Annotated in this window: 36 protein-coding genes and 1 pseudogene; 25 read left to right on the top strand and 12 right to left on the bottom strand. The window is 54.5% G+C overall.

All coding sequences use genetic code 11. The features are described from left to right. Positions 1-181: 181 nt before the first annotated feature. Positions 182-328, bottom strand: a complete 147-nt coding sequence (locus tag FPZ49_RS31180) for a YqzM family protein (RefSeq protein WP_144854252.1) — start codon at positions 326-328, stop codon at positions 182-184. A gap of 232 nt (positions 329-560) precedes the next feature. On the opposite strand from FPZ49_RS31180, the gene trxA reads away from it, so the two are divergent. Both trxA and uvrC read left to right on the top strand, forming a co-directional pair. Beyond that, entirely contained in the window at positions 561-878 is a 318-nt protein-coding gene (gene trxA, locus FPZ49_RS31175) for a thioredoxin (RefSeq protein ID WP_144854251.1), read from the top strand. Positions 879-968: 90 nt separating this feature from the next. Continuing rightward, positions 969-2,948 (top strand): excinuclease ABC subunit UvrC, encoded by a 1,980-nt coding sequence (gene uvrC / locus FPZ49_RS31170; RefSeq protein WP_144854250.1) that lies wholly within the window; start codon positions 969-971, stop codon positions 2,946-2,948. Positions 2,949-3,010: 62 nt separating this feature from the next. Here uvrC and FPZ49_RS31165 read toward each other — a convergent pair whose 3' ends face one another. Further along, a complete protein-coding gene (locus tag FPZ49_RS31165) occupies positions 3,011-4,627 on the bottom strand; it encodes a CPBP family intramembrane glutamic endopeptidase (protein WP_144854249.1) in 1,617 nt (538 codons plus the stop codon). 193 nt (positions 4,628-4,820) lie between these two features. Here FPZ49_RS31165 and FPZ49_RS31160 point away from each other — a divergent pair, with 193 nt between their 5' ends. The 3 genes from FPZ49_RS31160 to FPZ49_RS31150 all read left to right on the top strand — a co-directional run bounded on the left by FPZ49_RS31160 (position 4,821) and on the right by FPZ49_RS31150 (position 8,133). Beyond that, positions 4,821-6,170 carry a TrkH family potassium uptake protein gene (locus FPZ49_RS31160; RefSeq protein WP_144854248.1) on the top strand — a complete coding sequence of 450 codons (1,350 nt, stop codon included), beginning with the start codon at positions 4,821-4,823 and terminating at the stop codon, positions 6,168-6,170. A 12-nt stretch (positions 6,171-6,182) separates the two neighbouring features. Continuing rightward, positions 6,183-6,845, top strand: a complete 663-nt coding sequence (locus tag FPZ49_RS31155) for a potassium channel family protein (protein WP_144854247.1) — start codon at positions 6,183-6,185, stop codon at positions 6,843-6,845. A 64-nt stretch (positions 6,846-6,909) separates the two neighbouring features. Then, positions 6,910-8,133: a cation:proton antiporter gene (locus FPZ49_RS31150; RefSeq protein WP_144854246.1), complete on the top strand. Its 1,224-nt coding sequence runs from the start codon at positions 6,910-6,912 to the stop codon at positions 8,131-8,133. Positions 8,134-8,141: 8 nt separating this feature from the next. On the opposite strand, the gene FPZ49_RS31145 is transcribed toward FPZ49_RS31150, so the two are convergent. Then, positions 8,142-9,047, bottom strand: a complete 906-nt coding sequence (locus tag FPZ49_RS31145; RefSeq protein WP_144854245.1) for a LysR family transcriptional regulator — start codon at positions 9,045-9,047, stop codon at positions 8,142-8,144. Positions 9,048-9,324: 277 nt separating this feature from the next. Between FPZ49_RS31145 and FPZ49_RS31140 the strand changes: the two genes are divergently transcribed. The 6 genes from FPZ49_RS31140 to FPZ49_RS31115 all read left to right on the top strand — a co-directional run bounded on the left by FPZ49_RS31140 (position 9,325) and on the right by FPZ49_RS31115 (position 15,453). After that, positions 9,325-9,978 (top strand): succinate dehydrogenase cytochrome b558 subunit, encoded by a 654-nt coding sequence (locus FPZ49_RS31140; RefSeq protein ID WP_144854244.1) that lies wholly within the window; start codon positions 9,325-9,327, stop codon positions 9,976-9,978. A gap of 14 nt (positions 9,979-9,992) precedes the next feature. Then, positions 9,993-11,753 (top strand): succinate dehydrogenase flavoprotein subunit, encoded by a 1,761-nt coding sequence (gene sdhA / locus FPZ49_RS31135; protein ID WP_144854243.1) that lies wholly within the window; start codon positions 9,993-9,995, stop codon positions 11,751-11,753. A gap of 2 nt (positions 11,754-11,755) precedes the next feature. Further along, positions 11,756-12,523 carry a succinate dehydrogenase iron-sulfur subunit gene (gene sdhB / locus FPZ49_RS31130; RefSeq protein ID WP_144854242.1) on the top strand — a complete coding sequence of 256 codons (768 nt, stop codon included), beginning with the start codon at positions 11,756-11,758 and terminating at the stop codon, positions 12,521-12,523. A 112-nt stretch (positions 12,524-12,635) separates the two neighbouring features. Beyond that, a complete protein-coding gene (locus FPZ49_RS31125; protein ID WP_186446212.1) occupies positions 12,636-13,049 on the top strand; it encodes a LytTR family DNA-binding domain-containing protein in 414 nt (137 codons plus the stop codon). A gap of 141 nt (positions 13,050-13,190) precedes the next feature. Beyond that, positions 13,191-14,282: a LacI family DNA-binding transcriptional regulator gene (locus tag FPZ49_RS31120; RefSeq protein ID WP_144854240.1), complete on the top strand. Its 1,092-nt coding sequence runs from the start codon at positions 13,191-13,193 to the stop codon at positions 14,280-14,282. A 37-nt stretch (positions 14,283-14,319) separates the two neighbouring features. Next, positions 14,320-15,453 (top strand): glycoside hydrolase family 88 protein, encoded by a 1,134-nt coding sequence (locus FPZ49_RS31115; protein WP_144854239.1) that lies wholly within the window; start codon positions 14,320-14,322, stop codon positions 15,451-15,453. An 83-nt stretch (positions 15,454-15,536) separates the two neighbouring features. Here FPZ49_RS31115 and FPZ49_RS31110 read toward each other — a convergent pair whose 3' ends face one another. Then, a complete protein-coding gene (locus FPZ49_RS31110; protein ID WP_144854238.1) occupies positions 15,537-16,484 on the bottom strand; it encodes a cation diffusion facilitator family transporter in 948 nt (315 codons plus the stop codon). 784 nt (positions 16,485-17,268) lie between these two features. Beyond that, positions 17,269-17,514 (bottom strand): hypothetical protein, encoded by a 246-nt coding sequence (locus FPZ49_RS31105; protein WP_144854237.1) that lies wholly within the window; start codon positions 17,512-17,514, stop codon positions 17,269-17,271. A gap of 187 nt (positions 17,515-17,701) precedes the next feature. On the opposite strand from FPZ49_RS31105, the gene FPZ49_RS31100 reads away from it, so the two are divergent. Further along, on the top strand, positions 17,702-18,811 hold the full coding sequence (locus FPZ49_RS31100; protein WP_186446211.1) for an oligogalacturonate lyase family protein: 1,110 nt from the start codon (positions 17,702-17,704) through the stop codon (positions 18,809-18,811). 90 nt (positions 18,812-18,901) lie between these two features. Here FPZ49_RS31100 and FPZ49_RS31095 read toward each other — a convergent pair whose 3' ends face one another. Then, complete coding sequence (locus tag FPZ49_RS31095) at positions 18,902-19,525, bottom strand: MerR family transcriptional regulator (RefSeq protein ID WP_186446210.1); 624 nt, start codon at positions 19,523-19,525, stop codon at positions 18,902-18,904. 155 nt (positions 19,526-19,680) lie between these two features. Here FPZ49_RS31095 and FPZ49_RS31090 point away from each other — a divergent pair, with 155 nt between their 5' ends. Then, a complete protein-coding gene (locus FPZ49_RS31090) occupies positions 19,681-20,223 on the top strand; it encodes a DUF1697 domain-containing protein (RefSeq protein ID WP_144854234.1) in 543 nt (180 codons plus the stop codon). 110 nt (positions 20,224-20,333) lie between these two features. On the opposite strand, the pseudogene FPZ49_RS31085 reads toward FPZ49_RS31090, so the two are convergent. After that, positions 20,334-22,421, bottom strand: a pseudogene (locus tag FPZ49_RS31085) (ABC transporter ATP-binding protein). 33 nt (positions 22,422-22,454) lie between these two features. Beyond that, entirely contained in the window at positions 22,455-24,200 is a 1,746-nt protein-coding gene (locus FPZ49_RS31080) for an ABC transporter ATP-binding protein (protein ID WP_144854233.1), read from the bottom strand. Between the two features lie 500 nt (positions 24,201-24,700). On the opposite strand from FPZ49_RS31080, the gene FPZ49_RS31075 reads away from it, so the two are divergent. The 8 genes from FPZ49_RS31075 (at position 24,701) to FPZ49_RS31040 (ending at position 32,814) form a co-directional block, all read left to right on the top strand. Beyond that, entirely contained in the window at positions 24,701-25,660 is a 960-nt protein-coding gene (locus tag FPZ49_RS31075; protein WP_144854232.1) for an alpha/beta fold hydrolase, read from the top strand. Positions 25,661-25,827: 167 nt separating this feature from the next. Continuing rightward, entirely contained in the window at positions 25,828-26,238 is a 411-nt protein-coding gene (locus FPZ49_RS31070; RefSeq protein ID WP_144854231.1) for a GntR family transcriptional regulator, read from the top strand. Beyond that, the gene (locus tag FPZ49_RS31065; RefSeq protein WP_144854230.1) at positions 26,213-27,100 is read left to right on the top strand and encodes an ABC transporter ATP-binding protein; all 888 of its coding nucleotides are present in this window, start codon (positions 26,213-26,215) and stop codon (positions 27,098-27,100) included. Before FPZ49_RS31070 ends, FPZ49_RS31065 begins: the two co-directional genes overlap by 26 nt. Continuing rightward, positions 27,090-28,271: a hypothetical protein gene (locus tag FPZ49_RS31060; protein ID WP_144854229.1), complete on the top strand. Its 1,182-nt coding sequence runs from the start codon at positions 27,090-27,092 to the stop codon at positions 28,269-28,271. The genes FPZ49_RS31065 and FPZ49_RS31060 overlap by 11 nt, the downstream gene beginning before the upstream one ends. A 75-nt stretch (positions 28,272-28,346) precedes the next feature. Beyond that, positions 28,347-29,084, top strand: a complete 738-nt coding sequence (locus FPZ49_RS31055) for a glycerophosphodiester phosphodiesterase (RefSeq protein WP_144854228.1) — start codon at positions 28,347-28,349, stop codon at positions 29,082-29,084. A 54-nt stretch (positions 29,085-29,138) separates the two neighbouring features. Next, positions 29,139-30,578: an aspartate ammonia-lyase gene (gene aspA, locus FPZ49_RS31050; protein WP_144854254.1), complete on the top strand. Its 1,440-nt coding sequence runs from the start codon at positions 29,139-29,141 to the stop codon at positions 30,576-30,578. Positions 30,579-30,717: 139 nt separating this feature from the next. Continuing rightward, positions 30,718-31,476, top strand: coding sequence for a cyclase family protein (locus tag FPZ49_RS31045; RefSeq protein WP_391563890.1), 759 nt, complete (start codon positions 30,718-30,720; stop codon positions 31,474-31,476). 9 nt (positions 31,477-31,485) lie between these two features. After that, positions 31,486-32,814 (top strand): MFS transporter, encoded by a 1,329-nt coding sequence (locus FPZ49_RS31040; protein WP_144854227.1) that lies wholly within the window; start codon positions 31,486-31,488, stop codon positions 32,812-32,814. A 19-nt stretch (positions 32,815-32,833) separates the two neighbouring features. On the opposite strand, the gene FPZ49_RS31035 is transcribed toward FPZ49_RS31040, so the two are convergent. After that, positions 32,834-33,694, bottom strand: coding sequence for a phytanoyl-CoA dioxygenase family protein (locus tag FPZ49_RS31035; RefSeq protein WP_186446209.1), 861 nt, complete (start codon positions 33,692-33,694; stop codon positions 32,834-32,836). Between the two features lie 139 nt (positions 33,695-33,833). Continuing rightward, positions 33,834-34,685 carry a helix-turn-helix domain-containing protein gene (locus tag FPZ49_RS31030; RefSeq protein ID WP_144854225.1) on the bottom strand — a complete coding sequence of 284 codons (852 nt, stop codon included), beginning with the start codon at positions 34,683-34,685 and terminating at the stop codon, positions 33,834-33,836. Positions 34,686-34,972: 287 nt separating this feature from the next. Between FPZ49_RS31030 and FPZ49_RS37130 the strand changes: the two genes are divergently transcribed. Next, positions 34,973-35,431: a hypothetical protein gene (locus tag FPZ49_RS37130; RefSeq protein WP_261381706.1), complete on the top strand. Its 459-nt coding sequence runs from the start codon at positions 34,973-34,975 to the stop codon at positions 35,429-35,431. A gap of 25 nt (positions 35,432-35,456) precedes the next feature. After that, the gene (locus tag FPZ49_RS31020; RefSeq protein ID WP_144854224.1) at positions 35,457-36,086 is read left to right on the top strand and encodes a GDSL-type esterase/lipase family protein; all 630 of its coding nucleotides are present in this window, start codon (positions 35,457-35,459) and stop codon (positions 36,084-36,086) included. Between the two features lie 52 nt (positions 36,087-36,138). Here FPZ49_RS31020 and FPZ49_RS31015 read toward each other — a convergent pair whose 3' ends face one another. Together FPZ49_RS31015 and FPZ49_RS31010 are read right to left on the bottom strand one after the other, a co-directional pair. Beyond that, on the bottom strand, positions 36,139-36,945 hold the full coding sequence (locus tag FPZ49_RS31015) for a histidinol-phosphatase (protein WP_144854223.1): 807 nt from the start codon (positions 36,943-36,945) through the stop codon (positions 36,139-36,141). A gap of 7 nt (positions 36,946-36,952) precedes the next feature. Beyond that, positions 36,953-37,855 (bottom strand): LysR family transcriptional regulator, encoded by a 903-nt coding sequence (locus FPZ49_RS31010; RefSeq protein WP_144854222.1) that lies wholly within the window; start codon positions 37,853-37,855, stop codon positions 36,953-36,955. 274 nt (positions 37,856-38,129) lie between these two features. Between FPZ49_RS31010 and FPZ49_RS31005 the strand changes: the two genes are divergently transcribed. Both FPZ49_RS31005 and FPZ49_RS31000 read left to right on the top strand, forming a co-directional pair. Then, a complete protein-coding gene (locus FPZ49_RS31005; RefSeq protein WP_144854221.1) occupies positions 38,130-39,698 on the top strand; it encodes an MDR family MFS transporter in 1,569 nt (522 codons plus the stop codon). Between the two features lie 18 nt (positions 39,699-39,716). Beyond that, a complete protein-coding gene (locus FPZ49_RS31000) occupies positions 39,717-40,277 on the top strand; it encodes a PadR family transcriptional regulator (protein WP_144854220.1) in 561 nt (186 codons plus the stop codon). Positions 40,278-40,905 lie beyond the last annotated feature (628 nt).

Genomic DNA, 40,905 nt, shown 5'->3' with positions numbered 1-40,905 from the left:
GCGACGGGTGAAGACGACTCGCTCCTGAAGATGGGGAACTGACAAAGGAAAGCCGTGTGCGGGAAATCCGCATGCACGGTTTGACGGGGAGTCCGAGGGAGTAATCCCTCGTCTTACCCTACTATACAAAAAAAGCCTTACCCGAGAGCGGATAAGACCTTCCTTACCTGAACAAGCAACCTTATTTCACTACGATCGTAATGATCGTCGCTACTACAGCGATCACGAACAAGATGCCAAAAAAGACACCGAAGCCCATTGCCGTATCCATAAGATCATCGCGTTGTTCCTCGTATACGTGCAGTTCCGGGTGTTTAGGGTCGTTCATGAGATGGTTCCTCCTTAAGGCAATCCAGGTCTATTGCAACTGTGCTGTCGGTGCGACCGATCCAGTTGTCAATTCAATTATGCTTAGTATACCCAACTTCTCAGATAATTGTAAAGGATGCGAAAGTGACAATTGTGCAAACTTTGGCGCGGTTGAAAACGGGGCTTATTGTGGTATACTTTACATGTTGACTTTATACTACGACGTTTTCTGTGAAAAGGAGATATGACTCATGGCTATCGTGAACGTTTCTGATCAATCCTTCGCGGGTGAAGTGGAAAGCACTGGAACCGTGCTTGTAGACTTTTGGGCACCATGGTGCGGTCCTTGCAAAATGATCGCTCCGGTCTTGGAAGAGCTGGATAAAGAGATGGGCGACAATGTGAAAATCGCAAAGGTGAACGTGGATGACAATCCGGAATCCGCTTCCCGTTTCGGCGTAATGAGCATCCCAACCTTGATCGTGTTCAAGGACGGGCAGCCGGTAGATAAGGTGGTTGGCTTCCAATCCAAGGACGCGCTGAAAAATGTGCTGAGCCGCCATCAATAATTTGCCACACGAATAAGGTGAGGAGAAAAAGCTCTTTTTCTGGTATGCTGGAAAAGAGCTTTTTTTATTTGTGAAAAAGGGGAGAGGCAGATGTCCGTCTTTGGCGGGGAGCACGAGCAGGACCGGAAAAAGACGCTGGAAGCCATCAAGACCAAGCTGTCGCTTGTTCCGGAGAAGCCTGGCTGTTATCTGATGAAAAACCGGGAAGGCACGATCATTTATGTCGGCAAAGCCAAGGTGCTGCGCAACCGGCTCCGGTCTTATTTTACAGGAAGTCATACGGCGAAGACGCAGGTGTTAGTCAGCGAAATCGTCGATTTCGAATATATCGTGACGGCCAGCAATGTAGAAGCGCTCATTTTGGAATGCAACCTGATCAAGAAGCACCATCCGCGCTACAACGTGCTGCTGAAGGATGACAAATCGTTTCCGTATATCAAAATTACGAACGAGGCGCATCCGCGGCTGGAGGTCACGCGCCGGATTTTGAAGGATAAAGGCAAATATTTCGGCCCGTATCCGAACGCATTCGCGGCCCAGCAAACCAAAAAGCTGCTGGACCGCCTGTATCCGCTGCGCAAATGCAAGACGCTGCCGGACCGGGTCTGTCTTTATTATCATCTGGGCCAATGCGTCGCGCCGTGCGAATATGAGGTCGAGCAAGAGACGTATGACAAGATGGTGCAGGAGATCAGCCGGTTCCTCAATGGCGGGCACGACGAGATCAAGCAGGATTTGACCCGCAAAATGCAGGAGGCGGCGGAGGAGCTGAACTTCGAGCGCGCAAAGGAGCTGCGGGATCAAATCGTCCATATCGACGCGGTGATGGAGAAGCAGAAGATCAATACGATGGATACCGTGGATCGGGATGTGTTCGGCTTCGCCGTAGAGAAGGGCTGGATGTGCGTCCAAATCCTGTACATGCGTCAAGGCAAGCTGATCGAGCGGCATGCGACGATGTTCCCGTATTACGGGGAAGCCTACGACGATTTCTTGTCGTTCGTGACGCAGTATTACAGCGACAATCCGGCGCTGCCGAGGGAGATCTTTCTGCCTGCGGATGAGGAGGCAGAGTCGACGGCAGCCGCTTCGGAGGAAGCTGTCGCACATGCGGAGTCGGAATCGGAGCCGGCTGAAGTCAAGACCGACGTCAAAGAAGCGCTGGAGAGCTGGCTGAAGGTCAAGGTTCATGTTCCACGACGAGGGCTGAAGAAGAACATGGTGGACATGGCCTGTGACAACGGCCGTGTGGCGCTGGAGGAGAAGTTCCGCCTGATCGAGCGGGATGAGAGCCGGACGGTCAAAGCGGTGGAAAATCTCGGCGAATGGCTCGGCACCGGCGTCATCCACCGGATAGAGGCGTTCGATAACTCGAACATTCAAGGCTCCGATCCGGTGTCGGCGATGGTCGTGTTTACCGACGGCAAGCCGGACCGGAAGGAATACCGCAAGTACAAAGTCCGCACCGTCAAAGGGCCGGACGATTACGAGACGATGCGGGAAGTGGTGCGGAGGCGGTACGAGCGCGTGCTGAAGGAAGGGCTGCAGATGCCCGACCTTGTCGTAATCGACGGCGGCAAAGGCCATATTGCGGCAGCGGTCGATGTGCTGGAGAACGAGCTGGGGCTGTTCATCCCGGTCTGCGGTTTGGCGAAGGACACCAAGCATAAGACGGCGCAGCTGCTGATGGGCGATCCCGCCGAGGTGGTTCCGATTCCGCGCGACAGCCAGGAATTTTACTTGCTGCAGCGCATTCAAGAGGAGGTTCACCGCTTCGCGATCACCTTCCACCGGGAGACGCGCGCCAAGTCGATGACGGTGTCGCAGCTGGATGCGATTCCGGGCATCGGCGAGAAGCGGCGGAAGGCGCTGCTGAAGCATTTTGGCTCGCTGAAAAAAATCAAAGAGGCCGAAGTCGAAGACTTCAAGCCTCTGGGGATTGGGGCGAAGCTGGCCTCGCAAATACTGGAGGCGCTCAACGGTTCGGAACAGGCGCCGGCAGAAGCAGCTGAGGCTGAAACTGAGACCGATGTCGATGCGTTTGCATCTGCATCGGAGGAAACATTGTAAGCCGAGTTTATATTCCAAGGGCCGAGGCCCATGTTGTCAGGCAGGGGCTTGACGGCATGGGCCTATTCGCGCACAGCGCGAGTGTAGCCGTGAAACCGCGCAATCAGCCACCCGATCAGCGCCGGGATCACCAGATAAGCGGCCCCGGTAATCGCGTGCTGTACGCTGCCCATATACATCAGCGACAGTCCCATCAGGATGCTGTCCATGGCTGCATGGGCGAACAGCGCCGTGAGGAAGCCGTAGCGCAGCAGCGTCCAGCCGAATACCAGGCCGATCACCGAGACCTCCACCAGACGGGTGTACACGGGATAGATCGGGTACTGCGTATGGCTCATCGCCCAGATGATACTGGGCAGCAGCACGGCAAGGAATCGATTGCGGGTTAGCCTCCAGAAGAGGGCAATGCCGAGGAACCGGTAGATCGCTTCCTCCGAAATGGCGGCGGCCCATGCCATCAGCGGAAATAGCCCGGGATAAATCATATTGTACACCGAATCGGCCGGATCGCTGACGGCCCATACATCGAATACTTCACCGGCGGCCAGGAACAGCACCTGCTGCAGACCGAGAATGAATAAACAAATCAAGTAGCCCCGCGCAGTAGCCAGCTTCACATGAGCACCGAACGATGCCTCTCTCCAACGAGGCCACGATGGAAAGCCCTGATCATGCCACAGCTTCTGTCCCGCGATCATCGAGAAGTACGCCGACAATCCCATGAGCACGACAAAAATATTGACGAACCACAAATAAATCATCATGTTCATATCGGTTGGACCGCTGCCGTGGCTGGTCCGGAAGGCCGGCGTCATATTGAAGTTGTTGGCGATGTAGACCGCTAAGAAAACAAGCGTCAAGATAAGACCCGTTCGGAACCGAATTTCGCGGCGATAGCGAATGACGATCCAGATGGCCGCAGCTCCCATAAAAAGCGACAGCAGCATGCTGACCCGCGTCATGAGGGTGGCTTGGTCATCCTGCGCAGCCTGCCACGCGATAAACGATTGCGGCACCGTGAAGGCGGGACGGAAGGCCGTCACTTGACCGTCGCCCAGCTTGAGGACGAGTGTTAACCGCGCATCGCCAAGCCGCACCGTCTTGCTTTCATAAGCCAGGCCGCCCGGCGTGACGGTGCTTCCGGTATCCTCCTTTTTGACAAAGTCGTCCGGTGCATATCCCATGTCCTTCATCGCTTGCGCCACCAGCTTGCCGGTATCCGTTTCTCCGGAGCTGACGGTGCTGGCTTTGGAGGTGGCCGTTTTATTCCTTTCCCAGCCGATGATCTGCTTGGACGTAAAGTTGACCGCGATAAAATAATTCAAGCCCGTGCTGCGGTCATTAATCTCTACCTCGTAATAGTCCAAGGGGAAACGCTCGCCGAATTGCTTCGTATATTTCTCGTATAGATGTTCTTTCTGCAAGTAGCCGCTGCGGAGCGTGTAGGACTGAAACATCGTGTTTGTTTCCGTGTCGGTGGACAGCTGGAATCGGCTGCGCGCGAACTGCAAAGCGGCATCCGCCGCCTGCTGCTTGCTGATGGCCGGCTGCGCCTCCGTTTCTTCATCCACCCGGTCCCCTTTACCGAGATAAGGGGATAGAAAAGCGACGCCCAAATACATAATGAGTCCGATGACAGCCATGATCAGCAGCGATGGTTCAGAGAGTCTTTTCCGCATGAGAGGCTCCTTCAGCAATAGTTAGGATCTTTACAGTGTATTCCTTAAAATTAGCATACATGCTTGTCACAATTCCAATGAAGCCATAGAACCAATTTTCAGATGAAATGGAGTGAAACCGAATTTCTTATAGGAATCGAGGGAAACATGAGACCGAGGGAAATGTCAGTTCTTACATACGAGGTGCAGCATAATGAATTCATCCCTAAAAAAAATTAAGCTCACGCCGCCGCAAATTTTGGTCATCGGCTTTGCCGCCATAATTCTCGTCGGTGCAGGACTGCTTACGCTGCCAATCGCATCGACCGGTACTCCGCTGTCATTTCTAAACGCGTTGTTTACCGCCACCTCAGCGACCTGTGTAACCGGCTTGGTAGTTGTCGATACCGGCTCCACCTTCACGTTCTTCGGGCAGATCGTCATCATTACGCTGATTCAGGTGGGCGGTCTCGGTTTTATGACGATGGCAACGCTGATTGCCTTTATGCTGAAAAAAAGAATTTCGCTCAAGGAGCGGCTGATATTGCAGGAAGCGATGAATCAGGGCAGCATGGAGGGCATTGTACGGCTGATCCGCAAGGTCATTGCGTATTCGCTCACGATTGAGCTGGTGGCCGCCATTATTTTCTCGATTCGATGGTCCTTTGATTTGGGACCGGGTAAAGCAATCTACTACGGGATCTGGCATGCCATTTCGTTTTTCAATAACGCCGGCTTTGACTTGTTTGGTCCGATCACTGGGCCGTTCAGCAGCCTAACCTCTTATGCGGATGATTTTATTGTGAATGTCGTGTCTATGGGACTGATTATTTTGGGCGGTCTTGGCTTTATCGTGATGGCTGATTTGATGGATTACAAGAAAAATAAGCGGCTGTCGCTGCATTCCAAGGTCGTGCTCAGTGCGACGGGTGCGCTCATTTTAATCGGAGCAATCGTCATTTATGTGTTCGAATATACGAACCCGAAGACGCTCGGCTCCTTGAACTGGTACGGCAAAATTCTGGCCGCATTCTTCCAATCGGTGACGCCGCGGACAGCCGGAGCCAATACGGTGGACTTGGGGGCGCTAAGGCAAGCGTCGCAATTTTTCATGGTCCTCCTCATGTTTATCGGGGCATCACCCGGCTCGACGGGCGGCGGGATCAAGACGACGACGTTTACTACGCTGATCGGCGCGATGCTGGCTATGATTCGGGGCAAGGAAGATATTGTTCTGTTTCATAATCGGTTAGGGAAGGATCGGATTCTGAAGGCCATTACGCTGACGATGGTCGCGCTCTTTTTGGTCATTTTCGTTACGATGCTGTTGTCGACCACGGAAGACCATTCACTGCTGATGATTTTGTTCGAGGTGACCTCGGCGTTTGGAACGGTAGGTTTGACGCTGGGGTTGACATCGGACCTGTCGGAGTTCGGCAAAATGATGATTATTTTTACGATGTTCGCAGGACGGCTAGGTCCGTTGACCTTGGCTTATGCTTTGGGGCCGAAGGCGGAGAAGGAGCTCTATCGATACCCTGAGGGGAAAATTACGATTGGATAGGGGGCAGCACGAATGAAAGGCAAACAATATGCAGTGATCGGCTTGGGAAGATTCGGCTCCAGTCTGGCTTCCGAGTTGGTGAGTCTTGGTTTTGAAGTGTTAGGCATTGATAAGGATGAGGAATCCGTCGACCAAATGAGCGAGAAGCTGACCCACGCGGTCGTAGCGGATGCGACGGATGAAGAGGTGGTTCGTTCTTTAGGGCTGCGCAATTTTGATTGTGCCATCGTAGCGATCGGAGATGACATTCAAGCAAGTATTTTGGCCGCCATCTTACTCAAGGAACTCGGGGTGAAAATGGTTGTTGCCAAGGCGCTTTCCGAGCTTCACGGGAAGGTGCTGGAAAAAATCGGCGTCGACCGGGTGATCTTTCCGGAGCGGGATATGGGCGTTCGGGTGGCGAATCAGCTGGCATCTCCAAATTTGCTGGATTATATTGAATTATCCCATGACTATACCATTGCCGAGCTGGCGGTGCCAAAGCGGCTTTCGGGCAGTACCTTGGAGGATCTGAATCCCAGGGCGAGATTCGGCTGCAGCGTAGTAGCTATCAATAAGAAGGGCGGAGTCATCATTGCTCCGACGGCTTCCGACCGGGTAGAGGAGCGCGACATCATGGTTGTGATTGGAACCAATGAGCAGGTCGAATCGTTCGAGCACGAGGTGAACCGATAATCCAGTTCTCATCCGACTTCATTAGCACGTACAAAACCATGGTTTAGGTCACGGGAGGCTCGGAATGGAAAATGCAGCGCTGATGGACCATGTGCTTTTTTTAATCGTATTCATTCTTGCTTTGGGAATGCTGTTCGGGAAGGTGGCGGGCTGGCTGAGGCTGCCAGACGTTGCGCTTTTTTTGGTAGCGGGGATATTGATTGGACCCGTCTTACATTTGGTGCACGAATCGAGCAGCTCCTTTACGAACCAGTTTATTCTGACTGTCGGCTCGACGTTGATTTTATTCGACGGCGGTCGCAACATCCGGTTGTCCGGCTTGAAGAAGGTATGGATTACGGTGTCGCTGTTGAGCGTTCCGGGTGTCTTGATCACTTGTGCGATGACGGCATATGCGGCACATTCGCTTCTTGGGATTCCCACGCTTTATGCGGTGCTGCTGGGAGCAATCATCGCATCCACTGATCCGGCGACATTAATCCCGGTCTTCAAGCAGGTGAAGATTCGGCCTAAAGTGCGGGAAACCGTCGAAAGCGAATCGGCTTTTAACGATGCGACCGGATCGATTCTGACGTTCTCCGTACTTGCGGTCATCACCGGCGGGCAGGCACTTTCGCTTACTTCGGGAATCACGGAGTTTTTATTGACCGCGATCGGAGGCATTCTCGTTGGTGTCGGTATCGGGATGATATTCAGCTTCATCACAGCCCATCTGAGAATCGGCTTTTTGCGGGACTATGCCACCATTGCTCTGGTCGTCACTTCACTTGGCGCGTATTGGCTTGGGGACGTATTTCATGTTAGCGGCTTTATGGCGACGTTCACCGCCGGACTCATTTGGGGGAACATCGATTTGTTCAAAATAGAGCTAGAGGACAAGCTGCATGAAATGGGTCATTTTATGGAAAATTTGACGGTGCTCATGCGCATGCTGATCTTTATTTTTCTGGGCAGCCAGGTGAATTTCCAGGTGATTATCAATTATTTATGGCCGAGCCTTGGGGTGATCGCCGTCTTTATGTTGATTGCGCGGCCGCTGACCGTACTCGCTTCGGCGCTGCCGGATCGAAGAGCCGACTGGACCTGGAAGGAGATCCTCTTCATGTTCTGGGTGCGCGAAACCGGCGTTATTCCGGCGGCATTGTCCGGGATGGTGGCGGGACTAGGGGTCAAATACGCCGATGTGATCGCCGCCGTCACGTTCATGGCCGTGCTTCTGACCATCGTGCTTCAAGCGGGCACAACCGCATACGCGGCACGCAAGCTAGGGCTGATCGAGAAGAGCTAGTCCCGGTTTCAGCCGGGTGGAAACTTCGCCTGATAATGCGACACCGCTTTATCGATAAACCGCCGGATCGACGGCTCATGAACGGCATCCTCTGTGAACAGCAGGGAGGTCGTTCTTTTGGTTTGTTCCAGCTCAGGAATGAAGCGCACGATCAGCTGGTTGTCCTCCATTAGAGTGCGCCGTAAATACGACTCGGGGAGCAGGGTTGCCGCTTCGCAGGTAGAGACGAGACGAATGATCGCCTCGAAGGAGTCGATCTCCATCTTCACATCGGGATGGACGCCGCAGCGGTGGAACATCTCGTCCATCAGCACCCGGTACCAGGTTCCCCGGGAAAATAAAATCATAGGCAGGTCATGCAGGTCTTGAATGCTGAGCGTGCTTTCATCGGCGAAGGGATGCTTCAGCGGAAGCACCAGGCAAAGCGGATCGTCAAATAAAGGCACACACGTGAGTGCGGGGTCATCGATTTTGGAAGCGACGAGCCCGATGTTCACTTTCTTTTCCTTGACGAGCGGCACGACCTCATGCGTTTTTCCGGTAACGGCCTTGATGTCGGTATTGGGGTATTCGCGGGTATAAATGGTAATGAGATCGGGAAGGGTGGATTGTAGCGTGGTCAGACTCGCACCGATCACGATGCTGGACGGCGCATTGCCCTCTTTAAAGGCTTGCAGCGCTTGATGCAGCTTGCGTTCCAAACGCTTTTGCTCCAAGGCGAACTCGTAGCAGATTTCTCCCGCCCGGCTGAGCTCCAGGCGCTTGCCTTTTCGCTTGAACAGCTCGACGCCCATTTCTTCCTCCAGCCGCATGATTTTCCGAGACAGGGCCGGCTGCGAAAGATTCAAGAGCTGCGAGGCTTTGTTCAAGCTTTTTTGCTCCACGACAGCGGTAAATACATCGATCCATTCCATGGGATCCTCAGCTCCTCTATACCGTTCTCGAACGCCTTGTTATGCACCAAAAGCATAAGTGATTATAAATAATCAGCACTTCCATTATAAGTGAAACAGGAGTAGTATGTATATGTCACTCATTGTTCACATATTTTGCCGTTTACTGTATAAAACATTGTCGATCCATGGAAAATAATCGTAGTGTTTTGTGTTGACGCTCCCCATATGCGGGGGTACAATGGTAAATGGTTTTACGGACCGTGACAAGCCTTAATTAAGGGGGGAATGAAGTTCAATGTTTAAAAACTCGTATTACTCCAGAAAGCTGCATTCATTGCTTGGTGTCATTCCGGTCGGCTTCTTCTTGATCGAGCACCTGCTTACGAACTATTCTGCCGTCAAAGGCGGGCACGCAGGCTTTCTAAAATCCGTTAACTGGCTGCATGAGCTTCCGCTGGTCCTGCTGCTGGAGATTGTGGGCATTTGGCTTCCACTCGCCTACCACGCCATTTACGGATTGTATGTGGCTTATACGGCTAAGAACAACGTGTCGAACTACGGTTACTTCCGCAACCAGATGTTTATGCTGCAGCGGGTCACCGGCGTGATCACGTTTATTTTCGTCGTATGGCACTTCAGTCAAACGCGGTTGCAAGTAGCGCTCGGCTTGCCTCAGGATCAAGTCGGTCTTCGCATGCACGAAATTGCGACCGTTCCATTCTATGGCGTCTTGTACTGTATCGGGATCCTGGCTGCGGTCTTCCACTTTAGCAACGGCATGTGGTCGTTCCTTGTCAGCTGGGGCATTACTGTAGGGCCTCGCGCACAACGGGTGTCGACGTACATCTGGCTGGGCGTCTTTATCCTGATGTCCATTATGTTCATTATGTCTTTTGCAGCGTTCTCGGGCTCTGAGTTCGGACAGCTGCCGCAAGTAGCGAAAGGTTAAGGGGGCGGACGAATATGGCGAAATCGAAGATTATTGTAGTCGGTGGCGGTTTGGCGGGTCTGATGGCCACCGTAAAGGCTGCAGAAGCTGGAGTTCACGTAGACCTGTTCTCCTTGGTGCCTGTGAAGCGATCTCACTCCGTTTGCGCCCAGGGCGGGATCAACGGAGCTGTTAATACAAAAGGGGAAGGCGACTCCCCGTGGGAGCATTTTGACGACACCGTATACGGCGGCGACTTCTTGGCTAACCAACCGCTCGTCAAAGCGATGTGTGAAGCAGCTCCTGGCATTATCCACCTGATGGACCGGATGGGCGTGATGTTCAGCCGTACACCGGAAGGCTTGCTGGACTTCCGTCGTTTCGGGGGAACCCAATATCATCGTACGGCGTTTGCTGGTGCTACTACCGGTCAGCAGCTGCTGTATGCGCTGGATGAGCAAGTACGCCGCTGGGAAACGGCAGGCCTCGTGAAGAAGTACGAGCACTGGGAATTCCTGGGCGCGATCATTGACGACGACGGCGTATGCCGCGGGATTGCCGGACAAGACCTGCGCAGCATGGAAGTCAACACCTTCTCCGCGGATGCTGTCATTCTGGCGACGGGTGGCCCGGGGATCGTGTTCGGTAAGACGACGAACTCGGTTATCAACACCGGTACGGCTGCCAGCGCCGTGTATCAGCAAGGCGTATACTATGCCAACGGCGAGTTCATTCAAATTCACCCGACGGCGATTCCGGGAGACGACAAGCTGCGTCTGATGTCCGAGTCGGCGCGCGGTGAAGGCGGACGGATCTGGACGTATAAAGACGGGAAGCCTTGGTACTTCCTGGAAGAGAAATACCCTGCTTACGGAAACCTGGTACCACGGGATATTGCGACGCGCGAGATTTTCTCCGTCTGCGTAGACCAGAAGCTCGGCATCAACGGCGAGAACATGGTTTATCTCGACCTGTCCCACAAGGATCCGAAGGAGCTGGACGTGAAGCTCGGCGGCATCATCGAGATCTACGAGAAGTTCATGGGCGACGACCCGCGGAAAATTCCGATGAAGATTTTCCCTGCGGTTCACTACTCCATGGGCGGCATGTGGGTCGACTACAACCAAATGACGAACATTCCAGGGCTGTTTGCAGCCGGCGAGTGCGAGTATCAATACCACGGTGCAAACCGTTTGGGCGCAAACTCCCTGTTGTCCGCGATCTACGGCGGTATGGTGGCCGGTCCGAAGGCGATCGAGTATATCAAAGGCTTGAAGAAGCATGCCGATGATATTTCCTCCTCGGTATTCGACCGCTATAAGAAGCAGCATACGGACCGTTACGAAAGCATCCTGAAGCTGGACGGCAACGAGAACGCTTATGTGCTTGGTAAAGAGCTGGGCGACTGGATGAACAACAACATGACGGTTGTTCGCTACAACAAGAACCTGGAGCAAACAATCGATAAAATCAACGAGCTGAAGCAGCGTTGGCACAAGATTAACGTGAACGACTCCGCTCGCTTCAATAACCCGGGTGTAGCGTATACCCGTCAGCTGTGGAACATGCTCGAGCTGGCACACGCGATGACACTCGGCGGTTTGCTGCGTAACGAGAGCCGCGGCGCGCACTATAAGCCAGAGTTCCCAGAGCGTAACGACGAAGAGTTCCTGAAGACCACAAAGGCCAAATGGACGCCAGATGGCCCGCAGATCGAATGGGAAGACGTCGATACATCCTTGATTAAGCCTCGGAAGCGCGACTATTCGACCGATAAGAAAAAGGATGGTGCTTGATCATGGCCGAAGCTACTGCGACTGCAAACAAAATGGTGAAGTTTATCGTCACCCGCCAAGATTCCCCGGAAAGCAAGCCATACACGGAGGAATTCGAGGTACCTTACCGCCCGAACATGAACGTGATCAGCGCGCTGATGGAAATTCAGCGTAATCCGAAGAACGCGAGCGGAGGCAAGACCACTCCCGTATGCTGGGAGTCGAACTGCTTGGAGGAAGTGTGCGGAGCCTGCTCGATGGTCATCAACGGCAAGCCGCGTCAGGCTTGTTCCGCTCTGATCGACAAGCTGGAGCAGCCGGTTCGCATCGCACCGATGTCGACCTTCCCGGTTGTGCGCGACTTGGTCATCAACCGTGAGCGCATGTTCACTGCCTTGAAAAAGGTAAAAGCATGGATCCCGATCGACGGTACGTACGACCTGGGTCCTGGACCGCGTCTGGCAGAGTCCAAGCGTCAATGGGCGTACGAGCTGTCCAAATGCATGACCTGCGGCGTGTGCCTCGAGTCCTGCCCGAACGTCAATGACAAAACGACGTTCATCGGACCGGCGGCGATCTCCCAAGTGCGCTTGTTCAACACGCACCCAACAGGTGAGATGAACAAGGCGGAGCGTCTGGAAGCCCTGATGGAGGACGGCGGTATTGAGGGCTGCGGCAACTCGCAGAACTGCGTTCGTTCCTGTCCGAAAGGCATTCCGCTGACGACTTCGATCGCAGCGATGAACCTCGATACAACGAAGCACCTGTTCAAAAAATGGCTCGGAATGTAATCCGGGCTGCAGCCTCTTCTTCCTGCTTCGGCAGGGGGAGAGGTTTATTTTTTTAATATAGGGTTGATGAACTATTGACTTGTCAACGTACAGAAATCTAAGTATATTGAAAATGAAAAGTCTGAAGTTTTCCTTAGACGGCGTTTCGCGACTGGCAATCGATCAAGAGCGGAGGGAAGGCTGCATGCGGGTGCTTCGGGAGGATAGCTCAGCGTATGAGCTTCGAGACGACGATATTATTTATTTCACAACGCACAATAATGTGATCACCGTCCATACGCTCAGCGAGCGCTTCATTGTTCCTACGTCCCTTGATCAGCTAACCAAGGCGTATCAGAGCCTGTCGTTTACCAAAGTAGACCGTTCGTACAGTGTTCGACTGGATCGCATTGCAGGCTACCATCGGGAGCGTCGGTCGATCTATTTTGAAGGGGACAGCAATAAGCTTTTGCCGGTCTCGGAGCCGAACGTGAGAAAGGTGACCGACTTTCTTCATCATAAGCGTATGAAACAAGCGAAAGACTGACCGCTTCCAATGTGAAGCAGGTTGGTTTTTTTAGTTTGCGCAGGCGAAAAAAGAATTCGGTTGACGTGGCGAGTGGTAAAGTATACACTTTATTTAAACGTTTCAATTGTTGATTTTAGAAGTAAAGGGGCCTCCTGCTGCATGAGTAAAAATCGTCAGATCACCATCGTTGATATTGCCGAAGCCGCCGGCGTGTCGATTGCGACCGTCTCTAATGTGCTCAACCGCCGCAATGTGCCGATGTCAGAGGACACGATCCGCAAGGTCGAAGAAGCCGCCGAGCGGCTCGGGTACCGCCGCAACGTGATGGCTGCCAATCTGAGCCGCCGCAAGTCGTACGAGCTGGGAATGCTGGTGCCGAGCTTTAGCGGTTATTATGGCCGCTTCGCCGAAGAGATGCAGCGGAAAGCGCATACGTATGGGTACCATCTGTCCGTGTTCTCGGCCGCGGGCTTCGACCCCGAAATCGAGCAGCGTCATCTGGACGTGCTCCTTCAGCGCAGGGTGGACGGGCTGTTCTGCCATGGGCTGGCGATGACGACGGAGGCGACGCGCAGGATTGTGGGCGACGGGACGCCGCTGGTGCTGTTCAACGGCTGGGGTTGGCCGAGCGATCTGGCCGCGGGGGCAGTGAACCTGGATTTTGCAGGCGGGTGTATCGAGGCGGTGCAGCATTTGTACGACTACGGCTGCCGCAGGCTGTATTATGTCGGCAAGGCAAGAGCCCATGCCACGGATCAGCAGCGCCGAATCGGCTTCGAAGAGGGAGTCCGGCGGCTGGCCGAGCCGGTGACGGCCGAATTGATCTCCGGAGACGGGGCAGTGGGCTTGGAGCAGCTGCTCGATCAGCAGCTTCTGCAGGTAGAGCCGGGGAAGCCGACGGGCATTTTGGCCTTTGACGATTTTGATGCGTTTACCGTGATGTCGGCGGTCATGAAGCGCGGGCTTCGGGTTCCGGAGGATGTGCAGCTTGTCGGGATCAACAACGATCCCATCTCGCAGGTGTGCTACCCGACCCTGACGACGGTCGCTATTCCGTACCATGAGCAGGCTCAGCTGGCCATGCGCTTAATGCTGCTGAAGCTTGGCGAGCAAAACCGGCTCAAGCAGGCCGATGGCGACTCCACGGACGACCACGACCAATTGCTGGAGCAACAGGAAATACGCATCCCGCTGCGTCTTATCCAGCGCATGTCCACAGGGCAGAGGCCTTCTGGCGCGGCAATGTCATAATCATCATCCCATCCTATTCTCTAAGGAGTGCAGACATATGAGTTTATGGAAACAGGCGATTGAAGACGCGGTACAAAAAACAAGAGCGAACATTGAGCGGTACGGCGTTTTGTTCCCGCATGTCAGCAAAGACGGCAAGTATTTGCTTAATGCCAACAGCGAGTGGACCGACGGCTTTTGGTCCGGCATGCTGTGGCTGTGCTATGAGTACACGCAGGATGACATCTTTAAGCAGGCCGCTGAGCGAACGGTGGCGAGCTTCCGCAACCGGATGGATGAGAACAAGGCGCTCGATCATCACGATATCGGGTTTCTCTATTCGCTGTCCTCCAAGGCGCAATGGATCCTTGAACAGGATGAAGCGGCGAAGCAGCTGACGCTTGAGGCTGCGGACAAGCTGATGGCTCGCTATCGTCCGAAGGGCCGGTACATCCAGGCTTGGGGTAGAGAAGGGGACGAGAAAAACGGCGGGCGGATCATTATCGACTGCATGCTGAATCTGCCGCTCCTGTATTGGGCTTACGAGCAAACCGGCAATACCGCCTATCGCGATGTGGCCATCATTCATGCCGACAAATCGCGCCGCTTCCTAGTGCGTGGCGACGATTCCTCGTACCACACGTTCTACTTCGATCCGGAGAACGGGGAGTCGCTCCGCGGCGGGACGCACCAAGGCTATGGGGACGGCTCCACTTGGACTCGCGGCCAAGCTTGGGGGATTTATGGCTTTGCTTTGTCGTACTATTACACGAAAAATCCGCAGTACCTGGAGACGTCGCTCCGCTTGGCACGCTACTTCCTGGAGCGCCTGCCGGAAGACGATGTGGTGTACTGGGATTTCGATGCACCGGTGAACGCGGAGACGAAGCGGGACAGCTCAGCATCGGCGATCACCTCGGCCGGACTGCTGGAGCTCTTGTCCCATCTGCCGGCGGATCATCCGGAGCGGGCCTTCCTCGAGGATGGGCTGCAGCGTTCGATGACCTCCTTGGTGAACAATTACGCTACCATCGGTCAGCCGGAGGCGGAGGGTCTGCTGGAGCATGGCTCCTACAGCGTCCGGGCAGGCAATGCGCCGGATGACTACATGATCTGGGGCGACTATTATTACCTGGAAGCGCTGATGCGTTTGGAAAAAGGCGTTACAGGCTACTGGTACGAGCGAGCGTAAGCTTTTGTAGTTATGGACAGAAAAAACCTCCAGAACCGTTGATGGGGTATGACACACCCTCCGGTTCGGAGGTTTTCTTTTGATTAGCCTTGTGGTGCGATGTCTTTGCGGTTGCGGAGAAATTCTTTGCCGTATTCGCCATGCGGATGAATGTCTGCGTTCTCCATCTGAATGGTGGAGTGCTCGATGCCGAAGTTCGTCTTCAGTGTTTCATTGATCCCCAGAATGATGCAGTACGGCTGGATTTTATCGTCGATGAACACGTGCGCAGTCAAGGAATAATGATCGGTCGAAATGGCCCAGAGGTGCATCTCATGCACGTTCTCTACGCCTTCCACTTGCCGGATGGCTTGTCGGATTTCATCGAGGTTGAAGCGCTCCGGTACGGACTCCATGAGAATCAAGTACGATTCTTTAATGATTTTGACGCCCCCGATGAAGATGATGCCCCCAATGACCATACTGATCAGCGGATCGACCCACTGAATGCCGGTAAAATAGATGATGATTGCTGATACGATAACGCCGGCCGAACTGAGTAGATCCCCTAAAAAATGCCAAAGGGCGCTTTGCACGTTGAGGTTTTCTTCTTCCTTCATGCTGCGGCTGAGCACCAAGGTAAGCACAAGGTTGACGACGAAGCCGATGGAGGCGATGATCAGCATCAGCTTGAAGTTGATCGCCTCCGGCTGGACAAAGCGGCGGATCCCTTCTACGAAAATTCCCACAGAGATGATGGCAAGCGCCAATCCATTCAAGAAGGATGCGATAATTTCAAACCGCAGAAATCCGAAGGTAAACCTCGCATTTGGCGGCCTTGTTGCCAAATAAATGGCGATCATGCTGAGGCCAAGGGCGATCACATCGGAAATCATGTGGGCCGAGTCGGAGAGCAGGGCGAGCGAGTTGGAGACTAAACCGCCAATGATTTCTACAATGGTGAAAAATGAAGTCAGGATCAGCGTGATCCATAACGTTTTCTTCGATCGGGTCTGCTCCTTGACATGGTGAAGATGATGATAGTCGTACATTGCTTTCACCTGACCTTTCCATGAATCTCTTGCAACGCTATTGTACGTCAAGGTCTGAATTTTAGCAAATACTTTAATTGAGAGCGATTTTCAGGAATTTGAGAGGGTTTTTCAATGGTTTGAGAGGTATTTTCATTCGTTTGAGAAGGTTTATCATCGATTTTCGAGTGGAGGGTGTACAAATGAGTAGCGCTTTCAAAAATGTTACACAATTGAAATATTACTGTTACGGTTTTAACATGTTTCTAAGCTATGATAACCAACAAGACCCCCTTTTTAATATATACACCTTAAGGCCCTCCCCGTTGGAGGGCCTCTTTTTTATGCGACTATTTTCCCAAAAAATAACATAAGATCTGTATAGTTACATCCAATCTTACCGTTGGGAGTGTGATGGAGTATGAAATCCTTGAAAGCAAAATTGTTTTTGCTTGTCGCGTGTTCAAGCTTAATGGCTCCGAGTGCCATATACGCCGCAACCGAGACGGGAAATCCACCCCCTTACACTGTAATCGATGGCATAACGAACACCTTAATCCATGGCCTTTATGTTCCTGGTACCTATACTCATGTTAGCGATGATACAAGGGTCGTGTTTATCCCTGGCATCGGAGTCGTTGCGGTCGATAAGGGTACGGCATTACCAGCAGGCTCCATATTGCTAAAATCCTAAGATAAGAAGCCCAAAAGAGCATCGGCATAAGAGCCGGTGCTCTTTTGGTGTTTTCATCGTTCCTTCGCAGAAATAAAAAAGGAGCAGTTCGAGTTCGATCGCTGCCCCTAATTAAACATTTCGAAAGCGCTGAAGCAGTAAATAGCCGTTACCGACGGAGGTTTGCTTTTGGTAGACGATTCGAAAGTCGTCTAAAAAGCAGCCTAAAGCACGGCTAAGCAGGCCGCCGATTACGAGCGTACTGCGGCAAGGGTCTGCGCTGCCGATGATGCGAAACGCAGCAATGCGGCGCGGGGAACCCGTCCAACGGATCAAAACTAAATCGGGAGGACGGCGTACAGCTTTGGGACCGGCCATGTCCGATCACCTCGTTTCTATATAGCTTCTACTATATAAAATGCAGAGGAGCTCGGGGATGTGCTTATTGTAAGACAATCCCAGCTGTTGCTATAATCAAGTCAATTCGGTAAAAGAGATCACTGAAAAAGAGACCGGAGGAGAAGGGGAATTCGTACTTGATCATTTATCAATGAGGGGGCGCACCATGGCTGTCGGGCAATCGTTTACAGGACAGGTTACCCAGTGGACCGATCCGGAATTCGGCTATACCGTGATTCAACCGCTGGAGCAGGACGGCAACCGGATTATGTATTTTACGAGCAACTGCTTTTGCAGCGACAACGAGAGCATGGTCATATCGGCTGTTCGCGACGGGGTGGAAAATTTTTATTTGCTGCGGTTTTTGGAGGGGACGTACACTCAGCTGACGGATGAACATGGAATTCACATTTCACATGCTTACTTCGATAAGCCGAGGGACACGCTGTACTACACGAACGGGCGGCAAATGAAAAGCGTACATATCAAGACCTTCGAGCAAAAGCTGATTTACAAGGCTTCCCATAAGTGTGCGTCCATTGCGGTTACCTGTGACGGCGCCTACTTGCTTTCGAGCTATAGGTTTCCTTACTCGTATCTCGGCAACGATCAGGATGAACGTACCATCGAGCTGTTCCGGATGTTCAAAATCCATTTGGCTACCGGCGAATGGAGCCGAATCCTGGATCGCAGCTTCGAGATCGACCATATTCAGTGCAGTCCGACGGACCCGGATCATGTAATTTTTTGCGCGCGGGGGTTTTTTTCCACGAATCATCGGATCTGGCATACGAATTTGGACGGCACAAAGGGGGGCGCGCTGGGCTCAGAGCAGCCGAACGAGCATCGGACGCATGAGTATTATACTCCGGATGGGAAACGGATTGCGTATCACGGGAAGTTTTTCAAGATCGATAAGCATGAGAAGTTCAAAAATATCGGCCATACCTGGGGATCCATGAATTTGGATGGAACGGACGACACGTATTATCAGTGCCTGCGAGGGCTGCAGGCGGGTCACAGCAGCATGTCGAATAACCTGCAGATGACCGTCACGGACGGGAACGATTTCCTCAGCCTGCTGCACGTGGATGCATCGAAGGGGGAAGCCGATTTTGAGCCGATTTTCCGGCACCAGTCCAGTATGAAGTCGAATTTTGTTCATGCTCATCCGTGCTTTAGTAATGATGACCGGTATATCGCGTTTTGTACGGACTTTAAGGAGAAGGATCGGGGCAATTTATATTTGTTGGATTTGCAGAGTAAGCGTAAATAGCGGCTGCTGCTGGCGCCAAATGTTTAAGCCCATGTTTCGATGGGGAGGCCAGTGGAACATGGGCTTAGGACTTGGGATGTTGTTTTGAGATCATAGCTGGAACAGGCTCGCCAGCATGCTTTTGCGCTTGGGCGGTTTGGGCATCGAGGCGATCGAGGCGGCGACTTCGGCCTGATGAAGGAGGGACGTTAACGATCGTTGCATGCCTTCCAGGCTTTGAGACAGGATTTTGACCTGCTTGGACAATTCATCGATTTCATTGCGGTGCTCCAGAATTTGCAGGGTGACGACATCTTCGGCTTTTTGCGACAGGCTGTATTCCACTCGGGTAAGCCGTCTTGTAAGCTCACGGAGTGCGTCGTTCAGCTGCGGTGCAGGGTTGGGAGGATGAATGGCTGCGGATTGGGGTTCGGATGCTTGGACGGCTGTGGATGCTGCCGGAGCGGACGGCGGAACGGGCGATAGCGCTGGTGATGGAGAAACAGCGGAAGGAGTGGCGGCGAGGCTTTGGTCCTCCTCCAGGACGATTTGGCTTAGGATCTGCCGTTTTTCCAGCTGCTCTTTAATAAAGTTGAGCGCCTCCAGGTCGTGATCCGTGAAGACATAATGTCCCTGGTCATCCTTTGAAAACCGGCTTTGAAAATGAGATGCCCACCGCTTAATTGTTGTGGGGCTGACATTCAAGGCTTGGGCGGCTTCCCTCGTCGTATACATCGTCTTCAACCTCCTTGAAGAATCATTTTGAAGAAAATATTCGCTGCCAAAATCCATTCCCCTGCAAGGGTGACAAAGGTAGTCAGCGTTCGCCAAACAAAGTGGAAAAGCTTATTTTATCGGCAAAAGTCGTAAGGTGTGAAGCGAGGGATATCATGCTCCAGTATATTGCATTGCTGCGCGGCATTAATGTCAGCGGGCAAAAGATCATAAAGATGGATGCACTGAAGGCGATGTTCGAGTCCATGCCATTCCATCACGTGCGAACGTACATTCAAAGCGGCAATGTGATGTTTGATGCGGCGGAGACGGACGCCGAGCAGCTTCGTGCGTCGATTGAGGACATGCTGAAGCAGGCGCTGGGCTATGCGGTGCCCGTGATCGTCCGATCGCTGACGGAGCTTGAAGAGGCGATCCGGGTTTGTCCTTTTGAGGTGAGCCAGCTGCGGGAGGGCGAGAAGGTGTATGTTACGTTTTTGGCCCAGCCGCCTGCGCTGGAGGCGATTCAGAAGCTGGAGTCCTATCGAAACGAGGTGGACGATTTCCAGGTTCGTGGCAAGGACGTGTATGTGCTTTGCCGTGGAAACTATGGCCGGTCGCAGTTCTCCAATACGTTTCTGGAGAAGAAGCTGGGGGCCGCTGCGACTACGCGGAACTGGGACACGGTTTTGAAGCTGGCGGAGATTAGCCGAGATTAGAGGCGCGATGAAAATAGGAAACCCAGCCTCGTGACCATGAGATGCTCTCAATGGACAGAGGCTGGGTTTTGAAGTTAGCGTGTCTGATCGCGATGAGCCAGCCAGCTTCGCTAAGCGAGCGCTTTTCTCGCCGCGGGAGCGGCTGCTGGTGCACTGGCTTCGGCAGCTGTGATCGTCTCGCCTGCCTGGAGGCGGTACATCTGGTGGTACCGGCCGCGGAGCTGCATTAGTGTATCGTGGCTGCCGCGCTCCACGATCCGCCCGTGGTCGAGGACCAGAATTTGGTCCGCGTTCTTGATGGTCGACAGCCGGTGGGCGATGACGAAGGTGGTACGGCCTTTCTTCAGCACCTCCAACGCGGCTTGGATGACCGCTTCGGTCTCGGTGTCGATGCTGGCGGTCGCTTCGTCCAGGATCAGAATCGCCGGATCGAAGGCCAGCGCCCGCGCGAAGGAGATGAGCTGCCGCTGGCCGGCGGACAGTGTGCTGCCTTTTTCGATGACCGGCTCGTCAAGGCCTCCCGGCAGGGCGGCGAACATATCGTAGGCGCCGACGTCGCGCAGCGCTTGCTCCACCTTTTACCGGGAAATAGCCGGGTCGTCAAGGCTAACGTTCGAGGCGATCGTGCCGGTGAACAGGAACGGATCCTGCAGCACGATGCCCATATGCTGGCGGAGCAGCTGTCTTGGGATGTCGCGGATATCTCGCCCGTCGATCCGAATGCAGCCCTGCTGCGGGTCGTAGAAGCGGAACAGCAGGTTCAGAATCGAGCTTTTGCCGGAGCCGGTATGGCCGACGAGCGCTACGGTCTCCCCTTGCTTTGCCCCGAAGGTGATGTCCTTTAGCACCTTTTCGTCAGCTTTGTAGGCGAAGTGGACGCCTTCGAACGATACATCGCCGCGGTAGCGCTCAAGCCGGCCGGTCGCCACATCGGTGCCATCCTCGTCCAGCAGCTCGAATACCCGCTCGGCAGACACCATCGCCGTTTCGAGGTTGCTCAGCTGGTTGACAATCCCGACAATCGGCTGAAACATGCGGTTCATATAATCCACGAATGCGTAGAGCACGCCCACGGTCACCAGCGTCCCTAGCCAGCCGGCGCCGAACAGCCAGATCACGCTGATAAAAATCACATTGCGAAACACGTTCACCAGATTGTGCGAGGTAATGGAATTGAGGCTGAGCAGCTTATTTTGAAACGCGAAATGCTCCCGATTGAGCCGCTTGAATTCCTCCTGTGTATGCGTTTGGCGGCGGAAGGCCCGGATGATCGGCAGCCCCTGAATCGCTTCATTGATCATGGCGTTAATGTCGGAAAGCCGTGAGCGAATCTCATGGTTATACTTGGCGGCAAAACGTCGGTACACGATAATCCACACATAGGTGATCGGCAGCATCGGCAGCGCGAGCAGCGCAAGACGGGCATCGAGCAGGAACAAGGCGCCGAGGATGGCGATCATGTAGATCGTACCGGAAAAAAAGTTCGCCAGCACCGCGACATACAGCTCCCGGACGGATTCCGTATCGTTGGTGATCCGGGAGACGACTTTGCCGGCGGGGAGGTTATCAAAGTAGTGGATCGGCAGCCGCTGGACATGGGCGAACACGTCGGTTCGCATCCGGGCGATGATCCGGTTGGCGGACGTTTGCAGCAAATACCGCTGCCCATACGTAAACAAGGCGCTTAGCACGATCAGCCCAAAGCAGCTGGCCGCGAGCAGGAGCAGCGTTCGAAACTCCGGCCGGTAAAAGGCATACAGCTCCTCCAGACTCAGCTTCTGCACGGAGTAATCGGCCTGCTGTCCGCTAGTGCTCACAGTCAGTACACCGCCGTTCACACTGCGCGTGCCGTCAAATCGAAGCGGCTCCCCCACAAAATAATAGCTGCGTCCCACCTGCAGCACGCGCACCTCCGGCCCCTTGGCTTCATCAGCTTTCCAATGGTCCGCTCGTTTGTACCGTTTGCCGTCATACAAGACAGCATTCTTATCCTGATTCTCACCAGCTCCGGCGGTCTCATACCAAGGGTACTCAATCCCAAGAATGTTACGGTCGATCATCTGCTTCGCAATGTACGGACCCGCAAGCTCGGCGCAGACGGCGAGCGACAGCAGCACGAGAGCAAGCAGAATCGGCCTTCGAAACAACAACGCATATTGAAACAGGCGCAGGCCTGTGTTTTTCTTCCTAGCAGTCATAGTGAAATATTCACCTACATTTCTTTAAAAAGTTTAGAGCGCCGCTTCCAGCTGCTGCCGGTCGTACTGCGCTTTGTACCAGCCGCCGAGCTGCAGCAGCTGCTCGTGCCTTCCTTCCTCCACGATACGGCCGTCCTCCAACACGATGATCCAATCGGCATGCTGCACCGCAGACAGCCGGTGGGTCGTGATCAGCGTCGTCCGGCCCGCACGCTCCCGGCGGATGCCGCTCAGGATTTCGACCTCGGTCTTCGCATCCACAGCGGAGAGGGCGTCGTCCAGCAGCAAAATTTCCGGATTGGCAATCAGCGCCCGGGCGATCGACACGCGCTGCTTCTGACCGCCGGAGAGGGCGACGCCCTTCTCGCCGACCAGCGTCTCCAGACCGTCCGGCAGAAACTGGACGTCCTTGCCGAAGGAGGCCAGCTCCAGCGCCTGCTGCAGCTGCTCCTCGCCGGCGCCCTCCGGGCCGCCAAACAGGATGTTCTCGCGGATCGTCTTCGAGAACAGCACCGGCTGCTGCGGCACATATCCGATCCAGCCGTGCAGCTGATCGAGCGACAGCCGGTCGACCGGGACGCCCTCGATGGTCAGCGATCCGGCACCCGCAGGCGGATACTCGCGCAGCAGCTGCCTCAGCAGCGTCGTCTTGCCGCTGCCGGTCCGTCCGACGATGCCGAGCATTTGCCCGCGTTTCAGCAGGAGGGAGAGGTCGGACAAATTGTCCGTGGTCGAAGCGGGGTAACGGAAGGTGAGGCGGTCGAAGACGATTCGCTCCGGCGACGCCACCGGTTCCGGCTCTGCAGGGCTTACAACGTCCGGCGCATACGCCAGTGTGTCGTTAACGCGGTCGAGCGAGGCATTGCCGCGCTGCATAATGTTGATCAGCTCGCCGATGGCGAACATCGGCCAGATCAGCATGCCGAGAAAGACGTTGAACGAAACCAGCTCGCCGAGCGTGATTTCGGAATGAAACACCAGATACGCCCCGTAGCACAGGCCGATGAGGTAGCTGATCCCGACCAGCACCTTGATGGTGGGCTCGAACAGGGCGTCGATGCGGGCGACCTGCGTGTTTTTCTCGTTCACATCGGCGGTAATGCTGCCGAAGCGGCTCTGGCTGGCGTGCTCCTGCACAAAAGCGCGGATGACACGCACGCCGCCGATCGTCTCCAGCACCTGGTCGTTCATCACGCCGAAGGCGTCCTGAGCCGCCGTAAAGCGCTCGTGAATGCGGGAGCCAAACTGCTGCATCAAGATCGCCATGACCGGCAGCGGCAGCAGAGAGGCGAGCGTCAGCTTCCAGCTGATGAGACACGCCATGGTGATCAGGATCGTCAGCATGAACAGGCTGGAATCGATCAGCGTCAGAATCCCAAAGCCGGCCGTCACGGACACGGCGCGAAGATCGTTCGTCGCCCGCGCCATCAAGTCTCCGGTCCGGTTGCGCTCGTAGAACGTCGGCGTCATCCGCAGCAGATGCTTCATGAAGCCCGACCGCAGGGAGCGCTCCAGCACGAAGGCGCCGCCGAACAGCTGGTACATCCAAACATAGGTCAGCAAGTAGCCGACGACTGTCAGCGCTCCCCAGGAGGCGATCACGCGGTACAGCTGCATCCCGGACAGCGTGCCTTGATGGAGGCCGTCGATGGAGTAGCCGATCAGCTTCGGCGGAATCACATCGAGCACGCCGACGAGCGTGAGCAGCAGGATGGCGGAGGTATATCGTTTCCAGTGGGCGGCGAAAAACCAGCGTAATTTTTTTAATACGATCAACATGGGGGATAATCAACTCCTTTTTTCACAAATCACAGATCACGAATAAAAAAAGACATACCGCTCGTAAGCGATATGCCTTCAGCTCCCCCAGCCAGGGCGGAGCATGACCCTTCGTGCCTGAGCAGCGGACAAACGAACCCGCAGAGAGGCCGAACAGCCAAAAAAGGCGCACGATTACGAGGTGCGTAACCGATGCGCCGTCAATCTTTCAGAGGGACGGGAAAATCACATCAGGAGGGTTACGCAATCCGCAGTATGCAGTTGTACCGACACCATAACCATATGACGATGGCGATCAATCCGATGGGCTGCTGTATTATGCATCGCGTAACCAATTCCTCTCTTGGAAAATATCTACAAGGGTTACTTTATCACTGGGGCGAAAGGAGCGTCAACGGAAAGAATTTTTTTAATCAACTGCCTGTCCAGGGATATAAACGGTGCTATAATGGGTGTCGTAAAAGGATTTTCAACTAAATCTTGGAAGGGTGAGTTTTGAAATGCCGTTACTGGATATGCCGCTGGCCAAGCTCAAGGAGTACGAGGGACGCAATCCGCGACCGGACGATCACGCCGAATACTGGGAGGCTGCGCTCGAGGAAATGAGGCAGACCGATCCGCAGGTGGAGCTGGTGCCTGCCGAGTTTACGGTGCCGTACGCGGAGTGCTTCGATCTGTATTTCACCGGGGTTCGCGGTGCACGTATACATGCTAAATATATTCGCCCGAAGGGGACGGCCGAGCCGCATCCGGCCGTGCTTCATTTTCATGGCTATACCGGTCATTCCGGGGATTGGCACGATAAGCTGCAGTACGCCGCGCTCGGATTTTCGTTTGCAGCGATGGACGTTCGCGGACAAGGCGGGCGCTCCGAGGATACCGGCGGGATCAAGGGGACCACGCACCACGGTCACTTCATCCGAGGGTTGGACGATAAGCCGGACAATCTGCTGTTTAGACACATTTTTCTAGATACGGCGCAGCTGGCAAACATCGTGATGGGCTTCGACGAGGTCGATGCCGACCGGGTGGCATCAACCGGCTGGTCGCAAGGCGGCGCGCTGGCGATCGCGTGTGCGGCACTGGAGCCCCGGATCAAGAAGGCGGCGCCGGTGTACCCGTTTTTGAGCGACTACAAACGCGTGTGGGAGATGGATCTGGCGAAGGACGCGTATGCGGAGCTGCGTACGTATTTCCGCCACTTCGATCCGCAGCACAAGCGCGAGGACGACATTTTTACGAAGCTGGGCTATATCGATATTCAGCATCTGGCTTCCCGTATCCAGGCCGAGGTGCTGATCGGAGTAGGGCTGATGGACAACATCTGTCCGCCGTCCACGCAATTTGCCGCCATTAACAAAATGACCGCCCCTGTGCAGCTGGAGATTTACCCGGATTTTGCCCATGAGCAGCTGCCGGGGATGCACGATAAAATTTTTCAATTTCTTAAGACTTTATAGCTTGTTTATAAAATTAGCCGGTGGCCTGAACATAGGTCTCCGGTTTTTCTTTTTCCAAGAAAAGGATTGACAGGATGTTCCAGTGCATATAATGTACTAAGTGTCCTATGAGTAGTAATACACATAATGTTATGTCTAGGCTCAGGATGAAGGGAGAGGATGAGAGCTTGCTTATACATATCGATGAGCGCAGCACCACGCCGATCTGGGAGCAGATTGTGCAGCAGCTGAAGGAGCTCTTGCTCAAAAAAGTGCTCCAGCCCGGAGACAAGCTGCCGTCCGTCCGCGAGCTGGCCTCGTCGCTGCTCATCAACCCCAACACGGTGAGCAAAGCGTATCAGGAGCTGGAGCGGCAGAGAATCATCGAGACACGCCGAGGCAAAGGGACCTTTATCACCGAGACCGTGGTGCCGCAGGGAAGCGAGCAACAGCTGGGAGACATTCGGCAGGCACTGAAGATGCTGGTCATAGAATCCTCTTACCTCGGGGTAAGCCGGGACACTTTGGTGCAATGGATCGACGGCTATTTGAACGAATTGGGAGGCGAGAGCCATGCTAACCGTCCGCAATCTGACTAAAGCAATTGACGGAAAGACGATTATTGAGAGAATTAGCTTTGAAATTCACAGCGGGACGATTACAGGGCTTGTCGGCCGCAACGGTGTGGGTAAATCGACTCTGCTGCGGCTGCTCGCAGGCATTCTGGACCCCGATCAAGGGGAAGTACTGCTGGACGGCGTGAATCTGACCCAGCATCCGCTGATTAAGATGAGCATGTATTACGTGCCGGATTCGATCAGCATGTTTAACGGCTATACGGCTAAGGAGCTGGTGAAGCTTCATCGGCATATGTACGAGCCGTTCGACGAGCAAGCGTTCTATGCCTGGCTGGACAGGTTTCAGCTGCCGGCGAATCGGAGTCTCCGGAGTTTTTCCAAAGGCATGAAGGCGCTGCTGTCCATAATACTGGCGCTGTCAACACGGGCTAAGCTGATTTTGCTGGATGAACCGACCAACGGGCTTGATGTGATTGTGAAAAAGCAGATCATGCAGCTGCTGATCGAAGAGGTGTCGGAGCGCCAGATCGCGCTACTCATTTCCTCCCATCACCTGCAGGAGCTGGAAAAAATAGCGGACGTCGTCCTCATGCTGAAGGATACGACGATCGAATCCGTCCTCCGTATCGACGAGGTGAAGATGACGTTCAAAAAAGTGCAGGTGGCCTTCGCCGATATGGGCGCTATTCCATTGGGGCAATTGGCGGATGTGGAGGTGCTCTCGCAGGTCGGCCGGGTAACGACGCTGCTTTTGAAGCGTAATGCGGCGCAAACCCTCGAGCTGCTGCAGCGCCTTGAGCCGCTGCTGCTGGAGGAGCTGCCCGTGACCATTGAGGATTTGTTCATCAGCACCTTAGGAGGCGGAGACCGGTATGTTTCATAAAGGCTTATGGTATCAGCATGTCAAGCAGACCAAATATATTCTTTGGGCCTTCTGGCTGGTGGCGGTGTATGCTGGGTTCAAGCTATATGGCCATGCCGGCGAGGTGGAGTCCAATGTGAAGTATGCCTCGGAGCATGGCTCAACGTGGCACTATTATTTCGGCGTTGATTTGGACCTGATCTCTCTGCTGCAGCTCATGCTTTGTATCGGACTTCCAGCCTTTCTCGTCGGCTTTCGCCGTGGGAATCAGAGCTTGGAATATACGTACGCTATGCCTGTGAAGCGGGAGCATCTCTTTTTATCCCAATGGGCACTCGGCATGGTCCACATCATCGGCTCGGTCACGCTCGGAGTGCTTATTCAGCTGGCGGTTGTTCATACGACGATTTTGAGCCAGTATATTCCCCGCACCTTATTGGGGATGTACTACATCCATCAGCTGTTGATCTTAAGCGGGGTGTTCAGTTTATCGCTGTGGCTGGGGCTGGTCAGGGGCAGCTTCATTGCCCAGGCGGCGTTCGGCGTAATTGTACTTCTGCTTCCGTTCGGGCTGTTAGGAATGCTTCGGGAGGTGGTTTCCCTGCATTATTTTGCGCTTGGGAGAACTGATCTGCATGAGGTGTGGTTTTTTGGTCAGGCAACCAGCTTTGCCTTTGAAAATCTTTCATTCCCGATTAAGCTAATTGATATTCGGCGCATGTTTTCGCTTGCCACCGATGTGGCCGCCTATGGAGATGTGGGTCCTCCGAAGGAGTACATGGACTACACGCGCCAGCTGTATTTTGGCTTGTGGTCGTTTTTGATCCCGGTGTGCGTTACGGCAGCCAGTGTTTGGGGGATGCTCCGAATGGCGCGAGCCTCCTGGAACGAACACAACGGGAAGCTGCTGCTGCATCCGCGCCTGCGTCCGTTGTTGACCACGGGAGTGCTGCTGTGCTCGTTTTTGTTCGGAGGCATGGTGGTGGAGCATATGCTGGGCCGTCATTTTTATGATGGGAATGGACCACAGACGACGTACGATGTCACGAATCTCCTGATCTATTACGCGGCTGCGATCGTTTCTATGGCGCTGGCGTATGTGATCGTGCGTAGAATGCTGGGGATGAAGCTGCTCAGATGGACGCGATTAAAGCGTTTGCAAAAAACGCTCGTCGACCGAATGCAAATCTAGTATAATGTGAAAGCGATATTTTCGAATGTCGCTGCATTACGGTTGCCAAACTCAAAAAAGCAGGTGAGCTGCCACATGACGTTACCGTTCATCACGGCCCATACGGGATGCATGAACACACCGGACAACTCGGTGGAATCGTTAGAACTAGGCCTCCGTTCAGGGGCCGACATTGTAGAAGTGGATATCGGAGCGACGAAGGACGGGGTAGCGGTGCTGCTGCATGACAGCGAAGTGCATCTGGCTTCCCGAGGCGTATGCAAGCTGTCGGAGCTGACATTCGAGGAGCTGCAGTCCGACGAGATCATCGACAAGCACGACGGCCGGAAGAGCCGGATTGTCAGCTTGGCGGAAATTTTACCGATCGTGAAGGCCAGCGGCAAGCGCGTCAATCTGGATTTGAAAAGCGATGCCTGCATCGAGCCGATGGCGAAGCTGGTCCTGGCAGAGAACATGCTTGATCAAGCGTTTCTGTCGGGAACGGAAGCGGCCCGGGCGGCTTACATACAGAAGCACCATCCCGAGATTCGGAAGGTGCTGAACGCGAACAGCGCGCTGTTTAAAGAAACCGATTATATGAGCGCCGTGAAGCAAACGATCGAGGAAGCGCTGGCCGCCTCCTGCATCGGAATTAATATCAATTATAAGCTGTGCCGTGCCGAGCTGGTGGAGGCTGCGCAGTCGGTTCAGCTGCCGGTCTACGTGTGGACCGTGAATGACGAGGAAGAGATCAAACGGATGATCGGGCTGGGCGTGCGATCCATTACGACGCGCGACGTACCGGCTGTGATTCGGGCGTTTCAGTCCTATTAAGCCGCAGAATGGAAGGTCCCTGGTTGGGGAATATTGTAATAAAACGACAGCATGATGAGCGAGAGGACGACAATAATGCGGATAGAGAAAGATTTTTTGGGCACCAAGGAAGTACCGGTCGATGCTTATTATGGGATTCAGACGCTGCGCGCCGTAGATAATTTTCCGATCAGCGGCTATCGCATCGATGAGCAGCTGATTCGGGCGATGGCGATGGTGAAGAAGGCGGCCGCCGGTGCCAATCACGAGATCAAAAGGCTGCAGCCGCAGCTGGCCGAGGCGATTATCCAAGCGGCGGACGAAATCATCGCAGGGCAGTGGCATGATCAATTTATCGTAGATCCGATTCAGGGGGGCGCAGGCACCTCGATCAATATGAACACGAACGAGGTCATTGCCAACCGCGCTTTGGAGCTTCTGGGCAAGGAAAAAGGCAGCTACTTCGAGCTCAGCCCGAATACGCATGTCAACATGGCGCAGTCGACCAACGACAGCTTTCCTACAGCGATCCATCTGGCGGTGCTGACGTCCATCCGCAAGCTGCTCGCAACGATGGAGGAGCTGCACGGGGTATTCGAGAAGAAGGCGCAGGAGTTCGACGGCATTATCAAAATGGGCCGAACCCACCTGCAGGACGCGGTGCCGATCCGGTTAGGCCAGGAGTTCGAGGCGTACACCCGCGTGCTGGGACGCGATATTAAGCGGATTAGGCAAACGCAGGAGCATTTGTACGAGGTGAACATGGGGGCCACGGCCGTGGGCACGGGGCTCAACGCGGAGCCGCTGTATATTGAAGCCGTCGTCCGGCGGCTGGCGGAGATCAGCGGGTTCCCGCTGAAGAGCGCCGAGCACCTAGTTGATGCCACGCAAAATACCGATGCGTACACGGAGGTCTCGGCAGCGCTGAAGGTGTGCATGATCAACATGTCGAAGGTGGCGAACGACCTACGTCTCATGGCCTCCGGTCCCCGGGCGGGGCTCGGTGAGATCAGCCTGCCGCCGCGTCAGCCGGGCTCGTCGATCATGCCGGGCAAGGTGAACCCGGTCATGTGCGAGGTCGTCAATCAGGTGGCGTTCCAGGTCATCGGCAACGATCATACGATCTGCCTGGCGTCCGAAGCCGGTCAGCTGGAGCTGAACGTGATGGAGCCGGTGCTGGTCTTCAACCTGCTGCAATCGCTCAGCATGATGAATCAGGTGTTCAAGGTGTTCCAAAAATATTGCCTCGAAGGCATTGAAGCCAATGAGCAGCTGTGCCGGGAATACGTGGAGAAAAGCGTCGGCATCATGACCGCGCTCAACCCGCATCTGGGCTATGAAGTGTCGGCCCGGATCGCCCGCGAAGCCATCGTGAGCGGCAAATCGCCCCGCGAGCTCTGCTTGCTGTACAACGTGCTGACGGAAGAAGAGCTGGATCAAATTCTTGATCCGTACCAAATGACGCAGCCCGGCATAGCCGGAAAAGCGCTGCTGGAGCGGAGCGGGGTTTCATAAGCTGGAAGGTAAGCGGCTGTTTCATGCAGGGGGATTCCCGGGCGTGAGGCGGCTTTTTTTTGCGTACGCAGGTCCTTGGCGGTTGGAACGATATGGTATACTTGAATCGAATGGGAAGATGATGAGGAGGAATCCGCAAGTGAAGCTTATCGACTTAAGCGTGCCGATCAGTCCACGCATCCGCGAGCCGCTGCCGGCCGCCATCGACTATGCCAGCCATGAGGCCGGGGCGCAGCAAGCGGCAGCCATCCTTGGCCTGAAGCCGGATGATTTTCCGGAAAGCAGAGCATGGGCCACGGAAACGGTCACGCTGAATACGCATGCAGGGACGCACGTCGACGCGCCATGGCATTACTGGCCTACATCGGAAGGAAAGCCGGCCAGAACGATCGACGAGCTGCCGCTCGAATGGTTTTACTCTGACGGTGTGGTGCTTGATTTTAGTGCGAAGCCGCCGGGCTATGAGATTACGACGGACGATCTGATCACCGAGCTGGACCGGATCGGCTATACGCTGAAGCCGCTGGATATCGTGCTCATCCGAAGCGATGCGGACAAACGGCTGTACCACGAGCATTATGCGTTTCTTCACGCCGGGGTGTCGGCCGAGGCAACGCTGTGGCTTTTGGATCAAGGCATCAAGGTGGTCGGCACGGACGGCTGGGGCTGGGACATCCCGCTCAACCTGCAGGCGGATGCTTATAAACAGCAGCCGAGGGAGGGTGTCCTGTGGGCAGCGCATTTTGTGGGCAAGGACCGGGAATACTGCCAGATCGAGAAGCTGGCGAATTTGGATCAGCTTCCGAAGCCGTTCGGCTTCAAAGTAAGCTGCTTCCCTGTCAAAGTGGAAAAAGCCAGTGCCGGTTGGGCTCGCCCGGTCGCCATCGTGGAGGAATGAGGTGACGCCTTGGTTCGTCATTTGATGGATACGCTGTCGCCCTTGCGCAATCGCAATTTTCGAATCTATATTAGCGGGCAGGGCGTATCGATGCTCGGTAACTGGATGCAGGGCACCGCGCAGGCTTGGGTCGTCTGGCGGCTCACCGGCTCGACGGCCGCGCTGGGAATCGTAGCGATGCTGAACACGCTTCCCGTGCTGCTGCTCGGGCCGTTCTCCGGCGTGACGGCTGACCGGCTCGACCGCCGGAGGCTGCTCATTTATACGAATCTGCTGGCCATGGTGCTTGCCGTCGTCCTGGGGACGCTGGTCCATACGGGAGCGGTTCGGTTGTGGCATGTCTATGTATTGGCGGGCATATTGGGGTGCGTAAATGCGCTTGATATCCCGTCGCAGCAGGCATTCTTGGGCGACTTATCCGGTGTGGAGCAAGTGCGCAAAGGCTTCACCTTGAACGCGATTATGGAGCAGGTGACGCGGGTAATCGGGCCATCCGCAGCCGGCTGGATGATCGGCAGCTTCGGGGAAGCGCCGGCTTTTTGGCTGAATGGATTGAGTTATATCGCGGTGCTCACGAGTTTGTTCCTGGTCAAAGCTTCCCAAGAGCGGCAGATCAGCTCCAGCAACCCGCTATCGGATTTTCGCGCTGGTCTTGCTTTCGTACGGAGAAAGCCGCGAATTCAGGAGCTGATCGCGTTTACAGCGATGACGACCCTGTTCGGCTTCGTCAATACGCAGCTCTTCCCCGAAATTGCGGATCATCTGCTGCACGGAGGACCGGAGACGCTGGGGACGATGATGGGGACGTTCGGCGCAGGCTCCTTCTTCAGCGCCTTGGTGCTCACGCCGCTGCTTCAGCAGGTGAAGCGGACGGGATGGGTGCTGTCGGCCGTCATTGCTTGGACCGGCTTGTGGTTCGGCGTGTTTTCGTTCTCCACCTGGCTGCCGTTTACGCTGCTGGCGATTTTCTGTGCCGCCTTTGCCCAGCCGGTGGTGCTGACGACGGTGAAAGGGCTGCTGCAGGTGCTGGCGCCGCCCAATATGCGAGCCAGGGTGCTGAGCCTGCAGGTGATGATCGCCGTAGGCGTACAGCCGCTGTCTTCGCTGACCGTCGGGTTTGTGGCCCAATTCGCAGGCTCGTCCCACGTTATTCGGACCAATGGCCTGCTGATGATCCTCTCGGCGATTCTTATTCTTGCGCTTCGCCCGGCGCTGCGCGTCTGGAGCCCGCAGGAGGAACCCTTAACAGAAGAACCGGCTGCGGTCGAAGCCGATCCATCCAGATCCTTGCTGCAGCCAAACGAAAATGAAAAAAGCAGGCTACGAGTTCATTCGTAGTCTGCTTTTTCGTATGAGTCTAGCACTCGGCTCCAGTCATCTCATTCGTGTAGATGCGCTTATACTCCTGCGGGCTGATCTTCTCCGCAGAGACCGGCGCATAGTGAAGCTGTAGGGCGCGGCGGCGCTTCGTCGAGAAATTCGGCGGTGTCCCGTGGTGCAGCATGCCTGAGAAGATCAGGACGCCGCCCGGCTTCAGAGGCACGGCGACATCCCGTTCCACGTGTACGGACGCATCGCAAAGCTGCCAGTCCCGCACGGCATAGTGCGGTGCGCCGCCTTCGCGGTGCGAGTACGGGATGACGTGCATACAGCCGTTATCCAGCTCCGCCGGATCCAGCGCAATCCAGATCCCGATGACGGGGCGGTCATAAGCCAGGTTGCCGTAGGCCATGTCCTGGTGCCACGGCTTCTCTGCTCCCCCGGTCGGCGGCTTCAGGATCGCTTGATCCTGTACGACCTTTGGCTTTTCCGCGAACAGCTTCTCCATCACCCCGAGGATGCCCTCCTGGTGAGCGATGTTCCACAGGCGAGGCTCATGATCGATATAATCGTGCACCTTGCGGGCGGCCAGCTCGACCTCCTCGAACGTTTTCAGCTCGCTGCGTTTTTTCACTAATTGAACCTTCGACCCCTGCGACTTACCGGACAAAATGTCCATGATCGCCTCGATGGAGGTGCTGACTTCATCCTCGCTCAGTGCTTGCTCCACCACCAAGTAGCCCTGCTCCCAGAACTTTTTCACATCGGCCTCGGACACATCCTGCAGCGTCGGAATCCGATCCTCGGCGATTTGGTCAAAGCGGTACATCGAATCGGCGATATCATGCGCCAGCTTGACCTTATCTTCGGTGTCATAAGAATACAACGGTGAGCTCATTCCCATTCCTCCTTGTTGCTAAGTCGAATATCAACTATTGTTAGCGGTTTCAGCTATATCTGTATCTTACACCCGCAAAGGACAGAGAGAGAATGGAGCGAAGCGTCGATTCTTTATACTTACCCGTATATTTTCAAAATCAGTGATGCGGCCGAGAGGGGAGCGAGCTCAGGGCATAGGCGGAAGGCGGCGCGCCATAATGCTGCTTAAACTGCTTGCTGAACAAAAATACGGTCGAGTACCGCAGCGCATCGGACACCTGAGACACATTCATCGACGTCTCTGTCAGCAGGTGCATAGCTCGCTCCATCCTCACCTGAGTCATGTAGTGCTTGAGCGAAACGCCGGTATAGGCTTTGAACAGCTTGCTTAAATATGCCGGATTCAGCCCGACGAGCTCCGCCAGCTCCTCTAGCGGGAATCGATGGCCGGCGCCCTCATGGATGCGGTGAACGACTCGCCGAATCGCCTGCGCCTGCTTTTTGGATACGGCGGCATGGGAATCGGAGCGCTGCTGCGAGCGGAACAGAGCGATCAGGATCTGCTTCAGCAGGCAGTCGAACTCCTCCTCCGCCCAGAGCGGTTGCTGGTAGGAGCATTCCAGCGTGCGATGAAGCAGCATCTCGAATTCGTGCGTATCCTCCACATACACGACCCTCTCATGAAGCAGCTCTACCGAAGGTTCGCTCCCACCGAGCCCAAGCGCATCTGCCATACGAAAATGGATAAAAATCACCGTCAGCCGGTCCTCCAAATTTTGCTCAGCGTGCGGCTGATCCCCAGGGTGGACTACAAAGCATGCGCCTTTGCGGGCCGGGTAGCTCCTCTCACCAATCCGCATCGTGCCTTGACCGGAGACGACATACCAGAGATCGTAGTCCGCCAGCGGCGCCGGATGCCAGTTCCAGCCCACTTCACAGCGCGCCTTGCCCCGCTGCTTCGAATCGATGAAGCGTTTTCCTGTCAGCGGATATTGCTTTTCGTGTACCATACGGAAACGGGCCTCCACATTTATCACTTTACTTGGATTATAGCATGGCTGGGGCGCTCAAGGAGACATTTCTCGGGTGCGTCCTACGTCACTAAAGAGCAGCTGTACACCCATTTTCCGCGCCTCTGTTCACAGGCCTATAACCAATACAGGCGGTTTCACATACGCTAACAATAAATAGACAAGTCAGCGCGTCTCACGCCGATGCAGGTGTACCGTCGGGGAGTCCGGTCTCGGCGAGTGAGCCTGCGGGGACAGTGCGCCTATGCGAAAGGAAAGGGATGGGTATGAGCAAGAAACGGGCACCGTACACTCCATATCGCAATGTAGTAAGAAAGCCCCGGATCGCCAAGCCGAATCCATATTTAAACAATGTGGAGGTGCAGGGGCTGTTCAATCCTGGGGGAGGAGCGGGCCAGGCGGGCCCTGGAATTCCAGGCTTTGGAGGGGGAACGGCCGCGGGGCCAGGGTTTAGTGCCGGTGGAGCGGGAGCAGCGGCTGGAGGCGCCTCAGGCGGAGGATTTTCGCTGATTAAGAGTTTAGGCGGCTTGGACGGCATCCTCTCGACGATGAGTAAGGTTCAAAAGATTTATTCCATCATCAAGCAAATCGGTCCGATCTTTAAATTGTTCAGCAGCTTCGGAAGCTTGGGAGGCGGAGGCCTTGGCGGATTGCTGGGAGGAACGGCAAAAACAGCCAGTCTCCCCCCCAAGATGAGACGCAGCCGACCCAAAAAGCGGCGTTAACCACAGATGCGAGGAGGCGGCGCCTTTGCTGATCTATGTTGCAGCCGGAGACTCTCTCACGGCCGGCGTCGGCGCACAGTCTGGCATGGGACTTGTGCCCCAATACCGAATGCTGACGGCAAAGTATGCAGGTCAACATGTCAAAAGCAGTAACCACGGGATATCCGGAGCCACGACGGGGGATATTCTGAAGATGCTTCAAAAAAATGAGCGGGTGCGCAGCACGATGGCCGGAGCGGACATCATTACGCTCACTGCGGGCGGCAATGACTTAATCCAAGCGGCCAAGCGGTTCGCGTCGCATAAGGATATGAATGTGTTAGAGCAGGCGCTCACCAAGTGCCATGATCAATATGCCGACTTGATCGAGACGATCCTGAAGCTGAAAGGAAACCGGTCACGGCGGTACATCATCCGGGCGGCGGACCTGTATAATCCGTTGCCCGACATGGCGCTCGCCGTTCATTGGGTGCAGCGGTTCAATCAAAGCATCCAAAGCTTGGAAAATGACTATTTCAAAGTGGCTCCCGTGTACGCCTCATTCGCGGGGCGCGAACGAGAGCTGTTATCCTACGACGGCGTGCATCCGAACAGCCAAGGCTACCGGGTGATCGCCGAGCAAATGAGCAAGCTGGGCTACCGCCCGCTGCTCTAAACGAACACAAAAAGCCGGCTATCCGCCAAGGGATAGACCGGCTTTAAACATTTTATAACGGCACAGCCTGGGGCTGCTTTTCTTTAAAATAAAACCATTCGCGGTAGCCGATCTCCTTTAGCCGCTGTGCCACCTCTTCGAAATCGTCACCTACACGCTCCGGCTTATGCGCATCCGAGCCGAAGCTCACCTTCACGCCGTAATGATGGGCCCGCTCCAGCACCGCATCGATCGGGTACCAGCCGCCGCAGTCCTTCGTTTTGCCGGAGGTATTAATCTCGATGGCGATGTTGTGCTTGGCGATCGTTTGGAGCGTTTTGTCCACCGCATCCGTCTGAATATCGGCGAACGCCGGGTAAAAGCCGCGCATGGCGTCAATGTGCCCGAGAATTTGAAACATCCCGCTGCGCGCCGACTGCTCGATCAGGTCGTAGTAGAGCTCTTTTTGCTCGACCTTTTGGCGGTCCGTCAGGCCGTTCCAGCGCTTTTTGTTGAAAATGCTGACGCCGCCGGATAAGTGTACCGAACCGATAATATAATCGAATGGATAAGGCTCATACATCTTCCGATACAGCTCTGCATGCTCGGGGAAAAAATCTGACTCCACGCCAAGCAGCACATCGATGCGGCCCGCATATTCGGCCTTCAGCTTCAGCACTTCGTCGATATATCGCTGAAACTCGCTTTTGGCCATGGCGATGCCGGGCTGCTCGCGATCCTTCGCGCTGGCAAAGTACGGGGAATGATCGGAAATGCCGATCACCTGAAGACCGTGCCGAATACCGGCTTCGATGTAGTCCCGAATCGTTCCGATGGCGTGACCGCAGCGCTCATGATGGGTATGCAAATCGAATTTCATCGCCATTTCACTCCGATCCTATGAATTGAATCTCCTGCATGCCCTTGAGATCCAGCAAAAATTGATGCAGCGCCGAGCTCAAATACCGCCCGGATTTATAGACCACTCCTACAGGGTGGCTGATCTCGAGCTCATTGACCTTGACCATCTTGAGTGTGCCGAGCCGGAGCTCATTCTGGATCGACATCTTCGAGATGATCGCCGCGCCCAAGTTCAGCTCCACCATCCGTTTCACTTCCTCGCTGCTCGACAGCTCCATGACGACCTGGGGCGTAATATTGAGCTGCTTCAGAATCTGATCGACAAACCGGCGTCCGGCGGTTTCCGGCGACAGCATGATGAGCGGCAGCTCATGCAGCCTCTCGATCGGAATATGCGCGTACTTCGCCAGCGGATGGCTCGATGCGACCACCAGCTCGAAGGTGTCGTAGTACAGCACCGAGCTTTCGAGCGCCGGATGCTTGTCGAACAAATAAGTGATGCCGATATCGATCGAGCCATTCTCCACACTGATCATAATTTGCGAGGTGGTCATGGAATGAATGGTTGTTTTGATCAAAGGAAACTGGTTCTGAAAATACGACAGCACCCGCGGCAAAATCTGAATCGCAATCGAGGTCGTCGTTCCTAGATGAATATGTCCCTGAGGCGTCTGGTTCAAATCAGCCAAGCGCTGCTTCAAGTCTTCCACCGTCTGCAGAATCGATTCTGCATGCTCCAAAAAAACCCGTCCGCTGTCCGTCAGCGTGACTGGCTGGTTGCGATCGATCAGGACCGTCTTAAATTCATCCTCGAGGCTCTTGATTTGAGCGGAAACCGCGGGTTGTGTCAGGTTCAGAAGCTCGCCGGCCTTCCGGAAGCTCATCGTTTTGGATATGGTGATCAGCGTCTCCAGCTGATTCAAATTCACGCGCGTTCCTCCTCTCCCAAGCAGCAAAGAACGGTCGTTACCGTAGTATGAGTCAAAAATAAAAATTGATTAATCCAGTTAATAGAAATCGAATTTCTCGGATAATTCCATTATATGATACATAAGAAGATAGGGCAAACTAGCGGAAAGACGGGAATGGACGAGAACAGCGTAATTTTTTTGTTAAAAACAACACTCTGCATTGTCATTTACTCAAATTTGAGTATAATAATTTAAGTATTATAATTTAAGTAATTTGTAAAGGGGAAGAACAATGGCTCTAAAAAAATCCAACATTACATGGACTGTGGTCGGGCTCATGCTGGGGCTGCTGCTGGCCGCGCTGGACCAAACCATCGTATCCACCGCCATGCCTACGATTGTCGGAAAGCTGGGGGGACTCGATAAATACGTATGGGTATTCTCCGCTTACCTGATCGCTAACGTGGTCTCGATGCCGATCTTCGGCAAATTGGGCGACATGTATGGGCGTAAAACCTTTTTCCTGCTCGGTCTGGTCGTGTTCATGATCGGTTCCGCGCTCTGCGGTACGTCCACCACGATGACGCAGCTCATCATTTACCGCGCGATTCAAGGCCTTGGCGGCGGTGCGCTGATGCCGATTACGTTTGCAATTGTATTCGATGTATTTCCACCGGAGAAGCGAGGCAAGATGCAGGGGCTGTTTGGTGCGGTATTTGGCATCTCCAGTGTGCTTGGACCGCTGGCGGGCGCTTATTTTACCGATAATGTGGATTGGACGTGGATTTTCTACATTAACCTGCCGCTGGGGATCGTTTCGCTCATTCTGATTTCGTTGTTTTATCATCCGGTACTGCCGAACAACCCGAATCAGCGCATCGACTGGCTGGGGACGCTGGTGTTTGCCGCATCGGTCTTGTGCTTAATGTTTGGTCTTGAAATGGGCGGCAAAGAGTACGCTTGGGACTCCGGCATGATCATTGGTTTGTTCGTCGCGGCAGCCATCCTGCTGGTGTTGTTCTTACTCGTGGAGCGCAAAGCGGCTTCGCCGGTCGTTCCGCTTGGACTGTTTAAAAATCGCTTGTTCACCTCCAGCATGGGTGTGGGCTTCTTCTATGGCGCGCTGATGATGTCGGCAGCTACCTATATTCCGCTGTTCATCCAAGGCGTGTTCCAAGGCACCGCGACAAGCTCCGGCTTGGTGCTGACTCCGATGATGCTTGGCGTCGTGGCGAGCAGTATGATCGGCGGACGCTTTATCGGCAAAACGGCGTTCCGCAACATTATGCTGGTTTCCGTGCTGCTGCTGCTGATTGCTACTTCCCTGCTTGGCACGATTTCAACCGTTACGCCGCGCTGGGAGATTACGATGTTCATGATTTTGATGGGGCTGGGCATCGGAACGAGCTTTCCGGTTACCTCGATGTCCTCCCTGCATGGGGTTAGCCCTCAGTTCCGTGGAGTTGTTACGTCCATGACCGCCTTTTTCCGTTCGATCGGTTCGGCCGTGGGTGTCACGGTACTGGGCAGCGTGCAAGCTGCAGCGATGAAAAATCGTCTTGCCGAGCTGCTGCCGGCTCAAAGCAGCGGTGCCGCTCCGGCGGATGCTAGAGCGCTTCTGTCGCCGCAGGTGCAAGCGCACATTCCGCCTGAAGTAATGAGTAAGCTAATCGAAGGGCTTGCGGGTTCGATCGCATTTGTATTCAAGGTAACCATCGTGATTGCTGTCATCGCGCTGATCTTTATTCTATTGATGGGCAAAGCGAAGCTGGAGCTTGGCGGAGCCAGAGGGCCGCGCAAGGAAGGCGAAGGGCAGCCTGGGGGAGAGCAGGGCACTCCGGTACACACTCATGGGCACTAAGAAGGCAGGTGAACCGGCATGTCCATGAAGCTTGTCATTCTGGGCCTGCTGATGGAAGCGGACAGTCATCCTTACGAGATGCGGCACAAAATGAAGGACCGCGCGATGCTCAACTACATCAAGATGCAGGAGGGCTCGCTCTACTACGCCATTGATCAGCTGAAAAAATCAGGCTACGTCGAAGTGCTCGAGACAGTCAAAGAAGGCGGACGCCCCGACCGTACGGTGTATCGAATTACAGAAGCGGGCCGAAAGCTGTTTCAAGAGATGCTGATCGAGCAGTTCGCTTCCACTTCACCGGTGTTTCATCCGATGTACGCGGCGCTGGTGTTTGCCTGGAACGGCGATCAGGAGCAGATCCATAAGGTGCTGCAGAAAAAGCTGGAGGAGCAGCGGGCTCGAGTCGCTGTGATGGAGCGGATCTATGAGGAGCATCTGGAGATTGTGCCGCGCTGCTCCCTGCAAGTGATGAAGGGCCAGTGGGAGCACGCGATCGTGGAGCTGCGCTGGCTGGAGCGCTTGACGGAGGATGCAGCGCATGGGCGGCTGAACGAGCGGGGTACTCCGATCGAGTCGTAGGAGTTTTTGGAGCTTGGAGCTCATGCGATAGTTAGCATGGGCTCTTTTTTATGATGTGTGGTGATAGCGGAACTGTGTTCCGTAAATACGGGGAGTTGGAGCTGTGCACGAGAATAGCGGAACTAGGTTCCGTTATTCAGGGATCGGTATAGGTGTGAGCGGCAAAATCTTTGAAATAACGGAATGGAGTTCCGTTACTCGCTGCCGTGGTAGTTTTTCGGGAGGAATAGCGGAATGGAGTTCCGTTACCCTTCATTTTAGATAGCAAAAAAGGAGCCTGAAGGGCAATGTCATTTAGTTAAGCTCAAAGACTAGACTGGGTATAAAAATGTAATCCGAAACGGCATGGGACAAAGTCCTGTGCCATTAGTTTTTTTGGTTTAGTCAAGCAAAATGTGCACAGCAAACAAGCGGATGTCATATCCGCTTAAAAAATGTTCATTCGAAATGAATTATGCTACTCTGTAGACGAAGCTAACGGCTGATTTATAACGAATTTTGCGGATATTCAACTGTCCCGGTCGAAGGGGTCGAATCGGCAAAATGTTTTTGCGAATCAGCGCTTCAACATCGGACGGGGATCCATCGCCTCGAGAGCTCAGGAAATGTCTACAAACGTGAACGGCAA

Source organism: Paenibacillus cremeus, from assembly GCF_007786445.1.
GTDB classification, from domain to species: domain Bacteria; phylum Bacillota; class Bacilli; order Paenibacillales; family NBRC-103111; genus Paenibacillus_G; species Paenibacillus_G cremeus.
The sequence above is the reverse complement of the archived record's forward strand: the minus strand, read 5'-3'. Positions and strand labels throughout refer to the sequence as shown.

Coding starts and splice junctions, on each gene's coding strand:
- FPZ49_RS31180 (WP_144854252.1), bottom strand. CDS start 328: ATGAACGACCCTAAACACCCGGAACTGCACGTATACGAGGAACAACGC.
- trxA (WP_144854251.1), top strand. CDS start 561: ATGGCTATCGTGAACGTTTCTGATCAATCCTTCGCGGGTGAAGTGGAA.
- uvrC (WP_144854250.1), top strand. CDS start 969: ATGTCCGTCTTTGGCGGGGAGCACGAGCAGGACCGGAAAAAGACGCTG.
- FPZ49_RS31165 (WP_144854249.1), bottom strand. CDS start 4,627: ATGCGGAAAAGACTCTCTGAACCATCGCTGCTGATCATGGCTGTCATC.
- FPZ49_RS31160 (WP_144854248.1), top strand. CDS start 4,821: ATGAATTCATCCCTAAAAAAAATTAAGCTCACGCCGCCGCAAATTTTG.
- FPZ49_RS31155 (WP_144854247.1), top strand. CDS start 6,183: ATGAAAGGCAAACAATATGCAGTGATCGGCTTGGGAAGATTCGGCTCC.
- FPZ49_RS31150 (WP_144854246.1), top strand. CDS start 6,910: ATGGAAAATGCAGCGCTGATGGACCATGTGCTTTTTTTAATCGTATTC.
- FPZ49_RS31145 (WP_144854245.1), bottom strand. CDS start 9,047: ATGGAATGGATCGATGTATTTACCGCTGTCGTGGAGCAAAAAAGCTTG.
- FPZ49_RS31140 (WP_144854244.1), top strand. CDS start 9,325: ATGTTTAAAAACTCGTATTACTCCAGAAAGCTGCATTCATTGCTTGGT.
- sdhA (WP_144854243.1), top strand. CDS start 9,993: ATGGCGAAATCGAAGATTATTGTAGTCGGTGGCGGTTTGGCGGGTCTG.
- sdhB (WP_144854242.1), top strand. CDS start 11,756: ATGGCCGAAGCTACTGCGACTGCAAACAAAATGGTGAAGTTTATCGTC.
- FPZ49_RS31125 (WP_186446212.1), top strand. CDS start 12,636: ATGAAAAGTCTGAAGTTTTCCTTAGACGGCGTTTCGCGACTGGCAATC.
- FPZ49_RS31120 (WP_144854240.1), top strand. CDS start 13,191: ATGAGTAAAAATCGTCAGATCACCATCGTTGATATTGCCGAAGCCGCC.
- FPZ49_RS31115 (WP_144854239.1), top strand. CDS start 14,320: ATGAGTTTATGGAAACAGGCGATTGAAGACGCGGTACAAAAAACAAGA.
- FPZ49_RS31110 (WP_144854238.1), bottom strand. CDS start 16,484: ATGTACGACTATCATCATCTTCACCATGTCAAGGAGCAGACCCGATCG.
- FPZ49_RS31105 (WP_144854237.1), bottom strand. CDS start 17,514: ATGGCCGGTCCCAAAGCTGTACGCCGTCCTCCCGATTTAGTTTTGATC.
- FPZ49_RS31100 (WP_186446211.1), top strand. CDS start 17,702: ATGGCTGTCGGGCAATCGTTTACAGGACAGGTTACCCAGTGGACCGAT.
- FPZ49_RS31095 (WP_186446210.1), bottom strand. CDS start 19,525: ATGTATACGACGAGGGAAGCCGCCCAAGCCTTGAATGTCAGCCCCACA.
- FPZ49_RS31090 (WP_144854234.1), top strand. CDS start 19,681: ATGCTCCAGTATATTGCATTGCTGCGCGGCATTAATGTCAGCGGGCAA.
- FPZ49_RS31080 (WP_144854233.1), bottom strand. CDS start 24,200: ATGTTGATCGTATTAAAAAAATTACGCTGGTTTTTCGCCGCCCACTGG.
- FPZ49_RS31075 (WP_144854232.1), top strand. CDS start 24,701: ATGCCGTTACTGGATATGCCGCTGGCCAAGCTCAAGGAGTACGAGGGA.
- FPZ49_RS31065 (WP_144854230.1), top strand. CDS start 26,213: ATGCTAACCGTCCGCAATCTGACTAAAGCAATTGACGGAAAGACGATT.
- FPZ49_RS31060 (WP_144854229.1), top strand. CDS start 27,090: ATGTTTCATAAAGGCTTATGGTATCAGCATGTCAAGCAGACCAAATAT.
- FPZ49_RS31055 (WP_144854228.1), top strand. CDS start 28,347: ATGACGTTACCGTTCATCACGGCCCATACGGGATGCATGAACACACCG.
- aspA (WP_144854254.1), top strand. CDS start 29,139: ATGAGCGAGAGGACGACAATAATGCGGATAGAGAAAGATTTTTTGGGC.
- FPZ49_RS31035 (WP_186446209.1), bottom strand. CDS start 33,694: ATGAGCTCACCGTTGTATTCTTATGACACCGAAGATAAGGTCAAGCTG.
- FPZ49_RS31030 (WP_144854225.1), bottom strand. CDS start 34,685: ATGGTACACGAAAAGCAATATCCGCTGACAGGAAAACGCTTCATCGAT.
- FPZ49_RS37130 (WP_261381706.1), top strand. CDS start 34,973: ATGAGCAAGAAACGGGCACCGTACACTCCATATCGCAATGTAGTAAGA.
- FPZ49_RS31015 (WP_144854223.1), bottom strand. CDS start 36,945: ATGAAATTCGATTTGCATACCCATCATGAGCGCTGCGGTCACGCCATC.
- FPZ49_RS31005 (WP_144854221.1), top strand. CDS start 38,130: ATGGCTCTAAAAAAATCCAACATTACATGGACTGTGGTCGGGCTCATG.
- FPZ49_RS31000 (WP_144854220.1), top strand. CDS start 39,717: ATGTCCATGAAGCTTGTCATTCTGGGCCTGCTGATGGAAGCGGACAGT.